The 57,671-nt window shown below is 70.3% G+C and carries 43 protein-coding genes (2 of these 43 running past the window's edge); 15 read left to right on the forward strand and 28 right to left on the reverse strand.

All coding sequences use genetic code 11. The annotated features are described in order from the left end of the window. Positions 1-7, reverse strand: the beginning of a protein-coding gene (locus G4D85_RS12370) for a hypothetical protein (protein WP_164011414.1). It extends 470 nt beyond the left edge of the window; 7 of the gene's 477 nt are visible here — the first part of the coding sequence; its start codon is at positions 5-7; its stop codon lies beyond the left edge, outside the window. Between the two features lie 215 nt (positions 8-222). Next, positions 223-546, reverse strand: coding sequence for a hypothetical protein (locus tag G4D85_RS12375; protein WP_164011417.1), 324 nt, complete (start codon positions 544-546; stop codon positions 223-225). Between the two features lie 378 nt (positions 547-924). Here G4D85_RS12375 and G4D85_RS12380 point away from each other — a divergent pair, with 378 nt between their 5' ends. Then, complete coding sequence (locus G4D85_RS12380; protein ID WP_164011419.1) at positions 925-1,284, forward strand: DUF1428 domain-containing protein; 360 nt, start codon at positions 925-927, stop codon at positions 1,282-1,284. Between the two features lie 155 nt (positions 1,285-1,439). Here the strand turns inward: G4D85_RS12380 and htpX are convergent, their stop codons facing one another. Next, positions 1,440-2,375: a protease HtpX gene (gene htpX / locus G4D85_RS12385; RefSeq protein WP_164011421.1), complete on the reverse strand. Its 936-nt coding sequence runs from the start codon at positions 2,373-2,375 to the stop codon at positions 1,440-1,442. 453 nt (positions 2,376-2,828) lie between these two features. Between htpX and G4D85_RS12390 the strand changes: the two genes are divergently transcribed. Both G4D85_RS12390 and G4D85_RS12395 read left to right on the forward strand, forming a co-directional pair. Continuing rightward, complete coding sequence (locus G4D85_RS12390) at positions 2,829-3,194, forward strand: ArsR/SmtB family transcription factor (RefSeq protein WP_164011423.1); 366 nt, start codon at positions 2,829-2,831, stop codon at positions 3,192-3,194. 10 nt (positions 3,195-3,204) lie between these two features. Continuing rightward, on the forward strand, positions 3,205-3,681 hold the full coding sequence (locus G4D85_RS12395; protein WP_164011425.1) for an SRPBCC domain-containing protein: 477 nt from the start codon (positions 3,205-3,207) through the stop codon (positions 3,679-3,681). Positions 3,682-3,781: 100 nt separating this feature from the next. On the opposite strand, the gene G4D85_RS12400 is transcribed toward G4D85_RS12395, so the two are convergent. Beyond that, positions 3,782-4,606, reverse strand: coding sequence for a Kelch repeat-containing protein (locus G4D85_RS12400; RefSeq protein WP_164011427.1), 825 nt, complete (start codon positions 4,604-4,606; stop codon positions 3,782-3,784). Between the two features lie 964 nt (positions 4,607-5,570). Between G4D85_RS12400 and G4D85_RS12405 the strand changes: the two genes are divergently transcribed. Together G4D85_RS12405 and G4D85_RS12410 are read left to right on the forward strand one after the other, a co-directional pair. After that, the gene (locus G4D85_RS12405; RefSeq protein WP_164011429.1) at positions 5,571-6,347 is read left to right on the forward strand and encodes an AraC family transcriptional regulator; all 777 of its coding nucleotides are present in this window, start codon (positions 5,571-5,573) and stop codon (positions 6,345-6,347) included. 464 nt (positions 6,348-6,811) lie between these two features. Continuing rightward, the gene (locus tag G4D85_RS12410) at positions 6,812-8,746 is read left to right on the forward strand and encodes a M3 family metallopeptidase (protein WP_240359244.1); all 1,935 of its coding nucleotides are present in this window, start codon (positions 6,812-6,814) and stop codon (positions 8,744-8,746) included. Position 8,747: 1 nt separating this feature from the next. On the opposite strand, the gene G4D85_RS12415 is transcribed toward G4D85_RS12410, so the two are convergent. The 5 genes from G4D85_RS12415 to G4D85_RS50255 all read right to left on the reverse strand — a co-directional run bounded on the left by G4D85_RS12415 (position 8,748) and on the right by G4D85_RS50255 (position 17,191). Beyond that, positions 8,748-8,891 carry a hypothetical protein gene (locus G4D85_RS12415; protein ID WP_164011433.1) on the reverse strand — a complete coding sequence of 48 codons (144 nt, stop codon included), beginning with the start codon at positions 8,889-8,891 and terminating at the stop codon, positions 8,748-8,750. Between the two features lie 54 nt (positions 8,892-8,945). Then, positions 8,946-12,701, reverse strand: coding sequence for a hypothetical protein (locus tag G4D85_RS12420; protein WP_164011435.1), 3,756 nt, complete (start codon positions 12,699-12,701; stop codon positions 8,946-8,948). Between the two features lie 413 nt (positions 12,702-13,114). Beyond that, a complete protein-coding gene (locus tag G4D85_RS12425) occupies positions 13,115-15,424 on the reverse strand; it encodes a carboxypeptidase-like regulatory domain-containing protein (RefSeq protein WP_164011437.1) in 2,310 nt (769 codons plus the stop codon). 18 nt (positions 15,425-15,442) lie between these two features. Then, entirely contained in the window at positions 15,443-15,805 is a 363-nt protein-coding gene (locus G4D85_RS12430; RefSeq protein ID WP_164011439.1) for a hypothetical protein, read from the reverse strand. A gap of 195 nt (positions 15,806-16,000) precedes the next feature. Continuing rightward, on the reverse strand, positions 16,001-17,191 hold the full coding sequence (locus tag G4D85_RS50255) for a M57 family metalloprotease (RefSeq protein WP_275900284.1): 1,191 nt from the start codon (positions 17,189-17,191) through the stop codon (positions 16,001-16,003). 388 nt (positions 17,192-17,579) lie between these two features. On the opposite strand from G4D85_RS50255, the gene G4D85_RS49355 reads away from it, so the two are divergent. Further along, positions 17,580-19,826: a S41 family peptidase gene (locus tag G4D85_RS49355; protein WP_164011441.1), complete on the forward strand. Its 2,247-nt coding sequence runs from the start codon at positions 17,580-17,582 to the stop codon at positions 19,824-19,826. A 42-nt stretch (positions 19,827-19,868) separates the two neighbouring features. Here the strand turns inward: G4D85_RS49355 and G4D85_RS12445 are convergent, their stop codons facing one another. The 4 genes from G4D85_RS12445 to G4D85_RS12460 all read right to left on the reverse strand — a co-directional run bounded on the left by G4D85_RS12445 (position 19,869) and on the right by G4D85_RS12460 (position 22,949). Next, complete coding sequence (locus tag G4D85_RS12445; protein ID WP_205525522.1) at positions 19,869-20,288, reverse strand: cupin domain-containing protein; 420 nt, start codon at positions 20,286-20,288, stop codon at positions 19,869-19,871. Between the two features lie 378 nt (positions 20,289-20,666). Next, positions 20,667-21,464: a hypothetical protein gene (locus tag G4D85_RS12450; protein ID WP_164011446.1), complete on the reverse strand. Its 798-nt coding sequence runs from the start codon at positions 21,462-21,464 to the stop codon at positions 20,667-20,669. A 457-nt stretch (positions 21,465-21,921) separates the two neighbouring features. Next, complete coding sequence (locus tag G4D85_RS12455) at positions 21,922-22,296, reverse strand: hypothetical protein (protein ID WP_205525523.1); 375 nt, start codon at positions 22,294-22,296, stop codon at positions 21,922-21,924. Between the two features lie 203 nt (positions 22,297-22,499). Continuing rightward, entirely contained in the window at positions 22,500-22,949 is a 450-nt protein-coding gene (locus tag G4D85_RS12460; protein WP_164011450.1) for a DoxX family protein, read from the reverse strand. 96 nt (positions 22,950-23,045) lie between these two features. Between G4D85_RS12460 and G4D85_RS12465 the strand changes: the two genes are divergently transcribed. Then, the gene (locus G4D85_RS12465) at positions 23,046-24,017 is read left to right on the forward strand and encodes a LysR family transcriptional regulator (protein ID WP_164011452.1); all 972 of its coding nucleotides are present in this window, start codon (positions 23,046-23,048) and stop codon (positions 24,015-24,017) included. A 64-nt stretch (positions 24,018-24,081) separates the two neighbouring features. Here G4D85_RS12465 and G4D85_RS12470 read toward each other — a convergent pair whose 3' ends face one another. After that, complete coding sequence (locus G4D85_RS12470) at positions 24,082-29,367, reverse strand: ELWxxDGT repeat protein (RefSeq protein WP_164011454.1); 5,286 nt, start codon at positions 29,365-29,367, stop codon at positions 24,082-24,084. 153 nt (positions 29,368-29,520) lie between these two features. Further along, positions 29,521-30,597, reverse strand: a complete 1,077-nt coding sequence (locus G4D85_RS12475) for a dipeptide epimerase (RefSeq protein ID WP_164011456.1) — start codon at positions 30,595-30,597, stop codon at positions 29,521-29,523. 290 nt (positions 30,598-30,887) lie between these two features. Here G4D85_RS12475 and G4D85_RS12480 point away from each other — a divergent pair, with 290 nt between their 5' ends. Then, positions 30,888-32,912, forward strand: coding sequence for an ATP-binding protein (locus tag G4D85_RS12480; protein ID WP_164011458.1), 2,025 nt, complete (start codon positions 30,888-30,890; stop codon positions 32,910-32,912). On the opposite strand, the gene G4D85_RS12485 is transcribed toward G4D85_RS12480, so the two are convergent. From G4D85_RS12485 to G4D85_RS12495, 3 genes are all read right to left on the reverse strand, one after another. Beyond that, the gene (locus G4D85_RS12485; protein ID WP_164011460.1) at positions 32,913-33,599 is read right to left on the reverse strand and encodes a suppressor of fused domain protein; all 687 of its coding nucleotides are present in this window, start codon (positions 33,597-33,599) and stop codon (positions 32,913-32,915) included. 114 nt (positions 33,600-33,713) lie between these two features. Beyond that, on the reverse strand, positions 33,714-34,913 hold the full coding sequence (locus G4D85_RS12490; RefSeq protein WP_164011462.1) for a GNAT family N-acetyltransferase: 1,200 nt from the start codon (positions 34,911-34,913) through the stop codon (positions 33,714-33,716). A gap of 264 nt (positions 34,914-35,177) precedes the next feature. After that, positions 35,178-35,975, reverse strand: coding sequence for an acyl-CoA desaturase (locus G4D85_RS12495; RefSeq protein WP_164011464.1), 798 nt, complete (start codon positions 35,973-35,975; stop codon positions 35,178-35,180). A 206-nt stretch (positions 35,976-36,181) separates the two neighbouring features. Between G4D85_RS12495 and bioA the strand changes: the two genes are divergently transcribed. Next, positions 36,182-37,513, forward strand: a complete 1,332-nt coding sequence (gene bioA / locus G4D85_RS12500) for an adenosylmethionine--8-amino-7-oxononanoate transaminase (RefSeq protein WP_164011800.1) — start codon at positions 36,182-36,184, stop codon at positions 37,511-37,513. Between the two features lie 341 nt (positions 37,514-37,854). Here bioA and G4D85_RS12505 read toward each other — a convergent pair whose 3' ends face one another. Further along, positions 37,855-38,508 carry a DedA family protein gene (locus tag G4D85_RS12505; protein ID WP_164011466.1) on the reverse strand — a complete coding sequence of 218 codons (654 nt, stop codon included), beginning with the start codon at positions 38,506-38,508 and terminating at the stop codon, positions 37,855-37,857. A gap of 15 nt (positions 38,509-38,523) precedes the next feature. Continuing rightward, positions 38,524-39,651, reverse strand: coding sequence for an AI-2E family transporter (locus G4D85_RS12510; protein WP_240359224.1), 1,128 nt, complete (start codon positions 39,649-39,651; stop codon positions 38,524-38,526). Positions 39,652-39,866: 215 nt separating this feature from the next. Here G4D85_RS12510 and G4D85_RS12515 point away from each other — a divergent pair, with 215 nt between their 5' ends. After that, positions 39,867-41,780 carry a S8 family serine peptidase gene (locus G4D85_RS12515; protein WP_164011469.1) on the forward strand — a complete coding sequence of 638 codons (1,914 nt, stop codon included), beginning with the start codon at positions 39,867-39,869 and terminating at the stop codon, positions 41,778-41,780. Positions 41,781-41,867: 87 nt separating this feature from the next. Here G4D85_RS12515 and G4D85_RS12520 read toward each other — a convergent pair whose 3' ends face one another. Continuing rightward, complete coding sequence (locus G4D85_RS12520; protein ID WP_164011471.1) at positions 41,868-42,401, reverse strand: phage tail protein; 534 nt, start codon at positions 42,399-42,401, stop codon at positions 41,868-41,870. A gap of 412 nt (positions 42,402-42,813) precedes the next feature. On the opposite strand from G4D85_RS12520, the gene G4D85_RS50260 reads away from it, so the two are divergent. After that, complete coding sequence (locus G4D85_RS50260) at positions 42,814-44,805, forward strand: DUF7151 family protein (protein WP_164011473.1); 1,992 nt, start codon at positions 42,814-42,816, stop codon at positions 44,803-44,805. A 273-nt stretch (positions 44,806-45,078) separates the two neighbouring features. Further along, complete coding sequence (locus G4D85_RS12530) at positions 45,079-46,917, forward strand: SBBP repeat-containing protein (RefSeq protein ID WP_164011475.1); 1,839 nt, start codon at positions 45,079-45,081, stop codon at positions 46,915-46,917. Positions 46,918-46,981: 64 nt separating this feature from the next. Here the strand turns inward: G4D85_RS12530 and G4D85_RS12535 are convergent, their stop codons facing one another. The 4 genes from G4D85_RS12535 to G4D85_RS12550 form a co-directional block, all read right to left on the reverse strand. Continuing rightward, the gene (locus tag G4D85_RS12535; protein WP_164011477.1) at positions 46,982-47,452 is read right to left on the reverse strand and encodes an NUDIX hydrolase; all 471 of its coding nucleotides are present in this window, start codon (positions 47,450-47,452) and stop codon (positions 46,982-46,984) included. Then, positions 47,449-48,801 carry a DUF2380 domain-containing protein gene (locus tag G4D85_RS12540; RefSeq protein ID WP_338052891.1) on the reverse strand — a complete coding sequence of 451 codons (1,353 nt, stop codon included), beginning with the start codon at positions 48,799-48,801 and terminating at the stop codon, positions 47,449-47,451. The genes G4D85_RS12535 and G4D85_RS12540 overlap by 4 nt, the downstream gene beginning before the upstream one ends. Positions 48,802-48,985: 184 nt before the next feature. Then, on the reverse strand, positions 48,986-50,323 hold the full coding sequence (locus G4D85_RS12545; RefSeq protein ID WP_240359225.1) for a hypothetical protein: 1,338 nt from the start codon (positions 50,321-50,323) through the stop codon (positions 48,986-48,988). A gap of 271 nt (positions 50,324-50,594) precedes the next feature. Further along, positions 50,595-51,095 carry a GNAT family N-acetyltransferase gene (locus tag G4D85_RS12550; protein ID WP_164011481.1) on the reverse strand — a complete coding sequence of 167 codons (501 nt, stop codon included), beginning with the start codon at positions 51,093-51,095 and terminating at the stop codon, positions 50,595-50,597. 165 nt (positions 51,096-51,260) lie between these two features. Here G4D85_RS12550 and G4D85_RS12555 point away from each other — a divergent pair, with 165 nt between their 5' ends. After that, positions 51,261-51,785, forward strand: coding sequence for a hypothetical protein (locus G4D85_RS12555; protein ID WP_164011483.1), 525 nt, complete (start codon positions 51,261-51,263; stop codon positions 51,783-51,785). A 509-nt stretch (positions 51,786-52,294) separates the two neighbouring features. On the opposite strand, the gene G4D85_RS12560 is transcribed toward G4D85_RS12555, so the two are convergent. Beyond that, positions 52,295-53,026, reverse strand: a complete 732-nt coding sequence (locus tag G4D85_RS12560) for an SDR family NAD(P)-dependent oxidoreductase (protein ID WP_164011485.1) — start codon at positions 53,024-53,026, stop codon at positions 52,295-52,297. Positions 53,027-53,206: 180 nt separating this feature from the next. Here G4D85_RS12560 and G4D85_RS12565 point away from each other — a divergent pair, with 180 nt between their 5' ends. Then, positions 53,207-53,962, forward strand: a complete 756-nt coding sequence (locus G4D85_RS12565) for a DUF1338 domain-containing protein (protein WP_164011488.1) — start codon at positions 53,207-53,209, stop codon at positions 53,960-53,962. A 125-nt stretch (positions 53,963-54,087) separates the two neighbouring features. Here G4D85_RS12565 and G4D85_RS12570 read toward each other — a convergent pair whose 3' ends face one another. Further along, a complete protein-coding gene (locus tag G4D85_RS12570) occupies positions 54,088-55,986 on the reverse strand; it encodes an AAA family ATPase (RefSeq protein ID WP_164011490.1) in 1,899 nt (632 codons plus the stop codon). 574 nt (positions 55,987-56,560) lie between these two features. On the opposite strand from G4D85_RS12570, the gene G4D85_RS12575 reads away from it, so the two are divergent. Then, a complete protein-coding gene (locus G4D85_RS12575) occupies positions 56,561-57,016 on the forward strand; it encodes a cell wall protein (RefSeq protein WP_240359226.1) in 456 nt (151 codons plus the stop codon). A 126-nt stretch (positions 57,017-57,142) separates the two neighbouring features. Here the strand turns inward: G4D85_RS12575 and qhpG are convergent, their stop codons facing one another. Next, positions 57,143-57,671 carry the 3' portion of a flavin-dependent monooxygenase QhpG gene (qhpG, locus tag G4D85_RS12580; RefSeq protein WP_164011492.1) on the reverse strand. 902 nt of this gene lie beyond the right edge of the window, so the window shows 529 of its 1,431 coding nt (coding positions 903-1,431); the start codon falls outside the window, past its right edge; it ends in the stop codon at positions 57,143-57,145.

Below are 57,671 nucleotides of genomic sequence, written 5' to 3' on the forward strand. Positions count from 1 at the left end.
TCAACATGGTCGGCCCGTGATTGTCACATCAAGGAGAATGAAGAACCAACCGTGAGCATGAAACGAGCGTAAGACGAATAGGGGCTGTGTTGAGGGTTGGGCTGGTGCAGAGGGCCGAGGAGGGCTGCTGACGGGTGCCCCCGGGCTGTGCGCCAGGCCAGTGGAGAGGCCGTGCAGCCCCCTGAGGCACAAGGAATGACCTCTCAGGAGCACACCTTCCGTTCAGAACATTTCCTTCAATTTCCGCTCGACAGAACTCGGCTGCCGCCCGAGAAGCCGTGCGATGGTCTCGGCGTCCAGTCTCCGCCGGGCGAGTTCCGCGACCGCATCGAGTTCCTCATCTCCCCAGGGCTCATAGGCGCGCGGATACGTACGGCGCGCTTCCACCATCTCCGGCTTCAGGTCGGTCTTCCGGATGCCAAAGTGCAGGATGAGATTGACCTCGGGCTTCGGCGTGGGAGCAACAGCGACTGGTTGCGCCGCAGCCGTCCCACCCGACGAGATAGGCTTCGCGCTCTTGCGGATGGCCTTGACCTGCTCGTTCAAAGAACATGTCGGCTCCAGAAGGAAGGTAGGGATTGCATCTCAATCACCCCACCCTGTCCAGCGTCCGCGACGCGCCCCCTCCGGGGGACACCGGACTGAACAGGAAGCCTCAAGGCCCACGTCCAGTGGGAGCCGTCACGACGAGTGCCCCCAGACCCAGGTGTCCGGTACGTCACCTGGACGGGAAATCGCCGGTTCGGCAGGCCGTGGGCCTCCCAGCCAGGGCTCCGCCATCTGTCCCCGGCATGGCGCGCGGAGGCGTCGTCGTCGCCAGATTCACGAGTCAGCGGAGCGCTTCGTGTCGATCCCCGCACCGCCCAATCGTCGCGCTCTTGAAGGCGCCCTGCCGGCGTCCTCTCATTCCCAGAGGAGCATCCCATGTCCTACATCGATGGTTTCGTCATCGCCGTGCCGACCGCGAACAAGGAGAAGTTCATCGCACATGCCCGCAAGAACGACCCCGTCTTCATCGAGTACGGTGCCCTCCGCGTGCTGGAGTGCTGGGGAGACGACGTGCCGAGCGGCAAGCTCACCGACTTCCGCAGGGCCGTGCAGGCCAAGGACGATGAGACAGTGGTCTTCTCGTGGATTGAATGGCCCGACAAGGCCACGCGCGACGCTGGCATGGAGAAGATGATGAAGGACCCAAGGATGAGCCCCGAGCAGAACCCGATGCCCTTCGACGGCGCGCGGATGATCTACGGCGGCTTCGCGCCGGTGGTGGTGCTGGACAAGTAACACACACGCGAACCCGGAACGCATCTCCATCCGTGCTTTGATGAAACAATCTCCTTCCCCATGGCACGGGCGTTGCCAGGTTGCCCCGCGTGCCCTCTGCCTCCCGCCCCTGAACCGCCGAACCGGTGCGCGGTCCCCGGGCGGCGCGCTTCCACTCAGTTCAGGCTGAGCGAGGGGGAGTTCGCAGCGTCCACCAACCGCTGGATGCGCACCTCCAGCGGCGGATGGCTGGCGAACAGGGCCAGGAGGCCGCGGCCCCCGTGGATGCCAAAGGACTGCAGGGTGGAAGGCAGCAGGCTCGGCTTGCCTTCCTGCGTACGCAAGCGGTCCAGCGCGCGAGCCATGGCCTGCGGGCTGACCAGCTGTGCGCCGCCCTCGTCCGCGCGGAACTCCCGCTGCCGACTGAACCAGGCAACGAGGAGACTGGGGGCGAGGCCGAGCACGACATGGAGCAACAGCTGGGTCACGAAGGAGCTCGCTCCCGTGCTGCGCTCCTCGCTGTCGTCCGAACGGTTGGAGCCACCGCGCGTGACGAAGTGCACGACGTTGGCGATGAAGTTGACGGTGGTGTTGAGCACCCCCACCAGCAGGGTCTGGGTCACCATGTCTCCGTTGGCCACGTGAGCCACCTCGTGAGCCAACACCGCCTCCACCTCGTCCCGCGGCATGTCCTGGAGCAGACCGCTGGACACGGCCACTAGTGCACTGTTCCGACGGGCCCCGGTAGCAAAGGCGTTCATGTCCGGGCTGTCAAAAACGGCCACGTCGGGCGTCCCGATGCCGGCATCACTCGCCAGCCGACGCACCGTCTCCTTCAGCCACTGCTCGGTCTCGGTGCGCGGCGTCTCGATGACCTTCGCTCCGGAGAGCCACTTCGCCAGCGTCTTCGAGAGCATCAGCGTGAAGAGGGCGCCGACGAATCCATTCACTGCCGAAACGATGAGCAGCAGGTACAAGACAGGGCCGTGCACACCCTTGCGGGCCAGGAAGCCCTCCACGTCCAACAGCCACGCGATGCTGCCGAGGGTGGCCACCACAGCCAGGTTGGTGAGAAGGAACAAGGTGATGCATCTGGCGAAGTTCCATTTCATGAGCCCTCGTTCCGGCAGAGCGTCGTGACGGCAGAGCATCGTGACGGCAGCATGCAGCGCGACGCGGAGGCGCTGCCACTGCCTTCATTCTAACCGAGGTGGTGAAAACGCGACAGAAGGGCTCGGGTCCGCCCTCGCTGAGCACCGCAGGGGGAGGGCGATACCACTTCAGGAGTATGACCCTGCGCGACCGCGGCATGACGCGAGCTGTTCTGCTTGCCCTTGTGTCTGCGGGTCTTCTCGTCTGACAGGTTCCGGGGCGGCCTGGGCAGCAGTGTGCCCTATGGGGGTGCTCGGCCCCCTACACGGGCCTGGCACACAGCTCGGGCGGCTCCCGTCCGCGGCCCTCCTCGGCCCCTCCGCTCCAGCCCTCACCTTCAGCGAGCTGTTCAAGCAGCGCGCTCTCGAACTGCCCTTGCGTGCCATCTATCCGCATGCTAGACACTGAACCACATGGTTCAGTATTCAGGTGCCGGCCTCGATGCTTCGTTCGCCGCGCTCTCCGACGCCACCCGACGCGGTGTTCTGGAGCAGCTCGGGCGTGCGGAGGCCTCGATCACGGACCTCGCCGAGAAGTTCAACATGACCCTCACGGGCATGAAGAAGCACGTCGGTGTCCTGGAGCGGGCCGGGCTCGTGAGCACGGAGAAGGTCGGGCGCGTGCGGACCTGCAAGATCGGCCCGCGCCGACTGGAGGAAGAGATGGCATGGCTCGAGAGGTACCGCCAGCTCTGGGACGCACGCTTCGACGAGTTGGACAAGGTTGTCGAGGAGTTGAAACGGAAGGAGCAGGTCGATGGACGCAAGAAGAGAGAGTGAGCCCACACCCATGAAGAACCGCACGACTGTGGAGCGGAAGTCCGAGCGTGAGACCGTCGTCACGCGAACTTTCAATGGTCCGGCACACATCGTGTTCGAGGCGTGGACAAAGCCCGAGCTGTTCAAGAAGTGGTGGGTGCCGAAGTCGATGGGAATGACCCTGGTTTCCTGCGAGATGGATGTTCGTACCGGGGGCACGTACCGTCTGGTGTTCGGCCAAGGGATGGCGTTCTTCGGTAGGTACACCGAAGTGACACCGCACTCGCGCCTCGTCTGGACCAATGAGGAAGGTGGTGACAATGGGTCCGTCACCACGGTGACCTTCGAGGAAAAAGGGGGCAAGACGCTGCTGGTCGTGAGCGAGCTCTACCCCTCGAAGGAAGCTCTCGACGCTGCCGGCACCGGGGCGGCGGATGCGCTGGTCGAGACGTTCCAGCAACTGGACGAGCTTCTCGTCACCCTGGGCGCGAGCGTAGGACGGGCATGAAGTCCTCGTTCCCGCGGTCGGCCGCCTGCGCGCGATTCTGAAGCACCTGGGGTTGCGCACGGCGAGTGCGCACCTGGGCTGCTGGCTCGGTAGAAGCCCACTAGTCCGGCTTGAAAGCTTCGTTGGCAGTCGTGCCAGCAGTGCCAAGCTTTCGACCGCCTCCGACCACGTGAATCCACTCGTTCACCGTGACCGCGGCGACGCCGTGCCGCGGCGTGAGCATGTCCTTCAGTCTTCGCCAGGCCTGGGTGGTTGGGTCGTACTCCTCGACATGGGCATAGACGCCTGGGAACTCGCCGCCTATCGCATAGAGCTTGCCGTCCAGCGCCGCAGCGCCGAGCCCCCCGCGCGCGGTGGGCATTCCGGGCAGCTGCGTCCAGGTCCTGGTCACGGTGTCATACGCATCCAAGGCAGCGTAGTTTTCGTAAGGAAAGGGTGCGACACGACCGCCGACGACATAGATCGTCGTGCCGATGCTCGCGGCCGCCAGGTGCTCTCGGCCCCTAGGCATCTCGGGCAACATCTCCCAGGTATCCGTTGAGACGTCGTAGGCTTCGTGGGCGTCTCCCGGGAGACCGCCAATGCAGTGGATTTTGGTTCCGACCACGGCGACAGCGAATGCGGCGCGAGGCGAGACCATCGGCGCTTTGCTAGACCAGGTGGATGAGCGTGGATCGAACTCGAACACCGTCGCAGTGGTGGTGGGGCCATAGCCGCCAATCACATACAGCTTACCGTTCACTGCGGCGACGCCCGCGTGATCCCGTGGGGCCGGCATCGAAGGCCCTGGCGTCCAGCTGTCCGTAGCGGGATCATAGATCTCGAGGAGATCCAGCGGGAAGTCGTTGTCTAATCTACCGCCGGCCACGTAAATCTTCCCATCGATGACTCCCGCGCCCAGCTCCGAGCGACGAGGATCCTTCATGGGCGCGTGGACTTTCCACTCGCCGGGAAAAACCGGCTTCACTCCCGCGTCAGTTCCAGCGTCAGCTCCCGGGCCACTGGGCTCTCCCGAGCCGCAAGCGATGAGAGTCAGCAGAACCGCCGGGGAGAGAAGGGTTCGGAGGCGGAAAGGCGTGAGATTCAGGGGACCCGATTGTGCGCGCGAAGTGAGGGGGCTCGGCATCGTCAACGTCAGGAGCAGCTTCCGCAAGTGCTTCATCGTGGGGTCCTCCTCATGAACCTCGCGGGAACGAAGGGCTCGCGAGCAGGAACGAGCCGCATGGCACGGGGAACGAGAGAGCGCCGACGGTCGACTCGGAAGCCCCCCGCGAGCGCAGGAAGCGATCCGACCGGTACACCTGCGCACGAACCTCCGCGAGCTCATCGCTCGAAGCGGGGGCGGCGAACCCCACACTTGAGAAGGTGACGAGAACAGCCACTGCATTGCGAAGATGCATTCGCTCTCCCGGTGAACACGGCCTGAAACACGGCCGGCTCAAAAGGGAACGAAAAGTCCGCGACAAAGTCGCACGACATCATTTGGAGTTGAACCCCGGCTGGCGCTGCGGTGGCAAAGCGGAAGCGAGCGCCGCGGCTGGAGTGGGCGGAGCTGCTCAAGCGGACATTCGACGTCGACCTCTTCGCGTGCGGGCGGTGTGGAGGCAGGCTTGGGGTGCTGGCGGAGCTGACGGCAACCTGGCGGGGCGCGCGCATTGGAGAGGCACACCCGTGCCCTGGCGGCGCGTAGCGCGCGGTTCCCCCGGTGGGGCAGGTGGTGTCGGGCGAATACTCTGTTGCAACTGAAGGTCGCCGCAAAGAAGATGCTTCGGTCGTGCCTGCCCCGCCGGGCCCTCTTCGCAAAAAGAGGTTCCAAGAGTGCCCATGACCAGGTCTTTTCTGCCCAGGGCTGTCTACCTTCTCACCAGAACAGGGGAGGGGCCGGTGCGATGAGCCTTGTCAGGGGCTACGCTGTCATCGACGACGAGCTGCGAATCGACGGGATGCGCGTCATCGAGGTGCGTCACGCGCCCGCGCTCGTCTTGCCCACGCACGCGCACGACACGGCGAAAATCGGCGTCTTGCTGGCAGGCGGGGGCAGTGAACGGGCCGGGCTCGAGCTCGAGAGCCACACGCCGCTCGCCCTCTTCACGCGTCGACCCTATCGCTCTCACGAAACCCAATACCATGCGCAGGGCGCTCGCTTGCTGTTCGTCCAGTTGGACCCCGACGACCGCCGGGCGCGCGCCGCGATCGACCCGCCCCGCCTCGGTCTCGCTACCGCCCTCGAGCTCGGACGGCTCCTGGTTCGGGCGTTCGGCGAGCCCCGCTCGTGCCGGGCCCGTCTCGTACGCGATGCGGCCAACACGATTCTGCGCACGCTCGATGAAATGCCCCGACCGCGCCCGCCAGCCTGGCTCGAAGAGGCCCGCGAGCTCCTCGTGGCGAACATGGCCCGGCCGCCAACGCTGAGCGAGCTCGGGCGCGTCGTCGGCGCGCACCCCGTGCACCTCGCGCAATCGTTTCGCGCCCACTGGGGCATGACGACGCGCCACTATTTGCGCGCCCATCGCGTGTTTCGCGCGCTGGAGCTCATCGACCGCGGGGTCGGGCTCGCCGAAATGGCGGCGGCGGTCGGCTTCGCCGATCAGAGTCATATGACGAGGGCCATTCGCCTCGAGCGGGGCGCCCCGCCGGGAGCGCTGCGACGGCAAGCGCCGACGTGAGACGCGTTCGCGATGTACGGGGCGCGGCACACGACGCGCGACGCGAGGGCAGGCCGCCCTAATCGCGTTCAAGACCCGCCGCACGCCCGCGGGTAACGTGAGCCTCTAACGAGGAGGCCCTGGCCATGGAGAAATCAATGAAATCAATCGCGCGCATCGAACCGACGTGGTCCGGTCGCACAGCCGGGGCGTTCGTGGCCCTCGCTCTCGCCACCCTCACCTCGCAGGCCTGCGCAGCGGGCGCGCACAAGGCCGGCGAGGGAGGGAAAGAGACCGCGTCGGTGAAAACGACCGGGGGCGAGACGGTCCGGTACGAGACAGGCACCCTCGGCGTGCCAGAAAACCAGGCCGCCCCGGCCACCCCCGCCAACCCGCTGCTGGAGCCCTGGACGGGCCCCTATGGCGGAGTGCCGCCCTTCGACCGGGTGAAGGTCGAGCAGTTCGAGCCGGCGTTCGACGTCGCGATGGAGGAGAACCGGCGCGAGCTCGCCGCCATCCTCCGCACGAAGGATGCCCCCACGTTCGAGAATACCATCGCCGCGCTGGAGGACGCGGGCCGGACGTTCAACCGCGTCTACGAGGTCTACAACGCCTGGTCCAATGTGATGAACACGCCCGACTTCCAGCAGGTCGAGCGCGCCATGGGGCCCCGGCTGGCGGCCTTCTGGGACGAGCAGTCCCAGGACCTCGCCCTCTTCCAGCGCGTCCAGGCCGTCCATGACTCGCCCGAGATGGCGCGGCTGACGCCTGCGCAGCGGCGCCTCGTCCAGTATTACTACCGGGACTTCGCCCGCTCCGGCGCGAAGCTCGACGCCCCGGGCCGCAAGCGCGTCGCCGAACTCAACCAGCGACTCGCCGCCCTCTACACGTCCTTCAAGCAGAACGTGCTCGCCGACGAGGCGAACGCGGTGATCATCGACAACGAGGCGGACCTCGCGGGACTGCCGGAGGCGCTGCGCAAGGCAGGGGCGACCGAAGCCGAGGCACGCGGCCTGAAGGGCCGGTGGGTGGTGTCCAATACCCGCTCGGCCGTGGCGGACTTCCTCACGTACCTGGACAACAGGGCGCTGCGGGAGAAGGTGTGGCGCAACTACGACAGCCGGGGCGACCACGGCGACGCGCACGACAACAACGCCATCGCCAGCGAAATCCTCGCCCTGCGCGCCGAGCAGGCCCGGCTGCTGGGCTACCCCACGTACGCGCACCGGCAGCTCGAGGGGACCATGGTGGCCACGCCCGAGCGCGCCCTGAAGCTACTGATGGACACCTGGGCCCCTTCCGTCGCCCAGGTGCGCGCGGACGTCGCCGCGATGCGGGCGCTGGCCGGGCGCTCCGGACTGACGGAGGACATCGCCCCGTGGGACTACCGCTACTTCGCGGAGAAGGTGCGCAAGGCGAAGTACGACTTCGACGACAACGAGGTGAAGCCCTACCTCCAGCTCGAGAAGCTGAGGGAGGGCATGTTCTGGGTGGCCGGCGAGATGTTCGGCTACACCTTCGCCCCCGCGGTCGGCGTGCCCGTCTACCACCCGGACGTGCGCGTCTTCGAGGTGAAGGACGGCGCCAGCGGGCGTCACGTGGGGCTGCTGTACTTCGACCCCTATGCGCGCCAGGGCAAGTACAACGGCGGCCAGACCGACCCGTACCGCATCCAGGAGCGGTTCCGGGGAGAAGTCACCCCCATCGTGTCGAACAGCATGCCCTTCGTGAAGCCAGGGTCCGGCGAGGTCGCCCTGGTCGGCTGGCGCGATGCGCAGACGCTCTTCCACGAGTTCGGCCATGCGCTGCACGTGCTGAGCTCCAACGTGTCCCATCCCTCCCTGAGCGGCGGCCGCGTGGTGGGCGACTACGCGGAGTTTCCGGGCGAGCTGCTGGAGCGCTGGGTGTCAACGCCCGAGGTGCTGGGGCGCTTCGCGGTGCACCACAAGACGGGCCAGCCGATGCCGCCGGCCCTGCTGGCGAAAATCCAGAAGGCCGCGACGTTCAACCAGGGCTTCTACCTGGTGGACTACCTCACCTCCGCGCTGGTGGAGATGAAGCTGCACCTGGCGAAGGAGCAGCCCCTGGACCCGGACGCGTTCGAGCGCGACACGCTCCACCAGCTCGGGGCCCCGGCGGAGGTCGGCATGCGCTTCCGGATGCCGCACTTCGGCCATGTCTTCACGAGCAACGCGTACGCCGCCGGCTACTACACGTACCTCTGGGCAGAGGTGCTGGCCGCCGACGCGTTCGAGGTCTTCAGGCAGGCCCGGCGGCTGCACGACCCCAAGCTGGCGGCGCGGCTGCGGCAGCACGTGTTCTCCGTGGGCAACACCGTGGACCCGTTCGAGGGCTACCGCGCGTTCCGCGGCCGGGACGCCACCAGCGAGGCCCTGATGCGCGAGCGCGGCATCCGCTAGCTCACGGCGGAGCCCGGCTGCCCACGCCCACGGTGTCGGAGGCGCCCAGCACCGCGGCGCTCGTGCCGAGCACCAGGGCCACCGACAGGACGGGGCGTATCTTCCTACGCCCCCCGCGGATGAAGCCCGCGCCGCCGCGATTCATGAGCGGGCCCCGGGACGCCCGCTCCCTCCCGGAGCGAGCCGCCCGCCCGCCGCATCAGGAGCGCCTGCGCCGCCGCAGGAAGACGAGCATGGCCGCCAGCGGGAAGAGGTCCGCTCCGCTCGAGCAGCCGCAGCCCTTGTTCTCTGGAGGCAGCTCGGGCTCCGGGCCGCTTCCCGCATCCGGACTCGGATTCCCGGTGCCCGCGTCCACCGCCGGGACACATGCGCCCGCGCGGCACGTGCCGGACGTGCAGGGTGTCCCGTCCAACACGGGCTGGAGGGCGCAGGCGTTGCCCGCCACGCACGCGCGGGCCTGGCACTCGGGGGCGGGCTCGCATCCGGGAGCCTGGCCTCCGCAGACGCCCGCGGCGCAGACGTCGCCCGTGGTGCACGCGTTGCCATCCGTGCAGGCCGTGCCGTCCGGCCGCTCCGGGGCGCTGCACGCGCCGGTGGCGGGGGCGCACGTGCCCACGTCATGGCAGGCGCTCCGCGCCGTGCAGGTGACGGGATTGCCTCCCACGCACGTGCCGGCCTGGCAGGCGTCCGTGCGCGTGCAGGCGTTGCCGTCATTGCATGCCGAGCCATTCGCCCGCTGCGGGTTGCTGCACACGCCGGTGGACGGGTCGCAGGTGCCGGGCAGGTGGCAGCCGTCCCGCGCCGTGCAGGTGACGGGGTTGCCGCCCACGCACGCGCCGGACCGGCAGGCGTCCAACTGCGTGCAGGCGTTGCCGTCATCACACGCGGTGCCCGTGGGCTTCACCGGGCTGCTGCACGCGCCGGTGGCGGGGTTGCACGTGCCCACGTCATGGCACGCGCTGGCCGCGGTGCACTCCACGGGGTTCGCGCCGGCGCACACGCCCGCCTGGCAGGTGTCGCTGCGCGTGCAGCCATTGCCGTCGCTGCACGTGCTGCCATCGGGCTTCACCGGGTTGCTGCACGCGCCGGTGGCCGGGTTGCACGTGCCCACGTCATGGCAGGCGTCGCTGGCCCTGCACGTCACGGGGCTGGCGCCCACGCACGCACCGGCCTGGCAGCTGTCCACCTGCGTGCAGGCATTGCCGTCACTGCACGTGCTGCCGTTGGGCTTCACCGGGTTGCCGCACACGCCGGTGGCCGGGTTGCACGTGCCCACGTCATGGCACGCGCTGGCGGCGGTGCACTCCACCGGGCTGCTCCCCACGCAGGTGAAGGCCTGGCAGCGGTCCACCGTGGTGCAGGCGTTGTTGTCGTTGCAGGACGTGCCCTCCGGCTGGGGCAGGTCGGCCGGGCAGGCCAGCGCGGTGCCGTCGCAGACCTCGGCCGCGTCGCAGGTGTCCGTGGCGGCGCGGCACGCCGTCCCCCGGGCGAGGGGCGCGCAGGTGCCATCCACCGCGGCGCCCCGGGCCACGCTGCACGCCTGGCAGTCCGAGTCACGGGAGCCGCCGCAGGCGCTGTCGCAACACACGCCGTCCGCGCAGAAGCCGCTGGCGCACTCCACGTCCGCCGAGCAGGTGCTGCCCTGGGCCTGGGGGCTCACGGTGCGGGAGGCGAGCCGGTACGAGCCATACGGCGCCGCGGGCTGCCATTCGGTGTGCATCACCAGGAAGGAGCGCGGCGCATGGGAGGCCACGCCGAGCTGGAGATAGCCATACGGGTAGGTGGCCGTCGAGGGCCGCTGGGACAAGAGCCTCGGCGTGGGCGTCAGCACCGTCCCCTCGGGGCTGATGTAGCTGGCCCACAGCTCGTACCGGCTCGGGGTGTAGGGGTCGTCGGAAATCCAGACGGCGAGCGCGTTGTCGCCGTCACTCAGCAGCTCGGTGGCGCGGATGTGCAGCGGCTGGGGCACCGTCGGGGCGAGGGAGAAGGGCGCCGTGCCTCCGGCGGTGGCCGACAGCAGGCGCCCGCCGTGGACGCCCGAGCGGAAGAGGGTGCCGTTCGTGCTCCGGTAGCCGTACCCGTCCCACGTGACGAGCCAGGCGCCCCGCACGAAGGCGACCTGCGGCGAGCCCGCGGCGCCCGCGTCCGCCAGCGCCAGCCGGGGCCCCAGGCCTCCGTCGGTCGCGAGGAAGCGGCCCGCCTGGACATCGGTGGTGTCCCAGGACCCGGCGCCCTCCTCGTGCCAGACGATGAGCGACACGCCCGCGTCCCGGGCCGAGTCCACGTCCGGCGCGTACTGCAGCCGTCCTCCGGTGGCGACGGCGAGCCCGGCCGGGTCCCTCACCGCTCCTTGCTGCGTCACGCGCGCGGCGTAGATGTCCTGGGCGCTGTTGTTGGCCTCGCTGCGCAGGTCCTGCCAGGTGACGATGTAGTGCGTGCCATCGAAGGAAACGGCCGGCTCGCTCTGGCTTCCCGACGTCGTGGAGATGGGGATGCCCTGGGGGTCCAGCACCTGCCCCGAGGCGGACACGCGCGCGCCGTAGATGTCCAGAGTCCCGGCGCGCGCGTCCTCCCAGACGGCGAAGAAGTCCGAGCCGTTGCTCGTCAGCGCGGGCGCGCGCTGGTCGCCGGGCGCCGAGGAGATGGGCTCGGCGGGGCCCAGCTGCGCGCCGCTCGTGTCGAAGCGGGCGCCATAGAGGTCCACGCTGCCTCCGTCCCGCTCGCCCGCCCACACCGCGAGGTAGTGGGTGCCATTGAAGGCCACGGCCGGGGAGAACTGGGGGTCGGCGCTGAGGGACACGCGCAGGCTCACCGGGTCCTGCCAGCCGCCATCGCTGTACAGGCGGCGGCTGTAGACGTCGTTGCCCCGGCCTCCCGTCAGCTGGAAGGGCTGGGAGCCGGCCCAGGTGAACAGCGTGGAGCTTCCGGTGGCGGCGATGCCGGGGCGCTTGAGGGTGCCGCTCAGCACGCCCGAGGGGCTGATGCCCAGGTAGTGCGACGAGCCGAAGCCGTTGAGCAAGGTGCCATCCAGGCCGATGCGCGCCGCCTCGACGTCCGCGCGGTACTGGTCGTCATCCAGCCACACCACCGTGCACACGTCGCCGCAGGCGATGTTGGGCATGTTGAACGAGTAGCCCTGGTTGTAGACGCGGATGCCCGTGGGGTCCTGGAGCGTTCCGTCCGCGTTGACGCGGGTGACGTTGACGGCGCTCTGCCCCACCCAGGCCACCCAGAAGCGCGTCCCGTCGAAGGCGGCTGCGGGCTGCCCCGCGGAGACGCTGGGCGGGCTGACGGCGAGGCCCAGCGGGTCCGTCACGGCGCCCTCCGGCGTCACCCAGGTGGCGCGGATGCGCGTGGGGGACTCACGGCCGTCCGACCAGGTGACGAACCAGCGGCCCGCGCCCGCGGTGACGGAGGCGTGGACGCGGGAGTTGGGGCCCTGGGAGATGAGCACCCCTTCCGGGTCCAGCACCTGGCCCTCGGAGGTGACGCGCGTGCCGAAGATGAACTCGAAGTGGCTGCCCCCGGAGCGCCGGTCCTGCCACACCACGAGGAAGTCGCTGCCCAGCGCGGCGACGTCCGGCTTGTGCTGCCAGTCAGGCGCGCCGGAGATGACGATGGGCGCGGAGTCCAGCACCTGGCCGGCCGCGGAGACGCGCAGCGCCTGGATGTCGTTGGCGCGCTGGAAGACCACGAGGTAGTGCTGGCCGTTCCAGGCCACCACGGCCTCGGAGGCGCCGCGCAGCAGGGGGATGCCGCCCGGGTCCAGCGGTTGATGGTTGGAGTCCAGCCGCGCCGCGTAGAGGCCGCCGTAGCCCGCGCGCTGGTCCGTCCAGACGACGAGCCCGCCGGAGTCTCCCAGCGCCAGCTCTGGATGGGACTGGTCCGAGAGCGCGCCGCCGTAGATGGGCACGTCCACCCCCCTGGGCTCGGAGACGGTGAGGGAGGAAGCCATGCCTCCCATGACTGCGAGGAGGGCTCCGAGAAGGATGAAGGGGCGTGGGGCCGGCAGGCGCATGATGCAATTGTGTAGCAAATCCACGGTGCGTGAAAATGGCGAATCGCGGTGCGTCATGCGGGGGCGGGGTGGGAGCCGCGGGTACGCTTCGTTTCCGACTGGCGCGGCCTCCGCTGGACGCGGTCTATGAAGCGCTCCAGCGCACCACGCGCTTCCGGCAGGTGGCGCTCTCTCCCGGCGGCGAGCGCGTGACGTGGGTTGCGTCCTCTTCCGGCTCTCCGGCGCATGATGGGGGATGCGCCTCACGCCCACGCGTCCTCAAAGCGTCAGCGCGGTCCTGACAGCATCAGCGATTTCAGGACGTCCCCGGCGTAGGTCCACGGCAGCGCCCCTCCGGCCCGGCGCCGGGGTCAGTAGTGCTGGAGCACGCCGCTGCGCTGCTCGGCAAGCGCCTCGAACTGCAGCTCCGCCAGGCGCAACCTGGCCCGCACGTGGCCGGCGTTGGTCCGGTAGCTGGTGAGAAGCACCCGCTCGTTCGCGTTGGCGGTCGGTATCAGCACGAGCGTGAGCCACGCGCCCGGCGGGTAGGGCAGGTAGTAGGCGCGATTGAGGCCCTGGGGCTCGTCCGCCGCGCGAGCGAAGGCCCATTCACTGGCGACCACGAGTTCGTTCACCGGAATCAGGTGGTCCGCGCCCCGGGCGCCCGTGTAGTTGTGCCAGGCCTCATCGCTCAGCCGCACCCTGCGGTTGTGTGACAGGTCAATCACCCGGTTGGCGTAGGTCGGATGGGGAATGGCGCGGAAGTTCACCGCCAGCTCGTCCTGTCCGAAGTCGGGGTAGCTGCGCCGGGGCGGGTCGAAGTCGTGGTTCCCGCGCGCGGGGGTGAGCGTGTAGTCGTGGCCGGCGTCGCGGTTGTTGATGGCGTAGGTGCCAGGAGGGGCGACGACGGGCACGGCGACCGCGAGCGCGTTGGCTCCCTCCGAAAGCGTGACGGTCCATCCGAGGACTGCGTTGTTGGCCACGTCGCTCACTCGGCCACGGATGGAGTGCTGGTTGAGCGTTCCGACGAAGGCATGGCCCGCCGAATGGGCGTTGAGCGCGTTGAGCGCGGCACTCGCGGGGACGAAGGTGTAGTGCCGTGCCTCGGGCGTGAGCGTGTAGTTGCCCCCGTGGCGCAGCTGTCGCTCCTGGAAGTTGCCGTTGTTCAGGCCCGCGAGCTCGCGGACCAGGCCCCCCGAGATGAGCAGCTTCGCACCGGGGATGGCGGCGCCCGTCGCGGTGCGCACCGTGCCAGTGGCGGAGTAGAGGCGGACGCCCGTGAACCGGGGGTGCTGCTCGGTTTCCAGCCGGGCCAGGTCGAGGCTGTCCGCGTCGAAGACGTGCGTCGCCGACTGCACCGAGAGCCGGTACTCGAACCCCGCGGGAGCCAGGAAGGTATGGTCAGCGCCGTTGTGGGTGAGGGCCTCCCCGTCCTCGGGCTTCAGCGTCAGCTGCGCGCCCGCCACCGGATGGCCGTCCTGGTCACGGACCTGGACCTCGACGGGGATGCGCTTGCGCGTGGCCTTGAGGCGGAGTCTCGTGTCTGCGCCCAGCGCATTCACCTCCACGCGGTCCGGGACGAGGTCGTGGTAGCGCGCCTGGGTTTCGAGCACGTAGTCGAAGCCCGCGTCGAGCATGTCCAACGAGAAGGCGTCGGAGGAGGGCGGGTCCCTCCACTTGACGACCTCCTTCTCCCCCTTCAGGACGCGGACCTGAATGGAGTCGGCCATGCCGTCATCGGTGCTCACGGTAGCGGTGAACCAGTACCGGACCCGACTGGCGTTGAAGTTCTGCTGCCGGTCGCTCGCGAGCACGCCGAGCCTCTTGTCGGCCGGGTTGAACGCATGGAAGGGCCGCGTCGGGGTGAGGGTGTAGGCCTCGCCAGCGGGGAGGTTCGCGAACAGGAAGTTGCCTTTGTCATCCACCTGCGACGTCTCGTCGACCGAGTCGCTCACGAGTCGGAGCCGGGTTCCGCGAGCCTCGCCCTTGACCTGTCCGCTGACGGAGATGCGGGCGGCGAAGTCGTGCACGGTGTCCCGAGCGAGGTCGTCGACACGCGCCTCCGCTGGGGCGAAGCGCACGGAGGCCTTCGAGGGCTGGAGCCTGTAGCTCCGCCCGGGGGCGACGGCCGGGAACGCATAGTGGCCCTGGTTGTCGGTCTCGGTCTCGTAGGGCGGCATCCCATCGGCATCGAGGAGTAGCAGCTTCACCTTCTGCACGGCGGCGCACACGGAGGCCGCGCGCACCGTTCCGGAGATGCGGGGGAACGGCCGCGCGGTGAAGTTCACCGTGGCGTCCGCGTTGAGCGCGGCGAAGTTCTGCTCCGCCGCTTCGAAGGTGTGATTCTCCAGCGCCACGCGCACCGTCAGGTTCTGCCCGCTCCGAAGGCCCGTGAAGGCGTAATCGCCCAAGGCGGAGGGCTGGCACGACTGCTGGACGTTGCCCGCGCTGAGCAGCTGTACGGTCGCTCCCTGCACGGTCGCGCCGTCGGGCAGGAGGACATGCCCCCGGATGGCGACTCCGAAGATGCAGCGACTGATGCTCGAGCGGAGCATCACGCCGCCGCCCACGACGATGGACGACGCTGCCACAGCCAAGGCGATGGCTATCTGCCTGGGCACGCGGACATCGGCCAGGCCGAAGGTGATGGCGAAGGTGTCGTCCTGAAAGTCTGGCTGCATCGAGGTCTTCCCGAGGGCTCAGAGTGGCTGGGGTTCACCCTTCAAATGGTGCAGCGCCCCGAGCCCCAGGCGCCGGATGCGCGTGACCTCGTCGAGGCCCGGCTCGGCCAGGAGGTCCCGTGCCCATGCGTGCTCCACATCGAACCTGGGGCCCAGCACGAACACGAGCCGGATGAAGGCGGCCACCGTGTCCTCGAGCTCGAAGCCATGGTGCACCGCGCGCTGGAGCGCGGCTTCGACCTCCCTGCGAACGCCCCCGGGGCCCAGGGCGCGGGGAGCATCGGGGAGGGTCTGCTCGAGCTCCTCGGTAAGCCGCTTCACGAAGGGCTCGCGTTGCTGCGCGTCCAAGGCGTGTTGTTGCTCGCGGCGGAGGGTGAGCACGATGTCTGTTCATACCACGGTCCCTGCCCGGCCAGCGCGGGGCCCTCCCCCCGCGGCACTGCGCCGGAGAGGGAAACTCCTGTCGGCGACCTGTTGTCCGATGAGGGACCAAACGGCTTCTGGAGCTGGCAGGTGAAGTCGACCCGACTCCCAGGCCGGAAGCCGCTGTCTCCAGCGGCTTCCGGCTGGGGCAGGTCAACGGAAGATCAGGCTGTAGTCATAGCTGCTACCGCCGTAGTGGGCGCCGCCCGCGGGACAGGCCGAGCTGGCACTCCCGCCGTAGAACAGCCCCTGACACTTGTTGCACCAGCGCCAGTTGGACTGCAGATCGGGGGCGCCTCCCGCGGAGTGGTGCAGGTGGTAGTCATAGCTCCCGCTACCATCGTGGGTGCCGCCCGAAGGGCAGACGGAGGAGGCAGCGTTGCCGCCGTAGAACAGGCCCTGGCACTTGTTGCACCAGCGCCAGTCGCCCTGCCACCCAGCCGTGGGCGCGACGTCGTGCGCGAGATGGTAGTTATAGCTGCCGGAGTTCCCGTGCACTCCACCCGCCGGACAGCTGGAGCTGGGGTTGCCGGCGTAGAACAGGCCCTGGCACTTGTTGCACCACTGCCAGGTGTCCTGCGCGGGCGTGTACAGCGTCCTCAGCCCGGCGAGGTCGCCGGGGGCGAACTCTCCCGTCTCCACCGAGCGGAAGCAGGAGTTCATCAGCGAGCTGCCGACGGTCGCCGTGGTCGGCGTGCCCGGAATGTGGATCGCGCCTACGCCGGCGTCGCCCTCGTTGCCGCCGCTGCCGCAGCTGATGCTGCGGTTGTAATAGTCCGTGTGGCGGAACCCGAGGGTGTGACCAATTTCGTGCGTGATGACGTGCTCGATGACGTCGACGCTGTACGAGGAGAGCCCACCGCCGATGTTGATGGTCGAGTACGGCAGCCCGCCCGAAGGGAACCCGGCGGAGCCTCCGACCACCCCCGGCTGTATCACCGCGTTGATGGTGAAGCTGCAGCCGGTGCTCGGCGTCCGAGCCATGGCGAAGGTGAGCGGCAGCTCGTCGTAGTTCTGGATGGCCAGGTCGAGCGCCGTGCTGAACGCCCCGGTGAACGTCGAGCCGTTGATGCAGATCTTCGTCAGCGCCGTGCTGATGAGGTTGGTGGTGCGGTACTGCTCCTCGGTGGTTTCGCCGGTCTCGAGCAGCTCGCGGGACGCGGTCAGTGAGACCTCGACGTCGCGCCCGACGTAGACCTTTCCATCGACGACCATGACGTCATCGGCCGGGAACCCGGCATTGACCAGGTTGCTGACGATCTCCTGCGTCTCATCGGGCGGCTCGGCGCACCCGAACACCAATGCAACACATCCCGCAGCGAGTACGAGACTTCTTGCAAGCATGGCGACTCCTCTTGTGTCGGACCTGTATCTCCAGCGCTGCCGCCTCGCGCGACGAGCCCTCCGGAGACACGGGCTCAAGGTAGTCGAAGGGGTGAAGCCGGCTCAAGCGTGGGCAGTCCACGCGAGGCGTTGCTGGCGTAACTGGAGGAATGAGTGGGACGCCAATGCAACAAAAATGCAACAGAATTGAAGTTGCATCAGGGTTCTCAGGCCGAATCAGGAAGGACTGCCCCCGTCATCAAGTGACGTCCGCGCCCACCCACCGAACGCGGAGTCAGGGCTCCTTCGCAGCGCGGTTTCTCGAATAGAGTCGGCGTGCGCTGGCATCGGGTGGCGCAAGGAGAGCGCACGAACGATGCGGCCCCATGGCATTGGTTTGAGGTTGGGAGTGTGTCTGGCCCTGCTCGCTGTCTCGGGGGCAGCGGCACAACAGACGAAGCCGGAGGAGCAGGAGCGCACGCGGCACCAGAGGTTGGCGGCGCTGGGGGAACTCTGGGGGCAGGTGCGTTACCGCCACCCGTGGATGCTGTCACGGCGCATCGATTGGGACGCGGCGTTCATGAACGCCGTGCCGAAGGTGGAGGCCGCCAGGAGCACCGACGAGTACGCGGCGGCCGTGCAGTCGATGCTCGACGCGCTCGAGGATCCCGCCACAAAGGTGAAGAGCGCGCAGCCGCCCGCCACGCTGGCTCCGCCGACGCTCCGGCCGGTGCTTGGCTTGGAGAAGGACGTGGTGGTGCTGGACCTGCGCAACCTCACGTCCTCCGAGGGACTCCAGGAGTTCTGGGGCTTGCGCACCAGGTCCCGGGAGCTCTTCGCCAAGGCGCGAGCCGCCATCGTGGACCTGCGTCTGCGCGGCTTCAACCCGGCGGAGGCCTGGAGTGTCTCCAGCGCGGCGGATCAGATCCTCCCCCTGTTCTTCGAAGGAGAGCTGGTCGTCCCGGGGCTGAGGTCCACCATTCACGGGGGCTACAAGCCGCAGAGCGGCATGGACGCCCCCTACACCACGGCCTTCACCCAGGATGCCAGCTCGGTCGTGCAAGCTTCTTCCTGGAAGAAGCCCGCGCGGGTCATCTTCCTGCTGGACGACCACAGCCTGGTCTCTCCGAAGCTCCTGGCGCTGCGCGCCGCCGGTCGCGCGCTCTTCGTGGGCGAGGGGCCCGTGACGGACGCGTTGGCCGTGGACACCCAGGACGTGCCGCTGGGCGAGAAGCTCACCGCCACCCTCCGAACGAGCGAGACGGTGCTGCCTGTGGGCCTCGATGAAGAACTCCCGGCGCGAGCCGACCTGAAGGCCCCTGACGCGGCCTTCGCCCGGGCGCTGGCCCTGGCCAGGCAGAAGTCCAAGCCCAAGGGCTCTACTGCCTCCGCCCAGCCGGAAATCCTGTGGCGTCCGGACAACGCATACAAGGAGGCCCCGTACCCCTCGCGCGAGCTGCGCCTGCTGGCGGCCGTGCGGCTGTGGAACGTGGTGGAGCTCTTCTTCCCCTATACCCACCTGATGGATGTGGACTGGAGCCAGCAGCTCCCCCTGTTCCTGAAGCGCTTCGAGGCCGCCAAGGACGCGAACGAGTATGCGCTCGAGGTCGCGAAGGCCGCCAAGGACCTGCGCGACGGCCATGTCTCTCTCAGCGGTCACCCTGCGTACACGGAGCTTTGGGGTGGAGTCGGGGCTCCCTTCGAGGCGCGAGACATCGAGGGGAAGGTGGTCGTCACCGAGCTCTTCGAGCCGCGGCTCGCGCAGGGACTCTCCGTGGGGGATGTCATCGAGAGGGTGGACGGCGAGCCCATCGAGGATCGGCTCCGACGCCTCGAGCCCATCCACCAAGGCTCCACCGAGGCGGCGACTCGCTTCTTCCACATCTATCTGGCGCTCGCGGGCCCCGAGGGCGCCGAGGCGACCTTCACGGTGCGCAACGAGAAGGGGGGGCGCGAGGTGAAGCTGCAGCGGAGCCCCCAGGTGTCCCCGAAGGGACGCCCTCACGAGCCCTTCAAGCTGCTGGAGGACAACATCAGCTACGTGAACCTCGCGCAGCTCAAGCCCGGCGAGGTGGCGGAGGTCATGAAGAAAGTCCAGGGGACCCGGGCCCTGGTGTTTGATCTGCGGGGCTACCCGCAGGGGACGGGAAGCGTGCTGGCGCCGTACCTCAACGTGAAGGGCGCGAAGACCTGGGCCCGCTTCGAGGTCCCCCTCGTCGCGGGCTCGACGCTGGTGAATGGCCGTGTGGCGTTGACGCAGGAGCTTCCCACCGCGGATGTGCCGGTGTACCGCGGCCGCACCGTGACGCTCATTGATGAGCGTGCCATGAGCCACGCCGAGCACGTGGGGTTGATGCTGGAGGCCACCTGTGGGCCGACCTTCGTTGGCAGTCCCACCGCTGGCGCTGATGGCAACATGACGCACACCGTGCTGCCCGGCGGCATCTGGATGAGCTTCACGGGGATGGACACCCGTCACGCGGATGGGAGCCAGCTCCAGCGCAAGGGGCTCACGCCCCATGTGGCCGTGCACCCGACGCTCGCGGGCCTGCGCGCGGGCAGGGATGAGGTGCTGGAGCGCGCGCTGCAGCTCCTCAAGGAGCCGGTAAAGCCCGCCGCCGCGGGGCCGGCGACCCGCCCGGCGCAACGCCCGTAGCTGATATGGGCGTTGACCGTGGCGGTACAGAGCCTCGGAGGTTCAGGGCTGCTTCTGCATCCCCGCGCCACCCGTGGCGGTATTGCGCGGGTCATCCTCCGGGTTGACGTAGGTGATACCCCATGGCCCCACCGCATGGAGCTGAACCATCGTCGGCTCGCGGGTGAACGCGAAGTGGCGCGTGGTGGCCGGCATCACGGCGAAGCTGCCGGAGGGGAGCGCCTGGGCGTTGGACGTGTCGAACTTCTCGCCCATCCCCATGAGGAGCTCGCCGGAGAGGACGGTGAGGTGCTCGTCCGACGGATGGAAGTGCGGCGGGATGCGGTAGCCGGCCGGGAACTTCAACCGGAGGGTGAACAGCTTCCCCGCCGCCGAGGGGACACCCTCGATGACCGCCATCTGCGCGCCCGGCGGGATTCCGGCCGGCGGCGGCCCCCAGCGCACATCATTCGGCTTCACCATGATGTGCTGGGATACCGCGCGAGGCTCAGGCGAAGCGGCGTGGGCCAGGGTGGAGCCTCCCACCCCAAGCAGCACGGCTGCGGCAAGGGCCGGTCTCATTCTTCGTACATGGGTCGGACTTCTCATTGCACACCTCCCATGGTGGGTAGTCACGGGAGGGCCCCATGGCACGAGGCAGGCGCGAGAACGTTCGGTGCCCAGGGACGCCAGGACGCAGCCCGAACGTACAGGCCCACCGAGGGAACGGCGTGGGTGGCGGACCGCTTCGTGCGGGCGGGGAACGCGGCGGGCTGCGTGGACGCGCTGAGGGGCGGGCTTCCGCAGGGAGCCGCGGCGCGCGAGGGCTTCACGCGCCGCGACTCCTGAGCGCACTACCGACTACCAGGGCGCCGGTTGCGGGTTGGTGGCGGTGACGGAGCAGGGGCCGTTGTTGATGTTCACCTGCTGGACGAAGTTGCCGATGCGGGCGGCGTTGGGCGCCGCGTCGTCCCCGGCGATTTCATAGAACGCGACCACCGCCTGGCCCGGCTCCACGTTGGCCGGGATGGGGATGGAGCGCCGCTCGCCCGGGTTCACGGTGATGGGGGCATCCGACAGCGGGCGCAGAACCTCCAGCAGCTCGCGGTTGTCGGAGGACAGGGCCTCCAGCGGCAGGGCCTGGGGGAGCACGGCGAAGCGGAGGTTGAACAGGGTGATGGCGGCCTTGGCCTGGAAGATGTTGCCCAGGTCGAGCACCGGCCAGCGCGAGTCCCTGTAGGTGATGCCCCAGCTGAGGTTGTTGACCACGCTGCCACGGATGCGGCGGTGGTTCTTGTCCGTCCAGTACATGTCCTTCACGGTGCTGTGGCAGTCGGCGGTGCTCCAGCCCACGTGGATGGTCTTCCCCGGGACGATGGGGGAGTCGTTGTTGTTCATGTTCATCCAGTGGATGACCGTGTCGCCCGACGCCGTCGCCGTATGCGTCACGTTGTAGAAGTGACCGTAGAGCGGGGAGCTGGGGCTGGGGTACCCATTGAACGTCGCCGTGACGGTCTCGCTCTTGTCCAGGACCACCGCGATGTCATAGGCGGTGGCGCTACCGGTGTTCCTGAGGTCGCAGTTGTAGTCGTACGCGGCGGCGCCCTGGGCGCCGAGGAGCAGGGCAAGGCCAGACAGCCGAAGTGCAATCTTACGCATATATATATTCCGCCATTCATGCGCCGCGAGGGGGAACGCGGGAGGGCGTCCGTCGGAAGCACGAAGGCGGGATAAGTCATTGCAATCCGGGGACCGCGAAATTCATGCAAGGCCTTGAGAGTGAAAGGGAGTCAGGGTTGTGGCGTGAGAGGTTACGAGGACAGCTGTTGCTGTAACATCAGATGTCACTGAGCCCGCTGTCCGAGGTGGACTCGGGCCGCGCGCCGAGTGAAGCAGCCTACGGGGTTTCACATACAAGAGCCCAGGTCAGAGATGCCCTGTCTGTCATACGCATGTGTGAGACATCCTGGATGGGCGGGTGTCCGACCTCGCGAGCGCATGTCGGAAATTCCATACGTCGTGGGCATGACGCTCACCCCTGACTGGCTTTGTGAGGTGTTTTCGCGTCGCTGGAGGGGTCGTGTTTCGTCGACGTATGTCCAAGGAGCCTGGAAGTCTACCGTCCGGGCGGAGGCGACGGGTTCCTGCTCGTGACACGTTCCCGGCGGAGCTCGATAAAGGCTCGGACCCCGAGGCTCAGCCCGGGGAGGAGTGCTCCACCCACGAGCGCGCCCAGGTGTCTGCCCAGGGGTGCGCCAGCCCAGGCCTCGCCCACCGTCCAGCCGAGCCACACGCCGCCACCGGCCAGCAGGGCGAAGAGACACCCGACCCCTTCATCCGTCTGGTACGCCACCCACGCCAGCCCCACGCCCACCGCGAGCGCCAGCACGGCCCCCACCGCCGTGGGCACCGGGCCCGCGTCCAGGAGCGCCAGCACGTTGGGCAGGGTCAGCGCCGTCCAGGCGACGACGAAGATGGCTCGCCCTCGCATCCCATGGCCACCAAAGCCCGTGGGCTCACTCATGGGAGGCGGGGCTTGGGACTGGCAAAGGCGTGCATCCGGGAAGCGTAGAGGATTCCACCGCCCGCTGACGACCGGCCGCGCTGCCGCGTTTGGATGAGCGAGTATCGCTCGCCAGCCTTGAAGGCCGGGCACCGGGCGGTGGGGCGCATCCCCACCGCCCTCCTCGTGACTCAGCGCGCGTGGGCCGCCTGGGCGCTCGACGCTTGCTCGGTCGCCGGTGCGGCCGGCTCCGCGCGGGCCCGGAACAGCGGTGCGAAGGCCGCGCGGTAGCTCCACGCGAGGTACAGCCCGAGCACGATGAAGACGGTGGGCATCGCGTACGACGGCGCGAGCGTGAAGTGGAAGCCCGCGATGTTGATGATGATGGGCGCGAGCAGTGTCAGCGCGAGCGGGACGAACCGGTTCGTCAGCAGCGCGAGGCCGGCGGCGACCTCGATGACCTTGACGAGCGGCATCAGGTAGCCGGCCGCCATGAGCCCCGTGATGAAGGGCAGGGCCTCCGGAGGCGGCGGAGGCTGCGGCGGCATGAACGGCACGAAGTGGCTGAGGCCAATCACGAAGAAGGGAAGACCGAGCACCACGCGAGCAACGCGCGGGCCCCATTTGGCGAAGAGAGACATTGGAAGTGCTCCTGGGAAGTTCTCGCGGTCAACCTAACGGGCGGCCCCGGGCAGCACTAGTACATCCTCGGACAACGTATTATTGCTGTGGGAGCAATGGACCTGAACCGCGTCGCCACCTTCCTCCGCGTCGTCGAGGCCGGCTCCTTCACGGCCGCCGCGACACGCCTCCAGCTGCCCACGTCCTCGGTGAGTCGCAGCGTCGCGAAACTCGAGGAGGACCTGGGCATCGTGCTGCTGGAGCGCACGACGCGGAAGATTTCCCTCACCGACGCCGGCCGTGCGTACTACGAGCGGGCACGCGAGGCCGTCGCCGGGCTCGACGAGGCGACGCTGCTGGCGGGAGAGACGGCGCGAGAGCCGAGCGGCATCGTGCATGTCGCGGCCCCCCCCGAGGTGACGGGAAAGCTCGCCGGCGCCCTGGGTGAGTTCGTACGCCTCTACCCGAAGATTCACGTCGACGTCATCACGACGGCGCGCGGGGCGGAGCTCGTGGGGGGCCAGGTCGACATCGCCATCGTACCGGGCCGGCTGGAGGACTCGGCGCTCATCGTCCGCCGGCTGGGCGTGAGCGTGCACCGGCTGTACGCGGCCTCCTCGTATCTCGAACGACACGGGAAGCCTCGCACGGTCGCCGACCTCGCCCGCCACGACGCGGTGCTGTACCGCGGGAATGCTGGAGCGGCGGACTGGGAGCTCGTCGGCCCGCACGGAATCGAGAGCGTCAAGGTCAAGGGGCCGCTGAGTGGCGACTCCCTGGAGTTCGTCTTCGAGGCGGTGGCACGCGGCCACGGCATCGGGCTGCTGCCCGAGCAGTTCCTCTCGTGCTTCTCCGCGTCTTCCGCGCCCATCGAGCTCGTGCTTCCGAAGTTCTCCTCCGAGGGAGCGCTGCAGTCCCTCGTGCATCCGTCCCGGCATCTGCCCAAGCGCGTGACGCTGCTCCGTGAGTTCTTGAGCGAGCGGTTGACGTCCTGCGAGCGGGCCATGGCCGGTGATGCGATGAGGCGGAGGATGAGCCGGGGCCCGGGGTGTCCGGAACCCCGTCCTCCCGCGAGCCGCTCGTCCTGACCGCGGGAGGCTCGGGCCGGGTGTGAGCTCCGAGCCGTCGGCCTTGAAAGCAGGAGGCTCCGCTTCAGTGCACGCGTGCGCGGGAGCGCCGCTGGAACCACACGGCGCTGCCCAGCAGCAGGAGCCACACGCTGCCTCCGCCCGGGGTCCCCGCAGAGGATGAGCAGCCGAGTGCTGCCTTTTCCGGTGCCGGCACGGAGATGAGCTTCCGCACGGTGACCTGGAAGGTGCACTCGGCCGTCAGCCCGGCCTCGTCCCGCGCGGTGACTGTCACGGGCGTGGTGCCTCGCGGGAAGAGGCTGCCCGAGGCGTGGCTGTAGACGAGCATCGGGGAGCTCGTCACCGCGTCGCTGGCCGTGGCGGTGAAGGTGGCGGCCACGTCCGCGCCGTCTCGCGTCTCGACAGTCATGTCCGCGGGGCAGGAGAGGGCGGGAGGTGTGGTGTCCTGGACGGTGACGGAGAAGGTGCAGGACGCGGCATTGTCCGCCTCGTCTCGCGCCGTCACGGTGACGGTCGTCGTTCCGAGCGGGAAGCGGCTGCCGGTCGCGTGGCTGGAGGACACCTGGGGAGCGCGGGTGACGGTGTCCAGCGGGCTCGCGAGCTCATAGGGGACTGTCGCGCCGTCGGCTCCGTCGGCTTCCACCGTGAGGTCCGCCGTGCAGCCCACGGACGGCGCGGTGGTGTCGCGCACGGTCAGGGTGAAGTGACACGTCGTCTCATTGCCCGAGGCATCCCGGGCCGTGACGGCGACCTGCGTGGCGCCGAGCGGGAACACCGTGCCCGAGGCGTGGCTGTAGACGAGGTCCGGTGAGGCGGAGGCCGCGTCGGATGCGCTGGCCGGTGCGTACTCCAGGGTGGCGCCGGAGGCGCTGGTGGCCTCGGCGCCGGTATCCACGGGGCAGGTCAGGGCCGGTGCGGTGGTGTCCTGGACGGTGACGTCGAACGTGCACGACGCGCTGTTGCCGGCCGCGTCCGTCGCGGTGGCGGTGAGGGTCGTCGCCCCAATGGGGAACAGCGCCCCCGAGGCGTGGCTGTAGGTGAGCGCGGGCGACGCAGTGACGGCGTCCGAAGTGCTCGTGGACGCGTAGCTCACGGTGGCACCCGTGCTGTTGGTGGCCTCGGCGATGACGTTCGCGGGGCAGGTCAGGGCGGGGGCGGTGGTGTCCTGGACGGTGACGTCGAACGAGCATGAGGCGACGTTCCCCGCCGCATCCGTCGCGGTGACGGTGACGGTCGTCACTCCGAGCGGGAACACCGTCCCGGAGCCCTGGCTGTAGCCCAGCGTCACGGGCGGGCTGGCCGTATCGGAGGCCGTGGCGGCCGGATAGCTGACAGCGGCGCCCGAGGCGCTGGTGGCCTCGGCGGTGACACTCGCAGGACACGTCACCTCGGGCCGCGTGGCATCACGAACGGTGACCTCGAAGGAACACGAGGCGGCGTTGCCGGCCTCATCCGTCGCGGTGGCCGTGACGGTCGTCACTCCAAGAGGGAACACCGTCCCCGACGTGTGGCTATAGGTCAGCACGGGTGAGGCCGTCACGGTGTCGGAAGCCGAAGCTGACGGGTAGCTCACGGCGGCACCCTCGGCGCTGGTGGCCTCGGCGGTGACACTCGCGGGACAATTCACCTCCGGCTTCGTGGTGTCCTGCACGCTGACGTCGAAGGAGCAGGAGGCGGCATTGCCGGCCGCATCCCTGGCCGTGACAGTCACTGTCGCCGTCCCCAGGGGGAACACCGTCCCCGAAGCACGGCTATAGGTAACGTCGGGCGAAGCCGTGACGAGGTCGTGGACCGTGGCGGGCGCGTAGCTCACGGTGGCCCCCGAGGCGCTGTTGGCCTCGGCGGTGACGTTCGCGGGGCACGTCACCTCAGGCGCGGTGGTGTCGCGGACCGTCACCGAGAAGCTGCACGTGGAGCTGTTGCCCGCGGCGTCCGTGGCGGTGGCGGTGACGACCGTCACTCCGAGCGGGAACACCGTCCCCGAGGCGTGGCTGTAGCCCACCGTCACCGGCGGGCTCATCGCATCGGAGGCTGTGGCGGGTGGGTAGCTGACCGTGGCCCCCGAAGCGCTGGTGGCCTCGGCGGTGACATTCGCGGGGCAGCTCACCTCGGGCGCGGTGGTGTCCCGCACGGTGACGTTGAACGAGCACGAACCAGTACGTCCGCCCGCATCCGTCGCGGTGACGGTGACGGCCGTGGTGCCGGGTGGGAACAGCGTCCCCGACGCGTGGCTGTAGGTGACCTGCGTCGCGCTCGCGTCGGAGACCGTGGCGGCCGGATAGCTGACGACGGCGCCCGTGCTGCTGGTGGCGTCGACGGTGACGCTCGCGGGGCAGCTCACCCCGGGCGCGGTGGTGTCCTGGACGGTGACGGTGAAGGCGCACGAGGCGGTGTTGCCGTACGCATCCGTCGCCGTGGCGGTGATGCTCGTCGCCCCGAAGGGGAACACCGTCCCCGACGCGTGGCTGTAGGTGATGGCAGGTCTGCCGGGAGTGTCGTCGCTGACGGTGGCCGCCGGATAGCTCACCTGCGCGCCCGAGGCGCTCTGGGCCTCCGCGCTCATGCTGGCAGGGCAGGTGAGGGTGGGAGGCGTGGTGTCCGGCGCACCGCTCATCGTCGTGCGCCACAGCTCGAAGCCGCTGGCTCTATCGTTGGCGACGAAGAAGACGTACTCGCCCTGGCGGGTGAACAGGCGGGGGTTGGAGGAGAAGGGTCCGAGGGCAAGCTCTCCGATGGGGCGGGTCCCCGCTTCGGTGCCGTCCGAGACAAAGGGCTCCATGCCGAGGTCGGCATCCGAGGCGGCGAACACCACCAGCCCCTCCGGCTCCAGCGCCAGCATCGGCTGGTCGGCCATGCTGCCCACGGGGCCCCGGTGGAGGTCCCTCACGCGCCGGGTCCCCTCCGTCGTTCCATCGCTGCGCCACAGCTCGGTGCCACCCTCCAGGTCATACGCCTGGAAGAACAGGACGCGGTTGGCCACCGTGAGGTGGCGCGGGTTGAAGCCCTTCGTCCCCACGGCAAGCTGCATCACCGGCCAGGTGCCTGCCTCCGTGCCGTCGCTGCGCCAGAGCTCGCGCCGGGTGCCGCTCTGCGCGGCGCTGAAGTACAGCACTCCATCCATCAGCACGAAGTCGTCCGGCCAGCTGCTGACCCCCGAGCCGATGTTCTTCACCAGCTGCGTCCCGGCGGCGGTGCCATCGCTCTTCCAGAGCTCGATGTCGTTGGTCGAGCCGGGGCCGAAGCCTGGGAAGAAGAAGAAGCCGGGCGTGGCGGCGAAGGCGTTGTCGAAGTAGGGCACCACGTTCGTCACGGAGACCGTGCCCTCCGTCGTGCCATCCGTCCGGTAGAGCGCGCTGCCCGAGCCGTTCGAGGCCCGGAAGTAGACCCCGCCGTTGAACCCGACGAAGCCCGAGCCCATGGAGTTGCCCGAGGCGCCCGCCACCCAGAGGTCCTTGAGCAGCCGCGTGCCCTCGGGGGTGCCGTCGCTCGTCCACGGCTCGAAGCCCGTCTGGCCATCGTCCGCGATGAAGTAGAGCCGTCCGCCCAGGACGCTCAGGTCATGCGGACTGCTGGAGAGGTAGTTGCCGGGCCGGAGGTCCTTGAGGAGCCGGGTCTCCCCAGTGGCGACGTCGCTCGTCCACAGCTCCCGGCCGTTGATGCCATTGTCGGCGTCGAACAGGAGGGCGCCATTCATGGGAACGAACTGGCTGGGGCTGGAGCTCCAGGTGCCCGGATTGAGGTCGGGGGAGCCGAAGCTGCCGCTGAACGCTCGGGGCTCCCGGCCGAAGTCCTCCGAGTCCGCGGTGTAGTAGAGCACGTAGTCGAACGCGGTGAGGGCTCGAGGGTCCGAACCGGCCGTCGCGACGTGGATGTCCTCCGCCAGGTACGTATTGAAGTCCGTGCCGTCGCTCGTCCACAGCTCCATTCCATAGGTGCCGTTGTCGGCGGAGAAGAAGACGCGGTTGCCGACGGCGGTCAGCGCCTCGGGGTTGGAGCCCGTCGTCCCGGGCCGCAGGTCCCTCACCCGCCGGGTGCCGTCAAAGGTGCCGTCGCTCCTCCACAGCTCCCGGCCCGTGCCACTCTCCTCGGCGGTGTAGAAGAGCACGCCGCCCACGGCGGTCAGCTTCTCCGGTTTGGTGCCCTTCAGGTTCACCCCCAGGGTGCTGACGCGCACCGTGCCCGTGGACGTGCCGTTGCTCTTCCAGAGCTCGGAGATGTCGCCGCCCTCGGACGCGCGGAAGTAGAGCACGTTGCCCACGGCCACCAGCTCCTTGGGCCAGCTGCTGCTGCTGCCCTCGTACACGTCCTTGACCAGCGACGCCGACGTGCCGTCGCTCGTCCACAGCTCGTAGCCGACGTGGGCGCCAATGCCGTTCCTGCCCATCGACACGAAGTAGAGCCTCCCGTTCATCGCGGTCAGCGACTCGACGGTGGCGCCGTCCAACGGGTCCCCGGGCGTCGGGTCGTACACGAGCCGTGTGCCCGCGGAGGTGCCGTCGGTGGTCCACAGCGAGAGGCGCGCCGAGGACTCGTAGCCGACGAAGTAGACGGTGCTGCCCACGCTCATCAGCTCGGAGATGAAGCCGTTCCTGGAGCCCGGGAAGAGGTCTCGGACGAGCACCGTGCCCGACGGCGTGCCATCGCTCTTCCACACCTCGCGGCCCGCCGTGGTGGAGGCGGTGAAGAAGAGCTGGGTGCCCGCGACGGTGAGGTTCTGGGGAGCGGAGCTTACGGAGCCCGGGACGATGTCCCGGACGAGCTGGGTGCCCTGGGCGAAGCCGTTGGTCCGCCACAGCTCGGTCCCCATCAGGGGGTGCGTCGCGGAGAAGTAGAGGAACCCTCCCAGGACTTTCAGGTTGCCGGGGTTGGAGGAGTCCTGGCCGGGGTTGATGTCGCTGACGAGCACGGTGCCTTCGGCGGTGCCGTTGGTCCGCCACAGCTCGCGCCCGTTGCTGCCGTCGTCGGCGGTGAAGTAGACGAGCCCGCCCATGACGGTGAAGTCGCTGGGGGCGGAGCTGTCCGGGCCGGGCCGGAGGTCCTTGATGAGCTGGGTGCCGGGCTCCGTGCCATCGCTCCGCCACAGCTCCCGCCCGCTGCTCTCCTCCTGCGCGGCGAAGTAGACGGTGGTGGCGCTCACCGCCACGAGCCCGGAAGGCGTGCTCCCGGGATTGGCGGGCAGCGTCGACGGCCAGCCGTCGATGAGCACGGGCCAGCTGAAGGTCAGCGCGGCGGAGGACGTGCCGAGCGGGCCGTCCTGCTTCGGGGCCACCGGCTCCGAGCAGCCGCCCACCACGGCCAGCGTGACGGCGAGCCAGAGCAGCTGTCGCCGAAAGTTCCCCAGGTGTTCCATGTCCCCCTCGGACAGAAGATGCGCGGTGCCGGCCCGCTCGAAATAGCGGGCGCAGTGTACCGCGTGTCACCTCGGGAAGTGTCGCCCCGGCGACACAGCGGCCGGCCGTGCGAGGAGGGTGCTCGGCGCGTCTGGGTGCTCCGTCACCCCGACTCAGGCCAGGGTGACGCCGTGCCCCGGCGCGTCCGGGTCGAAGTCCAGCCGGGCGCCGTCGTACCGGAGGCCGCCCTGGAAGGGGTGGCTGGCGATGAACAGCGGCGTGTCCAGGTCCGCGTAGGTGAAGCCGCCCAGGCCCGCGGCCAGGTGGGCGGAGGCGCTCATCGCCAGCACGCTCTCCACCATGCCGCCCACCATCAGCTCCATGCCGGCCGCGCGCGCGAGGCTCCACATCAGCATCGCCTCCACCACGCCGCACTTCATCGTCTTGATGTTGATGCCGTGCGCCGCCCCCTCGCGGATGAGCCGCAGCACGTCCTTCGCCGAGCGCGCCGACTCGTCCGCGCACACCCGCACCTTCGAGCGCCGCGACACCTCCGCCATGCCGGCGAAGTCCGCCGCGGGCACCGGCTGCTCCAGCAGGGCCAGGGGCACGCCCGCGCGCTCCAGCTCCTTCACGAAGGCCAGCGCCTCCGCCACGTCATAGCCGCCATTGGCGTCCGCGAAGAGCCGCGCCTGGGGCGCCACCTCGTGGATGGCCACCAGACGCGCCGCGTCCTGGTCCGGGCTGAGCGCTCCCACCTTCACCTTCAGCGTGGAGATGCCGCGCGCGAGGATGGCCTTCGCGGAGGCGCGCGCGTGCGGCACGTCGCCCGCCGTTACCGTCATGTCGATTTCCAGCGCCGTCCCCGTCCCACCCAGCAGCACGTACAGCGGCACGCGGTGGTGCCGCGCCAGCGCGTCGAGGAGCGCCATCTCCACCGCGCAGCGGGCGGAGGGCGCCAGCGCCAGCGAGTCGCCCAGCCACTCCGACGCCGGGCGCCACGCGCGCACGTCCCTGCCCAGCAGCCCCGCGCGCACCGTCTCCAGCGCGGCCAGCGTGCTGCCCTGCGTCTCGCCGCTGACGGCGGTGAAGGGCGCGGCCTCGCCCAGGCCCACGGTGCCGTCCGCCAGCGTCAGGCGCACCAGCACGTTCTCCGCGGCGTGCTGCGCCCCGGTGGCGATGGCGAAGGGCTCGGTGAGGGGGAGGTGCAGCGGCTCGAAGGTGACGGCGGTGATGAGGGTGGGCGTCATGTCCGGGGCCGAACCCTAGTCCGCTCTCATGGAAGAGGGGACAGCCATGAGCGCAGTCCCGTCGCCGCCGCGCCCGCTTCCGGTGGAGGCCGCCGCAAGGGGTGTGCCGGGCGCGGCGGCGGGGGGCGGACAGACGGAAACCGGGAAGGCGTACACACCTGGCAGGTCGTCTTCGCCGTCCGGGCCCCGACGCTGCTTGAGAATGGGGCCCGTTCGTGGCGACATACGGGCGACTCCTGCTGTTTCTGGACGCTGGCCTCCGGGCGCGCGTGGTCTGGAGCGGGCGGCGCATGTCGGTGACGGATACATCCCAGAGGTCCCCGGCTTCGGGGGCGGACATGCTGCTGTCCGCCCTGGAGGAGGCGGAGAGAGACCAGCCCGAGGGCTGCATGGTGCTGCGCGCCGTGAGGGACTCCGACGGCTCAATCACCGACTTCGAGTGGCTGTGGGCCAACCCCGCCGCGGCGCGCTCCCTGGGCCGCTCTCCGGAGATGCTGCGCGGGCGCCGGCTGCGCGAGGTGTCCCCGGACGCGGGGCTGGGCGGCCGGCTGGACGTGCTGCGGGACGTGGTGGAGACGGGCCGGCCCGCCGCGGACAGCTTCCCGGAGGGCGACGCGTGGCTGCAGGGCACCGCCGTGCCGCTGCGGGACGGGGTGCTGCTGCGGCTGCGCGACGTCACCAGCGCCCTGCGCGTGGAGGAGGGCGTCCGCGACACGCTGGCCTGGGTGCGCGACGTGCTGGAGGGCACCCCGGACGCCTTCTTCACCGTGGACGTGGACTGGCGCGTCACCTACGTCAACCACCAGGCCGCCGCCATCAGCGGGCGCACGCAGGAGCAGCTCTTCCGCCGCGTGCTGTGGGAGGCGTGCCCGGAGCTGCTTGGCACCCGGCTGGAGCGCGAGCTGCGCCGCGTGGCCGCCGAGAGCGTGGCCACCACCTTCGAGGTGCGCCTCTCCCCCGGGCGCTGGCACGAGGTGCACGCATGGTGCGCCAACGGCAACCTGTCCGTCTTCGCCACCGACATCACCCCGAAGAAGCAGCTGGAGGCCGAGCGCGACATGCTGCTGTCCCGCGAGCACACCGGCCGCCTGGAGGCCGAGGCCCTCGTCCGCCAGCGCACCGAGGAGCTGGTGGCCGCGCGCGAGCGGCTGGTGCAGTCGGAGAAGCTGGCCATGGCCGGGCAGCTCGCGGCGGGCGTGGGGCACGAAATCAACAACCCGCTCTCCTACGTCACCGGCAACCTCCAGTTCGCGCTGGAGCAGCTGGAGCTGCTCGCCGGCAGCCCCGGTGACACCGCGGCGCTGAAGGATGCGCTGGATGCCCTGCGCGAGGCGCGCGAGGGCGCGGAGCGCATCCGCGTCACCGTGCGGGACTTGCAGACGTTCGCCCGCGCGGACGAGCCGCACCTGTCCCCGGTGGACGTGCACGCGGCGCTGGAGTTCGGCCTGTCCATGTCCATGCCGCACCTGCGCTACCGGGCGCAGGTGGAGCGGCGCTACGGCGGCGTGCCCACCGTCATGGCGCACGAGGCGCGGCTGGGGCAGGTGTTCCTCCAGCTGCTCGTCAACGCCGCGTTCGCGATTCCGGAGGGGGACTCCGAGCACCACCGCGTCAGCCTCACCACGCGCACCGAGGGCGCCTGGGTGGTGGTGGAGGTGACGGACACCGGCCACGGCATGGCGCCGGAGGTGCTGGAGCGCGTCTTCGAGCCCTTCTTCACCACCCGCTCCGTGGGCGAGGGCACCGGCCTGGGGCTGTCCACCGCGCTGGGGCTGGTGCGCAGCATGCGCGGGGAGCTGACGGCCACCAGCACGCCCGGCGGCGGCAGCACCTTCCGCGTGCGGCTGCCCACCACGCACGAAGTCGCGCTGCCTCCGGGGCCGGAGGCGGTGGAGTGCGTGGCCGAGCGCAAGCGCGTGCTGGTGGTGGACGACGAGCCGCAGCTCACCTCCGTGCTGCGCCGGGTGCTCGGCGGGCGTCACGACGTGGTGCTGTTGCACAGCGGGCGCGAGGCGCTGGAGTTGCTGGCGCGGGACGACGCGTTCGACATCGTCTTCTGCGACTTGATGATGGGGGACTTCACGGGGATGGACGTGTACGACGTCCTGTCCCGGCGCCAGCCGGAGGTGCTGTCGCGCTTCGTCTTCATGACGGGCGGCGGCTTCACGGAGCGCGCCCGCGTCTTCCTCCAGACGGTGCCGCTGCCGCGAATCGAGAAGCCCTTCGAGCCGGGCACCCTGCGCGCGCTGGTGGAGGGCGCGCCGCCACGCGCCGGGGCACAAGGGCCACCGGCGCGTGAGGCGGAAGGGGAGTGACTACAGCTTCACTTCGTCGCGCTCGGGCATGGTGGTGTAGCCGCTGCCGGCCGCCACCAGCTTCGCCATCAGCTTGTCCATGCCGTTGGAGCGGGCGAAGGCCATTTCATTCTTCGTGGCGCCCACCAGCGTAATCAGCTGCACCTTGCCGCTGGGCAGCACGAAGTGGTCCGGGCGGGACGGGTCCCTCACGAAGACGAAGCCGCCCAGCTTGGAGTCGCCACCGTCCAGCGAGCCCTCCACCGGGTAGCGGTGGCCCATGGCGAAGGCGCGCAGGCTCACGAGGTTGTAGGCCATCATGTCCAGCAGCCGGAACACCGGCCACTTCGCCTCTTCGGGCGTGTGGATGACCATCTCGTAGCCCAGCCCGCTGGGCGCGTCGTCGGAGAGTTCGTCTCCGGGCGCCACGGTGAAGGGGTTGGACAGGCCGCTGGTGACATAGGTCCAGTACGGGTAGTCCGCGCTCGGCGGCGCCACGCGTACGCCCATGGGCCCCCAGTTCGGGTCCGGCTCCTGGACCTGCGCCAGCTCACTCTCCATCCACGCCTGAATCGCGTCCGTCTGGTCGAGCGTGAAGACGCCTTCGTCGATGGCGCCGAACATCTTGGGGTACTCGACCTCGTCGCGGTCCGCCCAGCAGTCTTCGTACCACTGGATGAAGTCTTCGTCCGTCTCCGGGGCTTTCATAGCCAGGACACTCTATGTGCTCACCCCGGTTTCACAACTTCGTTGAGAGGGGGAGTGCCAGGGGCTGACACTCCGGCCGGGGCGCCGGGGGCCTCCCGGGCAGGGCCTCCCGGCTCAGGTGCCGGTGGCTCCCCCGGCGGCGGGGCTGCCGGCCAGGGGCCAGGGCTTGAGGCCACAGAGGCGCTCCGCCTCCTCCACCGCGGGGGCCAGGCGCGCGTGCTCCCGGCGGAGGAAGCCCCGGACGGCGCCGTCCAGCGTCTTGTCGAAGAGGAGGTGTGCGCTGTGGACGGCGGTGGGCTCGAAGCCCCGGGACACCTTGTGCTCGCCGCCCGCGCCGGGCTCGAACACCTTGCGGCCGGCGCGGATGCAGTCGTCCACCGAGTGGTAGAGGCAGACGTTGAAGTGGAGGAAGGGGTGCTCCTCGAAGGCGCCCCAGTAGCGGCCATAGAGGCGCTCCCGGGTGGCGAGGTTGAAGGCCCCGGCGATGACCTTCGGGCCCTTCACCGCCTCCACCAGCTCCACGGTGTCCGGCAGGTGCTGGAAGACGCGGGCGAAGAAGTCCGGGGTGAGCTGAATCTGGCCCCAGGCGTGGCGCTCGCAGGTGGAGGTGTAGAAGCCGTAGGCGCGCTTCGCGTGGACCTGCGTCAGCTCTTCCCCGCGCACGGTGCGCAGGGCGATGCCCTGGGTGGCGGCGGCGCCCCGCTCGCGCTTGAGCTGGTTGCGGCGCTTGGAGTCGAAGCGGGCCAGGTAGTCGTCGTAGCCGCGGTAGCCCGGGTTCTTCCAGTGGAACTGGAGGGTGATGCGGCGCGCCAGCCCCTCGGCCTCGAGGAAGTCCGCTTCGTCTCCGGTGGGGTAGAGGATGTGGACGGAGGAGCAGCCGGACTCGCGGGCGCTCTCGGTGGCGGCGGCGAGGAGGGCGCGGCGCAGGGCGGGGACGTCCTCGCCCGGGGCGATGAGGAAGCGGGGGACGGTGGCGGGGGACAAGGGGCCGCCGACGACGAGCTTCGGGTAGTACTCCACGCCCAGGCGGGCGGCGGCGTCCGCCCAGCCGAAGTCGTAGATGTACTCGCCCATGCTGTGGAACTTGCGGTACGCGGGCGCGGCGGCGACGAGCTTCGGGCCCCGCCACAGCGTCAGGTGGTGCGGCGCCCAGCCCGTCTCCTCGGTGGCGCTGCCGCTCTCCTCCATGGCCGCCAGCCACGCGTGGCGGACGAAGGGTGGGGCGTCAGGGCCGGCGAGCGCGTCCCAGGCGGCGGCCGGGGCGTCTGTCACGGCTTCGAGGATGCGGAGGCGGAGCGAGGTGTCGACGGGCACGGGGGCTCATTTAACGCGACCCCTGGGCCCGTGCCGTGGGTTGCCCGCCCGATTCGCCACCGGGCGGACAGGGGGGACGGTGGGCGGAGGCGGGGCCTGCACCCCGGCCACGTCGGGCGGCGGGGGCGGCCCCGGCCAGACGGCGTGCCGTGGGGGCGGAGAGGACGCCGCTGCTCCCGGCGGCGCCAGACCCTGCCTGCATCAAGGTCCCAGGAGGGAACGGGCAGGGCCGATAGAGGGGCCCTGTCCGAGCTTCCGGAGCCGTCAGGCGGCGCGGGCGGCGCCGCTGGCCCCGCGGGCGGCCTCGCGAGGCTCCGGCCACACGGCGCGCTGCGGGGTGGCGATGCGGATGACGCCCAGCTTCGCCAGCACGCGCATCACCTGCCACGTGGGGTCCACCTCGAACTTCCGGGCCGCGAAGTTCGGGCTGCTGCCGTACTTGTGATGGTTGTTCTGGAAGAGCTCCCCCATGCAGAGGACCTCCACCGGCAGCGTGTTGCGCGACTTGTCCGTGCTGTCGAAGTTCCGGTAGCCGTACTTGTGCCCGCACCAGTTGACGATGGCGCCGTGCACCGGGCCCATCAGGAAGTGGATGGGCAGCAGCAGGTACTGCCAGGGCGACGTGGCGAAGACGACATAGAACGTCGTGTAGAACGCCACCCAGCCCAGCGTGGCCAGCCACGAGGTGCGCAGCGTGTCATCCACCAGCGGCCACTCCGGGTAACCACCCAGGAAGCGGGCCTCGGGCTGGCCGCGCCCGGCGCAGTAGTCCTCGTAGCGCTTCTTGGTGTGCATCATCATCCGGCCCACGTCCTTGAAGAAGTGGGGCGAGTGCGGGTCCTTCTCCGTGTCCGAGAACGCGTGGTGCTCGCGGTGGAGGATGGCGTACGCGCGGGGCGACAGGTACGACGAGCCCTGCACCAGGTACGTGAGCAGGTGCACCGCCCGCTCCGTGCGCGGACCCATGGTGTACATGCGGTGCGCCGCATAGCGGTGCTGGAAGAAGCTCTGGAAGAACACGCAGAGCAGCCAGTGCGAGATGAAGAAGGCGATGACGACCATGATGTGTGACTGAACACCCCCCATGTCATGGCAGCGTCATGGCCGGCCCCGAAGGGCGTGACAGGGGGCCGTCGAGCAGGCCCTGGCTTCAGGTTCCCATCAGCGGAACGGGGAGCCGCCCCGCGTGACGCACGGTGCCGTGGCCCCGCCTTTCCGGTACGAGGCGATACGAGGAGCAGCAAGCACCCATGACCCGGAGCACACACGTGGAGCGGGCGGACATCGTCAGGTTGGACAAGGGGCACGTCTGGCACCCCTACACCGCCATGGAGGCGTACATCGCCGGGACGAACCCGCTGGTGGTGGTGCGCTCGGAAGGGGCGTACCTGTACGACGCGGACGGCGCCCGGTACCTCGACGCCAACGGCTCCTGGTGGGTGTCCACGCTGGGCCACCGCCACCCACGCCTCGTCCGCGCCCTCACCGAGCAGGCGGGCAGCCTGGCGCACGTGTCCCTGGCGGGCATCACCCATGAGCCGGCCGCCGCGCTCGCCGCGGAATTGGCCGCCATCGCCCCCGGCTCGGACCGGGCCTCGCTGCCCGCGGCCGAGCGGCTGTCGCGCGTCTTCTACTCGGACAACGGGAGCACGGCGGTGGAGGTGGCCATCAAGATGGCCGCGCAGTACTGGGCGCAGAACGGGCACCCGCGCCGCACGCGCTTCATCACCCTGTCCGGGGCGTTCCACGGCGAGACGATTGGCGCCACCAGCGTGGGCGGCGTGCCGCTGTTCCGCGAGGTGTTCGGCCCGCTTCTGTTCGACGTGGTGCACGTGCCGTCCCCGGCGGAAGAGGGCGGCTGGGAGCGCGCCTTCGAGCAGGTGCGGGCCGCCCTGCGCGCGCACCCGGACGAGATTGCCGGCGTCATCCTCGAGCCCGTGCTGCAGGGCGCGGCGGGCATGTTGATGTACTCGCCGGACTTCGTGCGCGCGGTGCGCGAGGCCACCCGCGAGGTGGATACCTTCCTCATCGCCGACGAGGTCTTCACCGGCCTGGGCCGCACCGGCGCGCGCTTCGCGGTGGACCTGGCTGGCGTGGTGCCGGACCTGCTGTGTCTGGCGAAGGCGCTCTCCGGCGGGCTGCTGCCCTTTGGCGCGACGCTCGCCTCCGAGCGTGTGTTCTCCGGCTTCCTCGGCTCGCCGCAGCGGGCGCTGTATTACGGCCACTCGTACTGCGGGAATCCGCTGGGCGCGGCGGTGGCTCGCGAGGTGCTCGCCGTGTATCGCGACGAGGACGTGCTCGGGCAGGTGGCTCGCAAGGCGCCTCGCATCCAGGCCGCCTTCACGCGCATGGCCGAGACGATTCCCGGGCTGGTGCGGCCTCGCGCGCTCGGAATGGTGGGCGCGGTGGACCTGGGCGGCGGTGGCTACCTCTCGCGTGGCGGCTGGCGGGTGTACGAGGCCGCCCTGCGGCGCGGGCTCTACCTGCGGCCCCTGGGCGACACCGTGTACATCGCCCCCGCGCTCAACATCCCGGACGACGCGCTGGAGGAATTGCTCGCGGGCGTGGAGGCGTCGCTGCGCGAGGTGGCGAAGGGCTGAGGCGACGCACGGGTGCGCCTCGCATCAGCGCTGACCAGGTGGAGCCGATGCCCGGCCCGGAGGCGACCGGGGGCGTGCTGTTCGGAAATGTCGGGGGTTTTGGCGGTGCAGATGTCCCGACATTTCCGAACAGCACGGTCCCAACACGCCTCCGAGCGGCCTGCGGGCGCGGTATTGCCGGAATGGGCCCGGTCAGCTTCCTGAAGCGCGTCCGGTACGAGACGGGCGCTGCGCGTCCGCTGTCGTCACCGCGGCCTGTGGGCGCGGTGCTGCCAGAATGGGCCCGGTCAGCTTCCTGACGCGCCGTCCGGTACGAGACGGGCGCTGCACGCCCGCTGTCGTCACCGCGCTGGTGGTGCCTGCTCCCCTGGGAGCCCGCCGCCGCCTTGCCGTCGGCCCGCGCGCCGTGCCCGCACCGTTCGCACAGCCACCAGCACCACCAACCCGAGCGCCGCGGCGATGGCCACCCCATGCTCCACCCGTCCCAGCCCGCGCGCGACTCGGTCCACGCTGTGTGAGAATGCATAGCCGAGCCCCACCACCACCGGCACGCTCACGCACAGCGCCAGCCCGTCCCACAGCAGGAAGCGCCTCGGCGACATGCCCTGCACCGCCGCGAGGGCGAACACCCCGCCTCGCAACACCGAGAGGAATCGGCCGGCGAAGACCACCCTCCCGCCGTGCCGCGCATAGAGCCGGGTCAGCCGCTCGCGACGCTCCGGCGGCAGCAGCCCGCGCAGCCGCTTGTGCTCAAACAGCTTGGGCCCGAGCCGGCGCGCGGTAAGGAACAGCGCCAGGTCACCGCACAGCACTCCGCCCAGGCCCACCGCCAGGGCAAGAGGCAGCGGCAGCACCCCCCGGTGCGCGAGGATGCCGGTGGCCAGCAGTACCAGGTCCTCTGGGAGCGGCACGCCGAGGCCCCCGGCCACCAGCGCCGCGAAGAGCAGGGCCGCCGAGCCATGTGTGAGCAGCCACGGGAGGGGTCCTCCTGACATGCCTCGTTTCCTCCGTCACGCCGTGCCGGGCGGCGCACGGCTCACGGAGGTGCGCCGCTCTCTACGGAAGAGCAGCACCTCGCGGGTGATGATCTGCGCCGCGGCCGCGACGGGCACCGCCACCACCGCGCCCACCATCCCGGCCAGCTCCGCGCAGAAGAGCACCGCCAGCAGGACGATGAGCGGGTTGACGTGCACCGTGCGCCGGAAGACGAGCGGCGCCAGCACGTTGCCCTCCAACTGCCCGTAGAGCACGAAGTACACGAGCACTCCCAGCGCCATCCACATGCCGCCCGTCGCCCACGTCAGCAGCGTGATGAAGCCGCCAGCAATCACCGGCCCCGCGTACGGCACCATGCTGGAGAAGCCGCTGGCGATGCCCAGCGGCAGGAAGTACGGCACGCCCAGCACCGCCAGCACCGTCGTGGTGAGCGTGGTGTTGATGGTGCAGATGAGCGTGAGCCCCGCCAGGTAGCCCCCCGTGGCGCGGTACACGTTCCGCAGCACCCGCACGTAGCGCAGCCGGTGCTCCGGCCGGGCCATGTCGAGCAGCCGCTTCAGCAGGCCGCCGCCGAACGCGAGCATGAACCCCACCAGGAAGTAGACGGTGATGGCGCCCCCCGCCAGCCCCACCGCCCCGCCAATCGCCAGCACCACCAATTCCGGCAGCGTCGTCCCCGCCGCGAGCGGAGGCGCGGTGTCCTCCAGCCGGCGAGACCACCCCAGGCTCTGGAGCCGCTCGCTCAGCATCCGGAAGGGGCGCGAGCCGCGCAGCTCCTCCCAGAGCTGCGGCCACTGGAGCACCAGCGCGTCCACCTGCGCCGCCGCCACGGGCACCACCAGCAGCGCCAGCAGCGCCAGCGCCACCAGCAGCCCCAGCATCACCACCGCGATGGCCAGCATCCGCGGCAGCCGCCGGCGCTCCAGCCAGGACACCCCGTGCTCCAGCGACAGGGCCAGCAGCGCGGCGATACCCGTCAGCGTCAGCGCCACCGTCGTGCGCATCACCAACGTCACCAGCGCCACCACCGAGAGCACGGCGAAGCACACGGTGTACGCCGTCTTCAGCGTCACCTGCGAACGATGCACCGTTCCGTCGTGCTCCTCCGCCACCGTGCCCCCGCGCCCGCTCGGTCTTCGCACCACCTCTTCCGGGTGCGTCCTGTCCACCCGGAGGGCCAGCCACCTCCGCGTCCAGGGTCGGCATGGACCTGTGGAAAGACCATTCCCAACCGCGCCTCACCGGGTGTGGAGGTGTCGACAAGGAAACGTCTGACGACACGAGATCCACTCGCACCGGCAATGCACAACATCTCCTTGCCCGGATGTGCCGGGCCTCGTTCGCCGGGGTTCAAGACATGAAGCGGTTGAAGTCGCTGGGCTGGGCCGTCACCACCTGCGCCGCACTGGGCTGCGGCTCCGGTCAGCCGTCCGAGACGGCGTCCTCGGGAGCTCCCCTGGCCTCGGCACGCGCCGCGGCGAGTGGCGCCCCGAAGAAGATTGTCGAGGCCTCCGCGGCCGTCGCCCCCAGTGCCTGCACCGCGCTCTACTCCAGCCCCCAGGCCCAGGCGGCACTGACCCAGGCCGTGGTGGACCCGGGGCTGCGGGCGGACGGCGCCACGCGCACGCTCATCCTCTCCTTCAACACCGACGAGGCGCTGGCGCCCGCGGTCCAGACGCTGTCCGGACTCCTGGGCCTGCAATCGGGCAAGGGCCTGGGGACGCTGAAGGCGCTGCCCATGGTGGTGGTGAAGGTGCCCGTCACGCCCCTGCTGCTCACGCTGCTGCGCGCGCAGCTGCAGCCGCTGGGTCTGCTCTCCATCTACGAGGACCGGCCGCTTCAGTACTTCCTGGACGAGAGCGTGGCCTATATCGGCGCGGACACCGCGCGCACCGCCTTCCAGGCCACCGGCGCCGGCATCGGCGTGGGCGTCATCGACTCGGGCATCGACGGCCTGCACGGCGACTTCCCCAACATCGCCCGCAACGTGAAGATTGTGGCTCCGGTGGCGGGCCTGCCGGTGGGCGGCGCGCTCTACCTGGACACGCCCAACAGCGACCTCACCAGCGGCCACGGCACGCACTGCGCCAGCACCATCGCCGGCTCAGGGGCGCGCTCGGGTGGCAAGTACCAGGGCGTGGCGCCGGGGGCGACGCTCATCGGCGTGGGCGCCGGTGACGCCATCAGCATCCTCTACAGCGTGCAGGGCTTCGACTTCCTCCTGCACCCGGACGTGCGCGAGACGCACAACGTCCGCGTCATCTCCAACTCGTGGGGCACCACCGGCCGCTTCGCGCCGTTCAACCCCATCTCCATCGCCAGCAAGCGCGCGTATGACCTCGGCATCGTCGTCGTCTTCGCGGCGGGCAACGAGGGTCCGGACGCGGACACGCTCAACCCGTACAGTGCCTCGCCGTGCGTCATCTCCGTCGCGGCCGGCACCGCCAAGGACACGATGGGCGCGCTCAACCCGCTCGTCAGCCAGGATTTGCCCGGCGAGCTCGCGGGCTTCTCCAGCCGGGGCGTGCCCGGTGACGCGCTCCACCATCCGGACATCACCCTGCCCGGGGTGAATATCGTCGCCGCGCGCGCCACCAGCGGCGCGCCCGCAGTCGTGCCGCCGTACCTGGGCCTGGACGGCCTGCACCCGGAGCCCTTCTACGCGTCCATCTCCGGCACCTCCATGGCCACCCCGCACCTGGCCGGCGTCGTCGCGCTGATGCTGGAGGTCAACCCGGCGCTGGACATGGACGGCGTGCTGTCCGCGCTGACCTCCACCGCGAAGCCCATGTTCGTCGCGCAGGCGGACGGCAGCACGCGCCAGCTCGAGCCGTGGGAGGCGGGCGCCGGCTACGCGGATGCGTACGCCGCCGTGCGCGCCGCGTCCGAGACGGCGGGCACGCGCTACACCACGCAGACCACCGCGCTGCCGGGCTGGACGGGCAACGTGGACACCAGCATCGTCATCCCCGTCGCGGACGTGACGCTGGCCTCCGCCGAGCACAACCACAGCCTCGTCGTGCCCGCCGGCGCCAGCGCGCTGCGCATCGGCACGGACTGGGGCAACCCCGCGTTCGATTTGGACCTGTACGTCTACGGGCCCACGGGCGAGCTGGTGGGCTCGAGCGCCAATGGCACCTCGACGGGTGAGGCCGTGTCGATTCCGAATCCGGCGGCGGGCACCTGGCGCGTGCAGCTCAAGGGCTTCCTCAACACGCCCACGCAGTACACCGGTACCGCGGCGGTCGACCGGCTCGTGCCGTTGCCGTAGTCCCGCCGTGTAGAGGGGGAAGTACGTGGCGGCGCACCCCGCTCCCGTGAAGGGGAGCGGGGTGCGCCGTGTTGTTTCAGGAGGACATCAGTTGCGCGAAGGGAAGATGCCTTCCATCGCGATGATGAAGTTGATGCAGAGGAAGGGCGACATGTTGTTGTGGGGCTGGCTGCCGCCGGCGACGCCGATACTCGCCGGAGCCATGGTGGTGTTGATGTTGTTGGGCGTGGTGTAGGCGTTCACCGGCACGCCGGACTCGATGCTCGTCGCCGCGACGTTGCCCTCGGGGATGGGCTGGTCCGCCGCGGAGTTGCTGGCCGTCAGCGCGTGGGTGTGCGCCGGCATCTGCGTCGAAATCAGCGTCACCGTCTCGCTACCCCCCTGCTCACCCAGCGTCCGAGGCGAGAGGCCCGGGCCCTGGCCGGGCTGCATGGGATAGCGGCCCCGCAGATCCGGCAGGGCGAACGTCGTCTGCCCGTTGCCGCCGTACGTGGTGCCCAGGATGGAGAAGAGCGCCGTGTTCTGGGCGATGGAGAGAATCTGCCCCTGGCAGAACTGCCAGCCGCGCGGAGCGAAGTTGCCAGCGAACATCATGATTTGACCGATGAAGGGCTCGGACACGTACGCCTACCTTTGGATGTGGAGTGTTGCAGCGCCAACAAAAACATGGCGACTCCACCCTGAGCAAAGGTCCGGCCACCTCTGAAGCAGGGGGAGGTGTGGAGGACCCGGGAGGGCGGCGCCGGGTGTGCGCGCACGTCGCGGACGTGGTTGTCGCGGAGCGTCAGGGCCTCGCGGCGCGTTCGCGCGGGACGCAGTTGCGTCCCGCGGATACGCCCGCAGGTGTGTGTCTGGTTGGCATCCAGGCGCGTTCAGGTGGAACGCGGGAGGGGGGATGGCTTCGCACGAGTGATTCAAGTCACAATCGAGACATTCAGTGCGGACGCACGGGCGAAGCGGACCCAAAACGCGGTCTGGCTTGGGGCTTGCTGTACGCCCCCCGACATTGAGTTCCCGGACGAGGAGACCGCAGATGGCTCAAGTGAATTGGCGTCGCCCCACGCATTGGAAGTTCCTCAAGTCGCTCCCCCTGGCCGCACTGCTGGTGCTGTCGGGATGTGATGAGCTGGGTAAAGAGGGTCCCGCTGGCCCGCAGGGCCCCGCGGGTGCCGCGGGTCCCCAGGGCGAGCCGGGAGCCGCGGGCGCCGCGGGTGCCCCGGGCGAGCCGGGCGCTGCCGGCCCGAAGGGCGACACGGGCGACATCGGTCCCGCCGGCCCTATCGGTCCCGAGGGCCCCGCCGGTCCCGCGGGCGGTCCGCGCGGTGACACGGGTCTGAGCGCGCTGGTGCGCACCACGCCGGAGGCGGCGGGTGGCAACTGCGCCACCGGCGGCGTGCTGTTCGAGGCGGGCGTCGACACCGACGGCGACGGCGAGCTGGAGAACCACGAGGTGGACGCGGACCTGACGCGCTATGTGTGCAACGGCGCCCAGGGCCCCATCGGCCCCACGGGGGCGGAAGGTCCCCAGGGTCCCCAGGGTATGCGCGGCGAGCAGGGCGTCGTGGGTCCGCAGGGCGAGCGCGGTCCGCAGGGCCTCCAGGGCGACCAGGGCCCCATCGGCCTCACGGGCGCCACCGGCCCCATCGGCGCCACCGGCCCCACGGGCGAGCGTGGCCCCACGGGGGCAACCGGCGCCACGGGCGCCACCGGTCCCCAGGGCCCCATCGGCCTCACGGGGGCCACCGGCGCCACGGGCGCCACCGGTTCCCAGGGCCCCATCGGCCCCACGGGTCCGCAGGGCGACGTCGGCCTGAGCGCGCTGGTGCGCACCACGGCGGAGGCGGCGGGTGCCAACTGCGCCACCGGCGGCGTGAGGCTGGAGACGGGCATCGACGCCAACCGCAACGGCACGCTGGAGGCGGGCGAGGTGACTGCCGCGCTGACGCGCTACGTGTGCAACGGCCCGCAGGGGCCGCAGGGCATCCCGGGTGCCACGGGTCCGGCGGGCGCGACGGGTGCCACCGGTGCGACGGGTGCGACGGGTGCGACGGGCGCCCAGGGGCCTTCGGGGCCGATGGGCCCCACGGGTTCGCTCGGCGTCTACGGTGACGGCTCGGGCGGCTCGTACAACCTCCCCACGGGCAGCACCGTGGACCTGACCACCGCGGCGGGCTTCAACACCCTGGCCGGCAGGCACCACCTGCAGTTCACCGACATCACCATCAGCGGCACCCTCATCGTCCCCAGCGGCACGGTGCTGCGCGCCACCGGCAACGTCTCGGTGACGGGCACGGGCACCATCATCGTGGCGACGGGCACGCAGGACTCCGGCAACGGTGCGCCGAACCCCGGCGTCGCCCTGGCGCCCGCGGGCCAGATTCACGGCGGTCTCGGGCTGGGCGTGCTCCAGGCGTCCCACGTCGTACGGCCGGGCCCGCTCGCGGGCGGTGCGGGTGACCGCAACATCTCGCTGGGTGCCGTGACGGGCGGCGAGGGTGGTGGCTCACTGGTCATCGTGGCGCGCGGCAGCGTGAGCGTCGCGGCGGGTGGCGCCATCAACGCCAACGGCGCCAGCGGCATCAACCCGGGTGGCGCCACCGACATCCCCGGTCCCGGCGGCGGTGGTGGTGGCATCATCGTCATCGGCGCCCAGGGCAACATCACCGTGACCGGCTTCCTGCGGGCCGTTGGTGGCACGGGCGGCTCGGGGGTGAACGGCAACGGCGGGGCCGGGGGCGCCGGCGGAGGCGGCGGTGGTGGCGGTGGCATCATCCACCTCATCGCGGCGGGCACCATCAACGCGCCCGCCTCCCAGCGCCTGGTCAACGGTGGCGGCGCCGGTACGGACGCAAACTCCACGAGCACCAACCAGGCTGGCGGTGGCGGCGGCGCCACCGCGGGCAACGGCGGCAACGGCGGTAACGGCAACCCCGTCGCGGGCCAGGCGTTCGCCTCGGCCACGGCCGGTGCCGCGGGCCACAACCTCACCACGGTGGTGCCCGCCCCGGAGAACCTCTTCCTGTAGTCCCTTCGTCCGAAGGACTGCATGACACGGCGGCCCGCGAGCAATCCGCTCGCGGGCCGTTCGTGCTTCAGGCGGTCCGCGCTGCTCCCCGCCTCCGTCCCGCACCGGAGGAGTGCGGCACCCGGCGCGCCGTCATCGGGCCGCTCGTCCCTCCTCGCGGCGGGTTCGTCCCGGGGCGTGGCGCCTTCGTCACATTCCTTCCGGGCTCACGGAAGCGCATCGGTATCAAGGCGCCACCTCCGTGCCTTTCGCACGGGAAGCCGAGGAGGCACCGTGGACAGCCTGAAGTCGATTCGAAGCACCGTCCTGGCGAGCGCGCTGGTGTTGCTGGCCGCTCCGGGATGTCAGGGGGAGGAGCTCCCCGCCAGCAGCGCGCCGTTCCTCGAAGAGAGCGCCACCCGCCCTCAGGCCCTCGGCTGCGAGGTGAACCAGGTGCCGGTGATGACGAGCAACACGGCGCCAGGCGGCGTCGTCACGCGCTCGGGCGTCTTCAGCAGCTCCTACGAGGCGTGGCAGGCCTTCGACGGCACCAGCAGCATGTGGATATCGGCCGAGAAGCAGACGCCCGCGTGGCTGGCCTACGAGTGGGCCGACGCCCCGCGCACCATCACCCGCTATGCGCTCACCTATACCAACGGCAGCATCACCACCCGGGCGCCGAAGAACTTCACGTTCGAGGGGTGGAACGGCAGCGCCTGGGTGGTGCTGGACACGCGCACGAACGAGGTGGGCTGGCCGGGCTACGAGCGGCGCGAGTACGTCGTGGCCTCGCCGGGCGCGTACCGGAAGTACCGGCTCAGCGTGACGGACGACAACGACTCGCGCACCGGCGTGGAGGTCATCTCCCTGGGAAGGCTGGAGCTGCTCGGCTGCGAGCAGCTCCGCTGGACGCGCACGCGGGGCGTCTCGGGGGCGCTCTCCCTGAACAGCGATGTCGCGGTCCACTCGCTGGGCTACAGCTTCGCCGCGGGGATGACGAACGGGGCCGTGGCGGGCGTGAAGAACGGCAACATGGACGTGCTGCTCGCGGGCTACGACACGAACGGCGCGCTGCTCTGGTCCCAGCAGTTCGGCGTGGCCGGAAAGGTCTCGGCGGCCTTCTCCATCGCGAAGTCTCCCTCGGAGCTGGACCTCTACGTGACGGGCCTCACGGGCGGCGGGCTGCACGGCAACACGCAGGCGGGCTCGCAGGACGTCTTCCTGGCGAAGTACTCCGTGGGAGGCACGTGGCAGTGGACGCGGCAGCTCGGCGTGGCCGGCAAGACGACCCGGGGTTACGGCGTGGCGGTGGACGCCTCGAACAACGTCCATGTCTCGGGTGATACCGATGGCGCGCTGGATGGAGTCCCGCTGCTCGGCTTCAACAGCGCCTTCCTCGTCAGGTACGGCGCCTCCGGCAGCAGGCAGTGGACGCGGCTCGTCGGCGTGGCCAACAAGCACACGTACGGGGCACGGACCGCCGTGGACGGCTCGGGCAACATCTACCTCACCGGCTACACGAACGGCGGCCTGGACGGGAACGTGCTGACCGGCACGGAGGATGCGTTCCTCACCAGGTTCAGCCCGGCGGGCGTGAAGCAGTGGACGCGGCAGTTGGGCGTGGCAGGGGGGCGCACCACCGGCAGCGCGGTGGGGGTCGATGCCGCGGGGAACGTCTACCTGACGGGGAGCTCCGCCTGCACCATCGATGGCGTCTCGACGGACACGGGGCTCTGCGCCATCCTGGTCAAGTACGACGCCTCGGGCGTCCGGCAATGGCTCCGGGCCTTTGGCGCCGGGCACTCGCTCGTGGGCACCGCGCTCGCCATCAACTCCCAGGGTATCCACCTCACCGGGAGCGCCTACGCGGACCTGACGCTTCCGCCTCCCCAGCCCCTCACCCCGGCCCCCCGGCCCTTCGTGGCCCGCTATGACACCGCGGGCACCCGGCTCGCGCTCCAGCAGTTGCCCCAGGGCCAGTCCGCCGGAGTCGGGAGCCAGACGGAGGGAGCGGGCATCGGCGTGGACTCGGCGGGGATGCTCTACGTCGCCGGCCGGGTGAGGGGCGCCTTCGACGGCCACCCGCAGCTCGGCACGGACGACGCCTTCGTGAAGAAGCTGGCCCAGCCGTAGCCGGACCGCCCGTCTCATGAAGGGGAGGCCCGCGAGCAATCAGCTCGCGGGTCGCCGTTGCCAGTCAGGCCTCCTCGTCGGGGAGGAGCGTCCGGAGAAGCTCGTCGTCGGGACCGAGCGGGCGCCAGCCGGACGGAGGCGGATTGGCAAGGAGCGTTGCGGTGACCTTTCTAGCGCGCTCCTTGTGAGTCTCTGGTGTGAAGCCTATCCAAGAGGCGAGCGTCATGGCGGCCTCTAGACGAGCGTCGTCGTCCAGCGCGGCCGGCCAACCGTTGGGGAAACTCTCGGACAGTTCCCGCACGAGCTGTCCGCGCGTCAAGCGTGTGACCTGATGGCTCCTTTCCGCCTCATCAACCAGCCCGCTGAACACCTGCACCGCGCTGAAGCCGTCCTTGCCAAGCTCCGCGGCCAACTCGGTCAGCGGGAGAGTAGGATGCGCCTCGGCAAACGCGGTGAGCGAGTCGTAACCACGCTCGCGGACTCGCTCATATAGGCGGACCGGCCAGTTGCCCCGCCAGGAACTTCCCTCGCTCATCGCCGCCTCCCGGGGGTGAAGTTCACTGGGATGTTATAGCGCTTCATCTCTCTTGCGATGAGCTTCAGGATCGCGTCCCTCGTCAGCATCCGGCCAGCTGCTGTCTCAGCGTCGCGCAATATGCTCATGATCATCTGGTTCCATTCCTTGGGCCATGTGCGACCCAGGCGCCAGTTGCCACCTCCGTGAATCGCCTGATGGTGCGCCTGCTCCAAACGGACGCAGAATTGGTCGATGCTCATCTCGCCGGTAAAGCCGCGTTTCTCGAACCATGCGCGGTGCTCGTCCGGCAGGACGTGGTGCTTCGGCGCCTCGGACATGCCCGCGCCGGCTCTGTCTGTCACCTTCATGCCGCGAACCTCGGGACTGTCGCCCAGCGCGTCGCGTAAGCCCTTCGGCAGCTCGCCGTTCGTCTGCGCCATCATCACCTGCCCGCCGTGAATGCGGACTGCGGCGCTCACTGCGGGAATGGAGATGACGCCCGCTTGCACGAGGCGCCGAATCATTTCCACCCACTCGGCGGAGACGACCACCTGCGACCCCGCCATGACGCCGCCCGAAGTCATGACGAGACTCACGCCGACGGTGGCCGGAGCGGCGGGCGGCAAGCGAGGCAGCGACATCTTCAGCGCCGAAACCATGGTGAGCATGTCCACGAACTGCATCACCGCCAGGGTCTTCCCGAAGTTCTCCATGGACGTGCGTGCGCCATCGCGGATGGAGCTGAATTCGCCGGAGAGTTGCCCCATCAACTCAGGCATGGCCAGAGCTGCGGCCTCGACCTGCTCGGGGTCTCCTGACGCGAGCGCCGCAAGGGTGGGCTCAATCAGCCCCTGCACACGGTGCATGTCCCTGACCAGCTTCTCGACGCTGTAGGCGGGGCACTCGCGGAGCACGACATCGGCGAGGGTGAGGAAGTCGAGCCATGCGGCCAGCAGCATGGCGCCGAACATGGCCCCCTGGAGGCGCGGGCCCGTCATGCGGAGGATGCCCAGCTCCATGCCTCCATCGCCGACTTCCTCGGCAACCGCCACCAGCTCCGTCGTTCTTCCGAGCGCGCTGTGCAACCAGGGCAGTTGCTTGGAGCCGAAGTCCAGATAGCGGATGAACACGCCGTTGACCCCGGTCAGGCCCCGGTTGCCCAGGCTCGTGGGTGGACGGCCGGCCAGCTTCGAGAGTGCGCTGGCGACGTTGTCCGTGGAGCCCTTCACGTCATCCACCGCTTCGAGTACCGAGTCCCGCACCTGTGAGGCACTCGCGGCAGCGGCGTCCGCCGCTCCGCCGCCCGAGACCGCCCCCGTCGCGTCGTCCCGTGGCTCCACACGACGGTGCAGCCGTCGCTCCTGCACTTCAGGCCCCGCCACGACCCGCGAAGGGGAAACCGGGGCGCGCGGAGGCTCCTCGCTCGGCCGTTGCGTCAACGTGGGGCTCGTGGCACCGCGCTGCATGTCGCTCAGGCTTGCGCTTCGGTGCGGTGCTCGCGGCAACGAAGCGCAGCCAGTGGAAAGTACGGCCACGCACAGCAGCAGGGCGTCAGCGCGCATTGTCCACCCCCAGGCCCACCGAAGCGAAGGCCCCCGGCCGCAGCGTCCCTTCCGCTTCGGGGAAGAGGAGTGTTCCGCCCGTGCCCATGGCGTAGAGCTTCCCCTTGAGGAATCGCCACCGCACTTCCGCCGCGCCGAGGTAGCGCGCGCCTGGCTGTCCCATGCCCATGCCCAGCCCCTTCACCGCGACTTCAAGGCTGCGCTCCAGGAGCTGCACCGCGACGCGCCCGTCCACGTCAAAGCGTCCCCAGGAGAAGGCTTCCGCGCCCACCGTCAGCATCAGGTGCCGTTGCAGCCCTCCGTAGTTGACGGCATCCCAGCCCACCTTCAGCTCGCCATGGACGGAGTAGCCAGAGGGGAACGGGGCTTCCGCCAGCGCCCCGCCGTCAGGGCCCGCCGCCCGGAAGCGCGCCAGCTCGTAGTCCGGGCCGAAGAAGCCCTGCCGGAAGCCGCCGTGCTGTCGCCGCCCCTCCAGCCGCAGCTTCAGGTCCAGCGTGGAGGTCAGTGCATCGAGGCCGCCGCCCACGACCGCGCCCCACGCGCCGCCCTCCCCGGGCCTTCCACCCCAGCCAGCAATCACGTGCGCCTCATACGTCGGACGCACCCTCACCACGGCCGTCGCGTCCAGGTGCGCCAGTGTCACCGAGGGCGCGCGTCCGCCGGCCCGGCCCCAGTCATGCACGGCGGACAGCGCCAGCGTGTAGCGGCCCGGCTCGCGCGGCTTGCCGAAGAGGACGTGCTGCATGTCCAGGGCGAGCTCCGCGCCCATGAGACGCGCGCCCAGCACGTCCGAGGCGAAGGCGTGTGTATAGAGCGGCCCGACCGTGCCGGTGAGGATGCCTCCTGCCGGGTGGTAGTCGGGATTGGCGCGGCTGGAGTAGCGCCGCACGAGATGGCCGGACAGGAGGGTGTAGTTCTCCAGCGCGCCGAACCACACAGCCAGCGGCGAGTACTCCGAGCCCAGCTTGAGGCCGCGCACGAGCTGTCCCCAATCGGAGAGGCTGTCCCAGTCCTCCCGCCTCACGAGGCCCGCGCCTTCACCGCCACCCCACAGTCGCAGCCGCACCGGGGCGCCCACATTGACGCCGAACTCCGGGCCGCCGTCGAGGATGACCGTGGGCTCCACCTGCGCGAAGCCCTCTTCCGTGCCTACGCCTGCACGCGGCAGCAGGGCCCACGTAGCCGCCTCTACGCGCGTCAGGGAGTGCCACCTGCGCGCCAAGGGCATCGCGAAGGGAGCGGCCTCCTCGGGGGCGGTCGGCTCCGTGGCGCTTCCCGTCAAGGGCCACAGCAGCAGCAACACCACGCGACCGCGAATCCGCCACATGCACGCCTCCTGGGATTGCCTCTTTGGGGACTGGACACGGCAGTACCCATCCGGTCCGACACGGGCGCCGGGCCAGGGGTGAGTCAGCCGCGTTGAGTGGGAAATGCGCGCAGCCGGTGCGTCAGGCTGTCGGTGCTTGTGCATCGTGCGGCGGCGCGGGGCGTCACCGGGCTCTGTCGGCACGTCATTCGAGGACGGCGAGCAATCAGCTCGCGGGCCGTTCGTGCTTCAGACGCATGCCGTGTCTACTCGAAGCCCGGGCCCGGGGAGCTCAGCCCCCGCGCGGCCCCGGCACCCACTCCATGGCCAGGTACGGGTCGGCGTCCGTGCCCGACTCCGGCCGGAAGCCGAGCCGCTCGTACAGCGCGCGCGCCGGGTTGTCGCGCAGCACGCGCAGGCGCAGCGGCACGCCCGCCTTCTCCGCCTCGCCCCGCAGCTCGCGCAGCAGCTTCGTGCCCACGCCCGCGCGCCGGTGCGACGGCAGCAGGGCGATGTCCACGAGACGCCACTCCGCGGGGCCGCGCGCCACCAGCAGCCTGCCCGCGGGCGCGCCGCCCACCAGCACCACCTGGTGGTCCGCCCCGGCGTACCGCATGGACCAGTCACGTCCCTGCGCCATCCACTGCATGCGCAGGAAGGCGTCCCGCTGCGCCGGGGCCCAGCCCCACATGGCCACCTCACCCTCGCGCGTGCTGGCATACAGGGTGAACAGGAACGCCTCGTCCGAGGCGGTGGCGGGGCGCAGTGAGACGGGCAAGGTGGCGCGGAGCATGGACCGCGGGGCAACCACGCGTCCACCCGCGCACGTGCCGGGCCCTTCGCGTCCTCCAGCCAACGGATGGCGCCAGCACCCGCCAGCTCCGACGTCCCGGCAATCACCGCCCAAACGTCAGACCTGGATGGGAGCCTGGGGCGGATTTTCATTCAGGAGCAAGCCATGAAGAAGACGGGAGACTCGGAGCTGACGCTGGCCCTCCAGGAGGCCCGCGAGACGGAGGCCCGGTGGCGGGGGCTGGCCACGCGGCTGATGGAGCTGGGCGACGACGCCATGGACGCGCAGCTGCTGGTGGCCTTCCGCGCCGCGCGCGAGGAGGGCGTGGTGCCGCCCGACGCGGGCTTCTTCCTGGTGGCCCACATCCTCACCGCCATGGCGGACGAGGCCATCGCCGAGGACCCCCGCGTGCGGCGGCTCGCCCGTGAGCTGGACCAGATGGAGCACGAGTACGGCGTGGGCGATGGCGTCTGGCACGACGGCGAGGAGACGCCGCCGGAGGAGTGGGAGGCCCTGTGCGCGGTGTACGAGGCCGCGTGCGACGAGGCCCGCGCCACCTTCTTCCGCGCCTACGGCGAGGAGGACATGGCCCGCCTCTACCTGGAGGACCGCGTCTGCTTCCACCGCCGCTTCGAGAGCGGCCGCCGCTTCTTCCACGGCCTGCCCATGCTGCCCGAGCACCTGCACTGACGGTGACGCGCGGAGTCGGCCGGGCGCGCGGGAAGATTCGCCGCGAGGCCCGTTCCCTTCTCACCCGCGCGAGGTCCGGTGTGGGATTTCGCGAGGGCAGGAGGTGGGGCGGGCCTGGGGGCCTGTCCCCACCTCCGCGTTCACTCTCTCAAAACCCAGGAGTTACGCGGACCTGGCCGACGGCCCGTTGCACATGCATGGCGTAAACTTACCGTGACGGACGTGTCAATTAGCTCTGCTTCAGGATGGCGCAATGCGCTGTTGATGAAGGCGCTTGCCTCACCCTGGCGTTTTCCTCCGCCTCACCCTATTCCGGCGCTCGCTTTCGGGCGTGTAGGGCTGGTGGCGGGAAAGAAGTCAATGCATACCATGGGTGTAGAGACTCGAAACTCCAAGGCGAGTCTCTAGCAGCCTCCGCGCTGCACGGCGGCGCGCGTTTCCGGCAGTAGAAGTCCCCTCCAAGGACCCGGAGCCGCGCGCCGCCGCTCTTTTTTCCCCGCCAGCGCTCGCTAGAACTTCTCGGGTGCGGGCCGCACGTCCAACTCCTGCGTCCAGGCCGACGGGTCCTGCCGGTGCAGCTGCCAGTACGTCTCCGCGAGGGCGTCCGGCGACAGCAGCTCCGCCGGCTGCCGCAGGGCGCCTCGCGCGTGGGTGCGGGTGGTGTCGATGACGCCGTCGATGACGACGTGGGCCACGTGGATGCCGCGCGGGCCGAACTCGCGCGCCAGCGACTGCGCCAGGGCGCGGAGGCCGAACTTGCCCGTGGCGAAGGCCGCCGAGCGCGGGCCGCCGCGCAGCGACGCGGTGGCCCCGGTGAAGAGCAGCGTGCCGCGTCCCCGCTCCACCATGGCCGGCAGCACCGCGCGCGCGCACAGCACGCCGCCCAGGCAGTTGATGCGCCACGAGGTGTCGAAGTCCTCGGGAGACGTCTCCAGGAAGCCGGCCATGCGGAAGAGGCCGGCGTTGTAGATGCAGACGTCCGGGGCGCCGTGCTCCTCGCGCAGGCGGGCGAAGGACTCGCTCACCGCGCCCGCGTCGGTGGCGTCAGTGGGGTAGAGGCTCGCGCTGCCGCCGGCCTCGTGCACCATCTGCTGTACCTTGCGCAGCGAGTCCTCGCTCCGGGCGAAGAGGCCCACGGTGTAGCCCTCGCGGGCGAAGCGCCAGGCGAGTGCCGCGCCCAGCCCTGGACCTGCTCCCACCACCGCGGCCACCTTCGTGGCCGACTTCGCAGTCGTTCCCATGGCCGTCCGGGTTAACCCCCTCGCGGGCGCGAGGCCAGCCGGTGGGAGGGCCCGCGTCTCCAGGCCAACGGTGCGACGGAAGGGTGGGTGCGACGCACCCGGACGTGGAGCCCCGTCACTCGGCCCACGGTGCGACGGCGGGGCGGAAGTTCCCCGGGCGCGGCGCTACATTGCCGCGCCATGACGACCGCCCACGCCACCCGTCTCCTCGATTTGCTCTGGGAGCGCTACGCCGCCGAGGTGCCCTACGCGCGCACCTTCGTCCAGCTCTCCGGAGGCAGCTTCCGCAATGACCACGTCGCGCTGCGCTCGCTGGCGCGGCCCGGTGGGGGCATCGCCCTCTTCTCGCGGCCCTTCGAGCGGCTCGGCTGGAAGGCCGCGGGCGCGTACACCTTCCCGGACGCGCGCCTGTCCGCCATCTACATGTCCCATCCGGCCGGGCTGCCGCGCGTCTTCATCTCCGAGCTGAAGCAGGAGGAGCTGTCCCCGCGAGCCCGCGAGCTGCTCGCCGCGCTGCCCGAGGACCCGCCTCCGCCCGAGGACGTGGACGCGCTCGCCGCGTGGTTCTCCCCGCCGCCTCCGCCGGACGAGGCCGCGCTGCTGGAGCTGGAGAAGGAGTCGCAGTACGGCGCGTGGCTGCTCGCCTTCGGCCGCAAGGTGAACCACTTCACCGGCTCGGTGGACGACGTGGAGGTGTGGCAGCGGCGCATGCGCGAGGCGGGCGTGCCCATGAAGTCCGACATCGAGGGCGCCGCCGGCACGTCGCTGCGGCAGACGGCCACCCACGCCGCGCCGCTGCCGTTGACGCTCAAGGGCGGCGGCACGCGCACGTGGCCCTACGCGTACTTCGAGATTGCCCAGCGCTCGCCGGACTTCGACGGCTTCCTCGGGCCGCAGGCGCGCGCGCTCTTCGACATGACGAAGCGGGGCGGGTGAGCCGGAGGCCGTGCGAGATTCGGAGCGTCCGTCCAGGCTCGCGCCACACCGTTCTCCGAGGGGGAAGATGGACGCCGTCACCGTCGGGTTGCTGGCGCTGGGGTTCGAGCTGGGGGTTCCTCGTGTCAGTCGAGCAGCGCGGAGGAGCGCGCCGGAGTCGGCCGGCTCCGGGCGCGCGCACGGGCCAGGGCGGGATTCCCGGCCTCCTCGCGGCTCCGGGCGATGCGCTCCTGGAGCGAGGCGCGGATGGGCTCGGGCATGGAGGCCAGCAGCACCTCGCCCACCACGTCGTGGGTGAACCAGCGCCCGCGCACCACGTGGGCGTCCTCGAGCTGCCGCCAGGGCTCGTGCAGCTCGTCCACGGGCACCTCCAGCACGGCCGCCGCCAGCTCCGCGCTGAAGTCCGTCTGCGCCACGGCGAAGACGCGCGCGAGCCGGAGCGCCGCGGGCGACAGCCTTCCGAGCCGGTGCTCGATGATGGAGCGCACCCGCTCGGGCGGAGGCATCGACTCGGGGAAGCGGCCCTCGAAGGCGTGGGACTCCAGCAGGTGGCGCACCGTCTCCACGATGAAGAGCGGACTGCCTCCGGCGTAGGTGCCCACCTTCTCCGCCACGCCCTCCAGCCCGGGGACGCCCATGCTGTGCAGCATGTCCCGCACGGCGGGCGGAGTCAGCCAGCTCAGGGGGATGCGCACCAGCACGCCCGCGGAGACGCCGCTGTCGATGATGTCCCGCCTCCAGCTCAAGTCGTTCTCGAAGGGACGGTGCGCGTGGAGGACGAGGGGGAAGCGGCCCCGCGCCGTCTCCTCCATGAAGTGCGTCTGCACGTGCATGCCCAGCTCGGCGCTGTCCGGGTCGATGTAGTGCGCGTCGTCGAAGAAGATGCTGTCCAGGTCCGCTGCCGTCTCGCGCAGCAGGGCGAACACCGCGGCGTGGAGGCGCGGCTTCTCCTCCGTGCGCGCCGGGCCCAGGCGGGCGTGCGGCTCCAGCTCCGGCATCAGCCGCGACAGCTCGCGCCGCGCCCAGGGCTCCAGGTGCACCTGGGGCTTCCGCGCCAGCAGCGCCCTCAGGCTGCGGATGTGGGTGGCGAAGGGGAGGTGGAGGTCTCCCGGCCGGGCGGCCAGCAGCACCCAGCGCCCCTTGCTGCGCGCGAAGTCGCTGAGCAGCCGCGACTTGCCGATGCCCGCGTCGCCCTCCACGAAGATGTTGCGGCGCGACGCCCACGCATCCTCCAACTGCTCCCACTCCCTCTCGCGGCCGACGAGCAGCGGCGGGTGGAGCACCGACAGCGGCACGGCGCGCTTGCCTGGACGCGCCGGCAGCCGGTGCCCGGCCTCGTGGCGTTCGATGTCGCGAGCGAGCTGCCGCGTGGACTCGGAGGGCTCCACGTCCAGCTCGCGCCGCAGCACCTCCCGGCACTGCTGCCACGCGGCCAGCGCGGCGCCCCGGTCTCCCAGGCGGTGCAGCAGGCGCATGACGTGCTGGTGCGCCTCCTCGGAGGTGGGCTCCAGGTCCACCAGGCGCCGGGCCATCTCCAGCGCCACGGTGAGCTGCCCGGCCCCCTGCTCGTGGCGCCGCACCTGGGTGTCGAGCGCCTCGAAGCGCATCCGCCGCAGCCGCAGGCGCCACATCCGCAGCCAGTCGTCCAGGGCCGAGCAGTCGTCATACGCGTGGCCTTCCAGCAGCTCGCCGGTGAAGGCCGCCACGCGCTCGCGGTCCCCCGTCTCGTGCGCCACCACCAGGAGGGCGACGTCCATGGACAGCCCCGCCTCCAGCATCAGCGGCTCCCGGCCCTGTACGCAGGGGGTGCCGGCCAGCTCGCGCAGGCGGCGGAGCAGCTGGCGCAGGTTGTTGCGCGCGGTGGCCTCGGAGGACTCCGGCCACAGGAGCCCGGCCAGGCGCCAACGCGCCGTGGCGCCTTCCAGGGCGAGGTAGGCCAGCAGCGCCGCCGTCTTCCGCTCCAGGTACTTCGGAGCCTCCAGGCCACCCACCAGCCTGGGCGTTCCCAGCAACGCGATGTCCAAGCAACCCCCTGCGTGTCCAATTCCAGATTACCTGGAGGGAAATGACAGAGGCAGCCCCCTCCCCCGGTTGGCTGTCACCTTCCAGTCACGCCCGACCTGAGACGGTGGGTGACATGGAAGCCGTGGCGGCGCGGCGTCCTCACCTGGGGTCGCGCCGACATGGGGGACATATCGGTGACTGGGGGGAGCACGGGCAGGGTCGGCAGGGGTGTTCGGCCCTGCCCGTGAACATTTCCGGAGTTGCCCGGAGCACTCCGCCACCCGGCCCCCTGGCGAGCAGGTTTCAGCTGGAGGTCGCGTCCGGGACAATGCTGGGGTAGAGAGCACCTCCCCCGCCCAAGACGGCCCATTCCTGATGCCAAGAGCCCGACGTTCCCGCTCCCCACGTCCTTCGTCTCCCTCCAAGCCGCGTGCCTCCCGCGAGGTGGCCGCCCCGGTCACGCTGTCGTCCGTCGAGAGCGCCTTTCGCGCAGCGCTCCGAACCGAGCTGGGAGGACCTCTCTCCGAGCTGATGAACCGCATGCTCCGCGTCGCGAGCGGAATGTCGGGAGGCATCCGGAGTGCTGCCTCTCCCGTGCGTGCCCTGGCTGCCGTGGTCTCCACGCCGGAGCCGGAGGCCTGTGCGGTCATCGGCTGCCTGCTGCCTCGCGGCGAGTCTGGCTTCTGCAAGGCCCACGGCGTGCAGCGGCTCCAGATGATTGCCGCCGGGCGGCTCCATCCGCAGTGGGTGGAAGGCGCGTCGCCGCACAGCGTCCCGAACGTCATCCCGCCCCGCAAGCGCCGGGGTGAGGGCCGGCGTGCCGCGAGCCCCGCCCCGGAGGCCGCCGCGCGTCCGAGCGTCGAGCCCCGCGTGAGCGAGCCCCGCATGTGGGTGCGCAAGAAGTCCGACGCGCCTGCTTCCGTCACGCCCACGGTGCGCAAGGGCGCCGACGCGAAGGCCGGAGCCCGCATCGAGCCGAAGCAGGACGAGCACCAGCAGATTGCCTCCACGCTCGGTCGCTGGGCGAACGAGTTCAAGTCGCGGAAGTAGCCGCTTCGAGCGCACCGGGCCCGGGTGGATTCACCGGGCGCCGCGCGGAGGGACTCCGGTAAGGAGTCCCTGCCCGGAAGCAGTCGCCCCGAGCACACCGGCACGGCCAGGCTCGCCGGGCGCTGCTCACGGGACTTCGCTGAGCAATCCCTGCCGGTAGAGCCAGCCCAGGATGGCGACGCCCTGGCGCCAGGGCACCTGGCGCGCCCAGGTGTCCGCCATCTGGGGCAGCGTGAGTCCCTTGTCGAGCCGCTCCACGAGGGGCGCCAGCTCGACTCCATCCAGCCAGGCCACGGGCCTCGCGAGCCGGGGATGGCTCAGCGCGCGGCGGAGCTCGATGAAGTCTCCGACGATGCATGGCGTGTCCACGAGGACGGCCTCGCTGGTCAGCCGCCAGCGGCGGTGGGGCAGCGCGTCTCCCGCGAGCGGAGGAGGCTCCGGGCGCACCGGTGCGGGAGTCGGCGCGGCGCGGTGCTTCCAGAAGGGCCTGTCGCCGTGGGCCCGGTGCTCCGCGTAGTACCCGGCCGCCCAGGCCGCGTGCCGCGTCACCGAGTCACGTTGGTCCTCCGTGTAGAAGCGCAGCGCGGCGGCGGCGTGGTCGGGCCGGACGCGCAGGGTGTGCACGGCCACGGCGCCGCTCAGCGCGGTCTGCAGC

The organism is Pyxidicoccus trucidator (assembly GCF_010894435.1).
GTDB classification, from domain to species: domain Bacteria; phylum Myxococcota; class Myxococcia; order Myxococcales; family Myxococcaceae; genus Myxococcus; species Myxococcus trucidator.

What these genes read in the sequence shown, in the direction of transcription:
- G4D85_RS12380 (WP_164011419.1), top strand. Translation starts at nt 925, where the DNA reads ATGTCCTACATCGATGGTTTCGTCATCGCCGTGCCGACCGCGAACAAG.
- htpX (WP_164011421.1), bottom strand. Translation starts at nt 2,375, where the DNA reads ATGAAATGGAACTTCGCCAGATGCATCACCTTGTTCCTTCTCACCAAC.
- G4D85_RS12390 (WP_164011423.1), top strand. Translation starts at nt 2,829, where the DNA reads ATGGTTCAGTATTCAGGTGCCGGCCTCGATGCTTCGTTCGCCGCGCTC.
- G4D85_RS12395 (WP_164011425.1), top strand. Translation starts at nt 3,205, where the DNA reads ATGAAGAACCGCACGACTGTGGAGCGGAAGTCCGAGCGTGAGACCGTC.
- G4D85_RS12400 (WP_164011427.1), bottom strand. Translation starts at nt 4,606, where the DNA reads ATGAAGGATCCTCGTCGCTCGGAGCTGGGCGCGGGAGTCATCGATGGG.
- G4D85_RS12405 (WP_164011429.1), top strand. Translation starts at nt 5,571, where the DNA reads ATGAGCCTTGTCAGGGGCTACGCTGTCATCGACGACGAGCTGCGAATC.
- G4D85_RS12410 (WP_240359244.1), top strand. Translation starts at nt 6,812, where the DNA reads ATGGAGGAGAACCGGCGCGAGCTCGCCGCCATCCTCCGCACGAAGGAT.
- G4D85_RS12415 (WP_164011433.1), bottom strand. Translation starts at nt 8,891, where the DNA reads ATGAATCGCGGCGGCGCGGGCTTCATCCGCGGGGGGCGTAGGAAGATA.
- G4D85_RS12420 (WP_164011435.1), bottom strand. Translation starts at nt 12,701, where the DNA reads ATGGCTTCCTCCCTCACCGTCTCCGAGCCCAGGGGGGTGGACGTGCCC.
- G4D85_RS12425 (WP_164011437.1), bottom strand. Translation starts at nt 15,424, where the DNA reads ATGCAGCCAGACTTTCAGGACGACACCTTCGCCATCACCTTCGGCCTG.
- G4D85_RS50255 (WP_275900284.1), bottom strand. Translation starts at nt 17,191, where the DNA reads ATGCTTGCAAGAAGTCTCGTACTCGCTGCGGGATGTGTTGCATTGGTG.
- G4D85_RS12445 (WP_205525522.1), bottom strand. Translation starts at nt 20,288, where the DNA reads ATGGTGAAGCCGAATGATGTGCGCTGGGGGCCGCCGCCGGCCGGAATC.
- G4D85_RS12450 (WP_164011446.1), bottom strand. Translation starts at nt 21,464, where the DNA reads ATGCGTAAGATTGCACTTCGGCTGTCTGGCCTTGCCCTGCTCCTCGGC.
- G4D85_RS12455 (WP_205525523.1), bottom strand. Translation starts at nt 22,296, where the DNA reads ATGCGAGGGCGAGCCATCTTCGTCGTCGCCTGGACGGCGCTGACCCTG.
- G4D85_RS12460 (WP_164011450.1), bottom strand. Translation starts at nt 22,949, where the DNA reads ATGTCTCTCTTCGCCAAATGGGGCCCGCGCGTTGCTCGCGTGGTGCTC.
- G4D85_RS12465 (WP_164011452.1), top strand. Translation starts at nt 23,046, where the DNA reads ATGGACCTGAACCGCGTCGCCACCTTCCTCCGCGTCGTCGAGGCCGGC.
- G4D85_RS12470 (WP_164011454.1), bottom strand. Translation starts at nt 29,367, where the DNA reads ATGGAACACCTGGGGAACTTTCGGCGACAGCTGCTCTGGCTCGCCGTC.
- G4D85_RS12475 (WP_164011456.1), bottom strand. Translation starts at nt 30,597, where the DNA reads ATGACGCCCACCCTCATCACCGCCGTCACCTTCGAGCCGCTGCACCTC.
- G4D85_RS12480 (WP_164011458.1), top strand. Translation starts at nt 30,888, where the DNA reads ATGTCGGTGACGGATACATCCCAGAGGTCCCCGGCTTCGGGGGCGGAC.
- G4D85_RS12485 (WP_164011460.1), bottom strand. Translation starts at nt 33,599, where the DNA reads ATGAAAGCCCCGGAGACGGACGAAGACTTCATCCAGTGGTACGAAGAC.
- G4D85_RS12495 (WP_164011464.1), bottom strand. Translation starts at nt 35,975, where the DNA reads ATGGTCGTCATCGCCTTCTTCATCTCGCACTGGCTGCTCTGCGTGTTC.
- G4D85_RS12505 (WP_164011466.1), bottom strand. Translation starts at nt 38,508, where the DNA reads ATGTCAGGAGGACCCCTCCCGTGGCTGCTCACACATGGCTCGGCGGCC.
- G4D85_RS12515 (WP_164011469.1), top strand. Translation starts at nt 39,867, where the DNA reads ATGAAGCGGTTGAAGTCGCTGGGCTGGGCCGTCACCACCTGCGCCGCA.
- G4D85_RS50260 (WP_164011473.1), top strand. Translation starts at nt 42,814, where the DNA reads ATGGCTCAAGTGAATTGGCGTCGCCCCACGCATTGGAAGTTCCTCAAG.
- G4D85_RS12535 (WP_164011477.1), bottom strand. Translation starts at nt 47,452, where the DNA reads ATGAGCGAGGGAAGTTCCTGGCGGGGCAACTGGCCGGTCCGCCTATAT.
- G4D85_RS12545 (WP_240359225.1), bottom strand. Translation starts at nt 50,323, where the DNA reads ATGTGGCGGATTCGCGGTCGCGTGGTGTTGCTGCTGCTGTGGCCCTTG.
- G4D85_RS12550 (WP_164011481.1), bottom strand. Translation starts at nt 51,095, where the DNA reads ATGCTCCGCGCCACCTTGCCCGTCTCACTGCGCCCCGCCACCGCCTCG.
- G4D85_RS12555 (WP_164011483.1), top strand. Translation starts at nt 51,261, where the DNA reads ATGAAGAAGACGGGAGACTCGGAGCTGACGCTGGCCCTCCAGGAGGCC.
- G4D85_RS12560 (WP_164011485.1), bottom strand. Translation starts at nt 53,026, where the DNA reads ATGGGAACGACTGCGAAGTCGGCCACGAAGGTGGCCGCGGTGGTGGGA.
- G4D85_RS12565 (WP_164011488.1), top strand. Translation starts at nt 53,207, where the DNA reads ATGACGACCGCCCACGCCACCCGTCTCCTCGATTTGCTCTGGGAGCGC.